This is a genomic window from Sporosarcina sp. FSL K6-1508, assembly GCF_038007465.1.
Classification (GTDB): domain Bacteria; phylum Bacillota; class Bacilli; order Bacillales_A; family Planococcaceae; genus Sporosarcina; species Sporosarcina psychrophila_B.
This window is the reverse complement of the sequence record NZ_JBBOXF010000002.1, coordinates 115,343-173,013: the sequence shown is the minus strand read 5'-3', so window position 1 is coordinate 173,013 and position 57,671 is coordinate 115,343. Positions and strand designations below refer to the sequence as shown.

Annotated in this window: 68 protein-coding genes (2 of these 68 running past the window's edge); 61 read left to right on the top strand and 7 right to left on the bottom strand. The window is 35.8% G+C overall.

Annotation, left to right across the window (positions count from 1 at the left end; translation table 11 throughout):
- The 29 genes from MKZ11_RS24915 to MKZ11_RS24775 form a co-directional block, all read left to right on the top strand.
- Nucleotides 1-162 carry the end of a DUF5704 domain-containing protein gene (locus MKZ11_RS24915; RefSeq protein WP_340797281.1) on the top strand. Its footprint begins 2,958 nt before the window's first position, so the window shows 162 of its 3,120 coding nt (coding positions 2,959-3,120); its start codon lies beyond the left edge, outside the window; the stop codon is at nucleotides 160-162.
- A gap of 400 nt (nucleotides 163-562) precedes the next feature.
- Complete coding sequence (locus MKZ11_RS24910) at nucleotides 563-1,066, top strand: hypothetical protein (RefSeq protein ID WP_340797280.1); 504 nt, start codon at nucleotides 563-565, stop codon at nucleotides 1,064-1,066.
- A 265-nt stretch (nucleotides 1,067-1,331) separates the two neighbouring features.
- Nucleotides 1,332-1,460 carry a hypothetical protein gene (locus MKZ11_RS24905; RefSeq protein ID WP_340797279.1) on the top strand — a complete coding sequence of 43 codons (129 nt, stop codon included), beginning with the start codon at nucleotides 1,332-1,334 and terminating at the stop codon, nucleotides 1,458-1,460.
- Between the two features lie 281 nt (nucleotides 1,461-1,741).
- The gene (locus MKZ11_RS24900; RefSeq protein WP_340797278.1) at nucleotides 1,742-1,981 is read left to right on the top strand and encodes a hypothetical protein; all 240 of its coding nucleotides are present in this window, start codon (nucleotides 1,742-1,744) and stop codon (nucleotides 1,979-1,981) included.
- A 66-nt stretch (nucleotides 1,982-2,047) separates the two neighbouring features.
- Nucleotides 2,048-2,479 carry a hypothetical protein gene (locus MKZ11_RS24895; RefSeq protein WP_340797277.1) on the top strand — a complete coding sequence of 144 codons (432 nt, stop codon included), beginning with the start codon at nucleotides 2,048-2,050 and terminating at the stop codon, nucleotides 2,477-2,479.
- A gap of 305 nt (nucleotides 2,480-2,784) precedes the next feature.
- Entirely contained in the window at nucleotides 2,785-2,955 is a 171-nt protein-coding gene (locus MKZ11_RS24890; RefSeq protein WP_340797276.1) for a hypothetical protein, read from the top strand.
- Nucleotides 2,956-3,500: 545 nt separating this feature from the next.
- On the top strand, nucleotides 3,501-3,719 hold the full coding sequence (locus MKZ11_RS24885; protein ID WP_340797275.1) for a hypothetical protein: 219 nt from the start codon (nucleotides 3,501-3,503) through the stop codon (nucleotides 3,717-3,719).
- Between the two features lie 151 nt (nucleotides 3,720-3,870).
- Entirely contained in the window at nucleotides 3,871-4,095 is a 225-nt protein-coding gene (locus MKZ11_RS24880; RefSeq protein ID WP_340797274.1) for a hypothetical protein, read from the top strand.
- Nucleotides 4,096-4,255: 160 nt separating this feature from the next.
- On the top strand, nucleotides 4,256-5,041 hold the full coding sequence (locus MKZ11_RS24875; protein ID WP_340797273.1) for a hypothetical protein: 786 nt from the start codon (nucleotides 4,256-4,258) through the stop codon (nucleotides 5,039-5,041).
- Nucleotides 5,042-5,052: 11 nt separating this feature from the next.
- Nucleotides 5,053-6,093 carry a diguanylate cyclase gene (locus MKZ11_RS24870; RefSeq protein WP_340797271.1) on the top strand — a complete coding sequence of 347 codons (1,041 nt, stop codon included), beginning with the start codon at nucleotides 5,053-5,055 and terminating at the stop codon, nucleotides 6,091-6,093.
- A 209-nt stretch (nucleotides 6,094-6,302) separates the two neighbouring features.
- On the top strand, nucleotides 6,303-6,638 hold the full coding sequence (locus tag MKZ11_RS24865; RefSeq protein WP_340797270.1) for a hypothetical protein: 336 nt from the start codon (nucleotides 6,303-6,305) through the stop codon (nucleotides 6,636-6,638).
- A gap of 274 nt (nucleotides 6,639-6,912) precedes the next feature.
- Nucleotides 6,913-7,443, top strand: coding sequence for a hypothetical protein (locus tag MKZ11_RS24860; RefSeq protein ID WP_340797269.1), 531 nt, complete (start codon nucleotides 6,913-6,915; stop codon nucleotides 7,441-7,443).
- A 110-nt stretch (nucleotides 7,444-7,553) separates the two neighbouring features.
- Nucleotides 7,554-7,727, top strand: a complete 174-nt coding sequence (locus MKZ11_RS24855; protein ID WP_340797268.1) for a hypothetical protein — start codon at nucleotides 7,554-7,556, stop codon at nucleotides 7,725-7,727.
- 112 nt (nucleotides 7,728-7,839) lie between these two features.
- The gene (locus tag MKZ11_RS24850; RefSeq protein ID WP_340796165.1) at nucleotides 7,840-9,186 is read left to right on the top strand and encodes an IS1182 family transposase; all 1,347 of its coding nucleotides are present in this window, start codon (nucleotides 7,840-7,842) and stop codon (nucleotides 9,184-9,186) included.
- 468 nt (nucleotides 9,187-9,654) lie between these two features.
- Nucleotides 9,655-10,038 (top strand): hypothetical protein, encoded by a 384-nt coding sequence (locus tag MKZ11_RS24845; protein ID WP_340797267.1) that lies wholly within the window; start codon nucleotides 9,655-9,657, stop codon nucleotides 10,036-10,038.
- Nucleotides 10,039-10,166: 128 nt separating this feature from the next.
- Entirely contained in the window at nucleotides 10,167-10,550 is a 384-nt protein-coding gene (locus MKZ11_RS24840; protein WP_340797266.1) for a hypothetical protein, read from the top strand.
- A gap of 34 nt (nucleotides 10,551-10,584) precedes the next feature.
- Nucleotides 10,585-11,643 carry a DUF6094 domain-containing protein gene (locus tag MKZ11_RS24835; protein ID WP_340797265.1) on the top strand — a complete coding sequence of 353 codons (1,059 nt, stop codon included), beginning with the start codon at nucleotides 10,585-10,587 and terminating at the stop codon, nucleotides 11,641-11,643.
- Between the two features lie 102 nt (nucleotides 11,644-11,745).
- Complete coding sequence (locus MKZ11_RS24830) at nucleotides 11,746-12,099, top strand: hypothetical protein (RefSeq protein WP_340797264.1); 354 nt, start codon at nucleotides 11,746-11,748, stop codon at nucleotides 12,097-12,099.
- A gap of 101 nt (nucleotides 12,100-12,200) precedes the next feature.
- Nucleotides 12,201-12,683 (top strand): hypothetical protein, encoded by a 483-nt coding sequence (locus MKZ11_RS24825; RefSeq protein WP_340797263.1) that lies wholly within the window; start codon nucleotides 12,201-12,203, stop codon nucleotides 12,681-12,683.
- Complete coding sequence (locus MKZ11_RS24820; protein ID WP_340797262.1) at nucleotides 12,680-13,012, top strand: helix-turn-helix domain-containing protein; 333 nt, start codon at nucleotides 12,680-12,682, stop codon at nucleotides 13,010-13,012. Before MKZ11_RS24825 ends, MKZ11_RS24820 begins: the two co-directional genes overlap by 4 nt.
- 56 nt (nucleotides 13,013-13,068) lie before the next feature.
- Entirely contained in the window at nucleotides 13,069-13,719 is a 651-nt protein-coding gene (locus MKZ11_RS24815) for a TraX family protein (RefSeq protein ID WP_340797261.1), read from the top strand.
- 261 nt (nucleotides 13,720-13,980) lie between these two features.
- The gene (locus MKZ11_RS24810) at nucleotides 13,981-14,274 is read left to right on the top strand and encodes a hypothetical protein (protein WP_340797260.1); all 294 of its coding nucleotides are present in this window, start codon (nucleotides 13,981-13,983) and stop codon (nucleotides 14,272-14,274) included.
- Between the two features lie 129 nt (nucleotides 14,275-14,403).
- A complete protein-coding gene (locus MKZ11_RS24805; RefSeq protein WP_340797259.1) occupies nucleotides 14,404-16,284 on the top strand; it encodes an LPD1 domain-containing protein in 1,881 nt (626 codons plus the stop codon).
- Nucleotides 16,285-16,760: 476 nt separating this feature from the next.
- A complete protein-coding gene (locus MKZ11_RS24800; RefSeq protein WP_340797258.1) occupies nucleotides 16,761-17,135 on the top strand; it encodes a hypothetical protein in 375 nt (124 codons plus the stop codon).
- 13 nt (nucleotides 17,136-17,148) lie between these two features.
- Nucleotides 17,149-17,427 (top strand): hypothetical protein, encoded by a 279-nt coding sequence (locus MKZ11_RS24795; RefSeq protein ID WP_340797257.1) that lies wholly within the window; start codon nucleotides 17,149-17,151, stop codon nucleotides 17,425-17,427.
- Nucleotides 17,428-17,493: 66 nt separating this feature from the next.
- A complete protein-coding gene (locus MKZ11_RS24790) occupies nucleotides 17,494-17,796 on the top strand; it encodes a hypothetical protein (protein WP_340797256.1) in 303 nt (100 codons plus the stop codon).
- An 818-nt stretch (nucleotides 17,797-18,614) separates the two neighbouring features.
- On the top strand, nucleotides 18,615-19,241 hold the full coding sequence (locus tag MKZ11_RS24785) for a hypothetical protein (RefSeq protein ID WP_340797255.1): 627 nt from the start codon (nucleotides 18,615-18,617) through the stop codon (nucleotides 19,239-19,241).
- A gap of 1 nt (nucleotide 19,242) precedes the next feature.
- The gene (locus MKZ11_RS24780; RefSeq protein ID WP_340797254.1) at nucleotides 19,243-19,725 is read left to right on the top strand and encodes a hypothetical protein; all 483 of its coding nucleotides are present in this window, start codon (nucleotides 19,243-19,245) and stop codon (nucleotides 19,723-19,725) included.
- A gap of 776 nt (nucleotides 19,726-20,501) precedes the next feature.
- Complete coding sequence (locus MKZ11_RS24775) at nucleotides 20,502-23,600, top strand: STAND family AAA ATPase (RefSeq protein ID WP_340797253.1); 3,099 nt, start codon at nucleotides 20,502-20,504, stop codon at nucleotides 23,598-23,600.
- A 144-nt stretch (nucleotides 23,601-23,744) separates the two neighbouring features.
- Here MKZ11_RS24775 and MKZ11_RS24770 read toward each other — a convergent pair whose 3' ends face one another.
- Nucleotides 23,745-24,974 (bottom strand): replication initiation protein, encoded by a 1,230-nt coding sequence (locus tag MKZ11_RS24770; RefSeq protein ID WP_340797252.1) that lies wholly within the window; start codon nucleotides 24,972-24,974, stop codon nucleotides 23,745-23,747.
- An 875-nt stretch (nucleotides 24,975-25,849) separates the two neighbouring features.
- Between MKZ11_RS24770 and MKZ11_RS24765 the strand changes: the two genes are divergently transcribed.
- From MKZ11_RS24765 to MKZ11_RS24670, 20 genes are all read left to right on the top strand, one after another.
- On the top strand, nucleotides 25,850-26,128 hold the full coding sequence (locus tag MKZ11_RS24765; protein WP_340797251.1) for a hypothetical protein: 279 nt from the start codon (nucleotides 25,850-25,852) through the stop codon (nucleotides 26,126-26,128).
- Between the two features lie 228 nt (nucleotides 26,129-26,356).
- Nucleotides 26,357-27,430, top strand: a complete 1,074-nt coding sequence (locus MKZ11_RS24760) for an ArdC-like ssDNA-binding domain-containing protein (RefSeq protein WP_340797250.1) — start codon at nucleotides 26,357-26,359, stop codon at nucleotides 27,428-27,430.
- 175 nt (nucleotides 27,431-27,605) lie between these two features.
- Nucleotides 27,606-30,959, top strand: coding sequence for a DEAD/DEAH box helicase (locus MKZ11_RS24755; protein ID WP_340797249.1), 3,354 nt, complete (start codon nucleotides 27,606-27,608; stop codon nucleotides 30,957-30,959).
- Nucleotides 30,960-30,993: 34 nt separating this feature from the next.
- Entirely contained in the window at nucleotides 30,994-31,653 is a 660-nt protein-coding gene (locus MKZ11_RS24750) for a hypothetical protein (RefSeq protein WP_340797248.1), read from the top strand.
- Nucleotides 31,654-31,904: 251 nt separating this feature from the next.
- Nucleotides 31,905-32,597, top strand: a complete 693-nt coding sequence (locus MKZ11_RS24745; RefSeq protein WP_340797247.1) for a hypothetical protein — start codon at nucleotides 31,905-31,907, stop codon at nucleotides 32,595-32,597.
- 30 nt (nucleotides 32,598-32,627) lie between these two features.
- Nucleotides 32,628-33,188 carry a hypothetical protein gene (locus tag MKZ11_RS24740; protein WP_340797246.1) on the top strand — a complete coding sequence of 187 codons (561 nt, stop codon included), beginning with the start codon at nucleotides 32,628-32,630 and terminating at the stop codon, nucleotides 33,186-33,188.
- A gap of 142 nt (nucleotides 33,189-33,330) precedes the next feature.
- Nucleotides 33,331-33,960: a helix-turn-helix transcriptional regulator gene (locus MKZ11_RS24735; RefSeq protein ID WP_340797245.1), complete on the top strand. Its 630-nt coding sequence runs from the start codon at nucleotides 33,331-33,333 to the stop codon at nucleotides 33,958-33,960.
- Between the two features lie 86 nt (nucleotides 33,961-34,046).
- Nucleotides 34,047-34,358: a DUF2325 domain-containing protein gene (locus tag MKZ11_RS24730; RefSeq protein WP_340797244.1), complete on the top strand. Its 312-nt coding sequence runs from the start codon at nucleotides 34,047-34,049 to the stop codon at nucleotides 34,356-34,358.
- A gap of 1 nt (nucleotide 34,359) precedes the next feature.
- Nucleotides 34,360-34,539: a hypothetical protein gene (locus tag MKZ11_RS24725; RefSeq protein WP_340797243.1), complete on the top strand. Its 180-nt coding sequence runs from the start codon at nucleotides 34,360-34,362 to the stop codon at nucleotides 34,537-34,539.
- 128 nt (nucleotides 34,540-34,667) lie between these two features.
- The gene (locus MKZ11_RS24720) at nucleotides 34,668-35,237 is read left to right on the top strand and encodes a metallophosphoesterase family protein (RefSeq protein WP_340797241.1); all 570 of its coding nucleotides are present in this window, start codon (nucleotides 34,668-34,670) and stop codon (nucleotides 35,235-35,237) included.
- 312 nt (nucleotides 35,238-35,549) lie between these two features.
- Entirely contained in the window at nucleotides 35,550-35,786 is a 237-nt protein-coding gene (locus MKZ11_RS24715) for a hypothetical protein (protein ID WP_340797240.1), read from the top strand.
- A gap of 29 nt (nucleotides 35,787-35,815) precedes the next feature.
- The gene (locus MKZ11_RS24710; RefSeq protein WP_340797239.1) at nucleotides 35,816-36,661 is read left to right on the top strand and encodes a hypothetical protein; all 846 of its coding nucleotides are present in this window, start codon (nucleotides 35,816-35,818) and stop codon (nucleotides 36,659-36,661) included.
- Nucleotides 36,662-36,716: 55 nt separating this feature from the next.
- Entirely contained in the window at nucleotides 36,717-37,250 is a 534-nt protein-coding gene (locus tag MKZ11_RS24705; protein ID WP_340797238.1) for a hypothetical protein, read from the top strand.
- A 722-nt stretch (nucleotides 37,251-37,972) separates the two neighbouring features.
- Complete coding sequence (locus MKZ11_RS24700) at nucleotides 37,973-39,256, top strand: coiled-coil domain-containing protein (RefSeq protein ID WP_340797237.1); 1,284 nt, start codon at nucleotides 37,973-37,975, stop codon at nucleotides 39,254-39,256.
- A 328-nt stretch (nucleotides 39,257-39,584) separates the two neighbouring features.
- The gene (locus tag MKZ11_RS24695) at nucleotides 39,585-40,658 is read left to right on the top strand and encodes a hypothetical protein (RefSeq protein ID WP_340797236.1); all 1,074 of its coding nucleotides are present in this window, start codon (nucleotides 39,585-39,587) and stop codon (nucleotides 40,656-40,658) included.
- Between the two features lie 77 nt (nucleotides 40,659-40,735).
- Nucleotides 40,736-40,867 carry a hypothetical protein gene (locus MKZ11_RS24690; RefSeq protein ID WP_340797235.1) on the top strand — a complete coding sequence of 44 codons (132 nt, stop codon included), beginning with the start codon at nucleotides 40,736-40,738 and terminating at the stop codon, nucleotides 40,865-40,867.
- A 412-nt stretch (nucleotides 40,868-41,279) separates the two neighbouring features.
- The gene (locus MKZ11_RS24685) at nucleotides 41,280-41,594 is read left to right on the top strand and encodes a hypothetical protein (protein WP_340797234.1); all 315 of its coding nucleotides are present in this window, start codon (nucleotides 41,280-41,282) and stop codon (nucleotides 41,592-41,594) included.
- Between the two features lie 623 nt (nucleotides 41,595-42,217).
- The gene (locus MKZ11_RS24680; protein WP_340797233.1) at nucleotides 42,218-42,400 is read left to right on the top strand and encodes a hypothetical protein; all 183 of its coding nucleotides are present in this window, start codon (nucleotides 42,218-42,220) and stop codon (nucleotides 42,398-42,400) included.
- Between the two features lie 212 nt (nucleotides 42,401-42,612).
- Entirely contained in the window at nucleotides 42,613-42,969 is a 357-nt protein-coding gene (locus tag MKZ11_RS24675) for a hypothetical protein (protein ID WP_340797232.1), read from the top strand.
- 143 nt (nucleotides 42,970-43,112) lie between these two features.
- The gene (locus tag MKZ11_RS24670; protein ID WP_445327065.1) at nucleotides 43,113-43,256 is read left to right on the top strand and encodes a hypothetical protein; all 144 of its coding nucleotides are present in this window, start codon (nucleotides 43,113-43,115) and stop codon (nucleotides 43,254-43,256) included.
- A 178-nt stretch (nucleotides 43,257-43,434) separates the two neighbouring features.
- Here MKZ11_RS24670 and MKZ11_RS24665 read toward each other — a convergent pair whose 3' ends face one another.
- From MKZ11_RS24665 to MKZ11_RS24650, 4 genes are read right to left on the bottom strand one after another with little or no spacing between them, the layout of a single operon-like run.
- A complete protein-coding gene (locus MKZ11_RS24665; protein ID WP_340797231.1) occupies nucleotides 43,435-43,764 on the bottom strand; it encodes a YolD-like family protein in 330 nt (109 codons plus the stop codon).
- Between the two features lie 10 nt (nucleotides 43,765-43,774).
- Nucleotides 43,775-45,034: a Y-family DNA polymerase gene (locus MKZ11_RS24660; RefSeq protein ID WP_340797230.1), complete on the bottom strand. Its 1,260-nt coding sequence runs from the start codon at nucleotides 45,032-45,034 to the stop codon at nucleotides 43,775-43,777.
- A complete protein-coding gene (locus MKZ11_RS24655; protein ID WP_340797229.1) occupies nucleotides 45,031-45,234 on the bottom strand; it encodes a LexA family protein in 204 nt (67 codons plus the stop codon). Before MKZ11_RS24655 ends, MKZ11_RS24660 begins: the two co-directional genes overlap by 4 nt.
- On the bottom strand, nucleotides 45,235-45,456 hold the full coding sequence (locus tag MKZ11_RS24650) for a transcriptional regulator (RefSeq protein WP_340797228.1): 222 nt from the start codon (nucleotides 45,454-45,456) through the stop codon (nucleotides 45,235-45,237). It abuts the gene before it with no gap.
- A gap of 112 nt (nucleotides 45,457-45,568) precedes the next feature.
- Between MKZ11_RS24650 and ku the strand changes: the two genes are divergently transcribed.
- The 3 genes from ku to MKZ11_RS24635 all read left to right on the top strand — a co-directional run bounded on the left by ku (nucleotide 45,569) and on the right by MKZ11_RS24635 (nucleotide 47,361).
- The gene (gene ku / locus MKZ11_RS24645; RefSeq protein WP_340797227.1) at nucleotides 45,569-46,336 is read left to right on the top strand and encodes a non-homologous end joining protein Ku; all 768 of its coding nucleotides are present in this window, start codon (nucleotides 45,569-45,571) and stop codon (nucleotides 46,334-46,336) included.
- The gene (locus tag MKZ11_RS24640; RefSeq protein ID WP_340797226.1) at nucleotides 46,333-47,097 is read left to right on the top strand and encodes an ATP-dependent DNA ligase; all 765 of its coding nucleotides are present in this window, start codon (nucleotides 46,333-46,335) and stop codon (nucleotides 47,095-47,097) included. Before ku ends, MKZ11_RS24640 begins: the two co-directional genes overlap by 4 nt.
- A gap of 69 nt (nucleotides 47,098-47,166) precedes the next feature.
- Nucleotides 47,167-47,361, top strand: coding sequence for a DUF3243 family protein (locus tag MKZ11_RS24635; RefSeq protein WP_340797225.1), 195 nt, complete (start codon nucleotides 47,167-47,169; stop codon nucleotides 47,359-47,361).
- A gap of 121 nt (nucleotides 47,362-47,482) precedes the next feature.
- On the opposite strand, the gene MKZ11_RS24630 is transcribed toward MKZ11_RS24635, so the two are convergent.
- Both MKZ11_RS24630 and MKZ11_RS24625 read right to left on the bottom strand, forming a co-directional pair.
- Nucleotides 47,483-47,611, bottom strand: a complete 129-nt coding sequence (locus MKZ11_RS24630; protein ID WP_340797224.1) for a hypothetical protein — start codon at nucleotides 47,609-47,611, stop codon at nucleotides 47,483-47,485.
- A gap of 190 nt (nucleotides 47,612-47,801) precedes the next feature.
- Nucleotides 47,802-48,092, bottom strand: coding sequence for an AbrB/MazE/SpoVT family DNA-binding domain-containing protein (locus MKZ11_RS24625; protein ID WP_340797223.1), 291 nt, complete (start codon nucleotides 48,090-48,092; stop codon nucleotides 47,802-47,804).
- 399 nt (nucleotides 48,093-48,491) lie between these two features.
- Here MKZ11_RS24625 and MKZ11_RS24620 point away from each other — a divergent pair, with 399 nt between their 5' ends.
- From MKZ11_RS24620 to MKZ11_RS24580, 9 genes are all read left to right on the top strand, one after another.
- The gene (locus MKZ11_RS24620) at nucleotides 48,492-49,130 is read left to right on the top strand and encodes a hypothetical protein (protein ID WP_340797222.1); all 639 of its coding nucleotides are present in this window, start codon (nucleotides 48,492-48,494) and stop codon (nucleotides 49,128-49,130) included.
- Between the two features lie 22 nt (nucleotides 49,131-49,152).
- Complete coding sequence (locus tag MKZ11_RS24615; protein ID WP_340797221.1) at nucleotides 49,153-49,392, top strand: hypothetical protein; 240 nt, start codon at nucleotides 49,153-49,155, stop codon at nucleotides 49,390-49,392.
- Between the two features lie 1,177 nt (nucleotides 49,393-50,569).
- The gene (locus tag MKZ11_RS24610; RefSeq protein WP_340797220.1) at nucleotides 50,570-50,860 is read left to right on the top strand and encodes a hypothetical protein; all 291 of its coding nucleotides are present in this window, start codon (nucleotides 50,570-50,572) and stop codon (nucleotides 50,858-50,860) included.
- A 183-nt stretch (nucleotides 50,861-51,043) separates the two neighbouring features.
- On the top strand, nucleotides 51,044-51,232 hold the full coding sequence (locus MKZ11_RS24605) for a YvrJ family protein (RefSeq protein WP_207150885.1): 189 nt from the start codon (nucleotides 51,044-51,046) through the stop codon (nucleotides 51,230-51,232).
- Nucleotides 51,232-51,447: a hypothetical protein gene (locus MKZ11_RS24600; protein ID WP_340797219.1), complete on the top strand. Its 216-nt coding sequence runs from the start codon at nucleotides 51,232-51,234 to the stop codon at nucleotides 51,445-51,447. The genes MKZ11_RS24605 and MKZ11_RS24600 overlap by 1 nt, the downstream gene beginning before the upstream one ends.
- 495 nt (nucleotides 51,448-51,942) lie before the next feature.
- A complete protein-coding gene (gene istA, locus MKZ11_RS24595) occupies nucleotides 51,943-53,490 on the top strand; it encodes an IS21 family transposase (protein ID WP_340797295.1) in 1,548 nt (515 codons plus the stop codon).
- The gene (istB, locus tag MKZ11_RS24590; protein ID WP_340797218.1) at nucleotides 53,487-54,233 is read left to right on the top strand and encodes an IS21-like element helper ATPase IstB; all 747 of its coding nucleotides are present in this window, start codon (nucleotides 53,487-53,489) and stop codon (nucleotides 54,231-54,233) included. The genes istA and istB overlap by 4 nt, the downstream gene beginning before the upstream one ends.
- Nucleotides 54,234-54,597: 364 nt before the next feature.
- On the top strand, nucleotides 54,598-55,281 hold the full coding sequence (gene bacL2 / locus MKZ11_RS24585; RefSeq protein ID WP_340797217.1) for a BacL2 family protein: 684 nt from the start codon (nucleotides 54,598-54,600) through the stop codon (nucleotides 55,279-55,281).
- 581 nt (nucleotides 55,282-55,862) lie between these two features.
- On the top strand, nucleotides 55,863-57,671 hold the 5' portion of the coding sequence (locus MKZ11_RS24580) for a glycoside hydrolase domain-containing protein (protein ID WP_340797216.1). 474 nt of this gene lie beyond the right edge of the window; the window shows 1,809 of its 2,283 coding nt (coding positions 1-1,809); its start codon is at nucleotides 55,863-55,865; the stop codon falls past the right edge of the window.

Below are 57,671 nucleotides of genomic sequence, written 5' to 3'. Positions count from 1 at the left end.
TACCATAAAGGCCCACTTGCAAACCAGTGGAAGATGGAAGGCTTCAAATACAATTTCAATGATCCATACGGCAATAATTTCAACTTGATAGACGGTGACGTTCTTTTCTATCATGGGGATAATTCTTCATACTCTGATTTTAATTCAAACGTAACCCATTAATACAACATGAAAATGCCTCTGAGGGTTATGTTCAGAGGCATTTTCAAAAATATACAAAGTGAAATACGATGAAATTGATTTTTCTTTGTATATTTTTGAAAGAAGGTTCATCCGCTCTAAAAGGTATTTTCCGTACTTAGGGGATTCGGATGATAGGAATTGAATTAGAAAAATAACATCTTTGTAGTTCGCCTGCTAACCGGCGGTGGTTTAGACACATTAGATGCAGGAATGAGGGTACGACGTGGGGGGAATATTGTAAAATACTTTATGGAAGCTACGATTTATGAAAGTCCAAAACTGATTAATGCGTAGTACGAGGAGATTACTATTTTTATAATTTTGCCAATTTTATTAATAGGCTGCGGAAAGAAGAAATAACATGTTGGGGGAGACTTATATGAAGAAAGAATTTATGCAACGAGAGGAACATAACAGCATCATGGTTAATAAATGTATAAAAATCCTACAAGATACTATGAATACGTGTGTATTAGATGAATTGAGTAATAAAAAAGAACAAATTGTTAATTTTTTCGATATGAAAGATAAAATTAAAACAAATAATTCCTATTACTTTAGCTTTTACTTCGATCTTTTTTTTGTTAGCGATTACGACCCTTGCTATGCAATAGATGTAGGGGTTTTAGCAGAAGAAAAATTCTTTACAAGACCTTTTTTGTTTAAATGGCTAAAACAAAAAATTGCCTATGAAGAAATGGAGATTCATGATTTTAGAAAACTCATAAATTTCATAATGTCTAATGACGATAAAATAGAATTCTCGAAAAATATTGTGAATAATAGTATGATAGCTGAATTTAAAGGGTTCTTCCAATCACAAGGATTTCAGGTGATTGATATATCGATTCAAGATAGTTTTTTACTAGTAGAAGTGAAATAAGGAAAGTTTACAACACCTAGTAAGGCAAAGAAGGTAAACTATGTCGGAGGTTTTATAAATGAAGAAAACTTCAATCATTATAGCTGATGAAAAGGTTTACAGATTTCGAGAACTATTTAGACTTACATTTTTAAAAAGTGTCATAAAAATGTCGGTAGGAACTTCTATGATCCTATCAGTTACAGTTGTCATAGCTTTAATGGTGAACTGCGTTTTGATACTAATTTGGTCTTGAAACACAACAGACGAGTATAGGGGGATGATTATGAAAGTATTAGAGCATTCACTTAATAGGTTGGAGCTAGATGTTTATCCCCATAGGATTTCTATAATTGTTATTTCGATGACGTTCACAATAGCAGCTGTTGTCGGTTATTTTGCATTTGTTAAATAAGGCAAAAAGATATGTAGTAAGACCACGGTGTAACTCGAAAGGTGGTGAAAGAACATGCTAGGTGAGGGAGTATGCAGGATATGTGGGTGTTCAGACCAAAATGCTTGTGTAACAGAAGCCGGACCTTGTTGGTGGCTGGACGAACTAGAGATGAACTTATGCAGTGCGTGTGAACATAAGCTTTCTATTGAGTATTTAAGCGGTGGCAAGGAAGTATAGCGAAATACATACAGAGTGATTAAACTACACTGTAGACACTAACTATGTGGGGGATATATTAAATGAAAATTGACATTCAAATTTTAAAAGAGGTTATGGATTATCGAGTGAAGGAAATTAAAAGCCAGTTTTATGGAACAATTAATCCTAAAATCAATAAGTATGAAGCAATTGAAAGGTTAGGAGAGATTTCTGCTATTGTTCTTACGCTACATGAAAAAGTAGAAGAACCCTTAAAGGAACCTGTTTGGGAACTTAAACATGAATCGGATACCTTAATTGAAAAATTATTTTCTATGTAAGTGTTGAACAGTACGACCGAACAACACAAGTAGACACATTATGTGACGCAAAAAGGAGATAAGGAAATGTACACAGGATTACGAATTAAAGTCACAGTAAAAAAAGAATTTAGACAAATGATTAATAAAATCAACAATGAGGAAGCATATTTTTCTGATTATGTAGTTCATTTTTCATTTTTGGATAAGTTCACAAAAATAAAAAGGTCTGATTTGATCCCAACAGGAACATCAGCGTATATGCCGACAGGTTGGGAAACAGGAGAATACCTTAATGAACAAGCTATTGACGGTTTTGAACGAAAAATTGATATGAATACAGGTGTTTGGACATTTCAATGTTGCGTAAAAAATTACGATAAATTAATAGAACATTTTTTTACAGATGTATTAGCAAACATTATAGTATCCGCTGAGCATATTGAAAGTAAGTTCGAAGAAGATAATAACAGCATTATGTATAAATATATAGATGGTGAGATTGTTAGAGTTAAATAAGTCGCATTTCGAACATTAGGCGTAGTAAAGGAGGGGGGCAGTTGGGAGCAATTTTTAGACAACTCCCCTTCCATTTTAGATAATGTAAAGAATTACTATGAAAGCCACGGCTTTGGAGTTCACATTACAAAAGACAGGGAAAAAATATGTCTTATTTTAAATTGGTCAGTAGTCTAGAGTTATAGAAAATTTCCAGAAGGTGTTGATAAAGAGATATGCGAAATTTCATTAAAAAACCTAGTCTAAGAGTCAAAAGGATATTAATCATACTTGCCTTGTTTATCTTTATTGCAGCAAATAGTTTCATGACCATGTTTATAGTACAGAACGTTACTTCTGGACTTGGGGGTATGAACGTAATTCATAGTTCAGTTAGTTACCTTGGCTTCATGGAAGACTACGACAAAGGCATTATAGACCTGGCGTACGCTCAAGGCAAGATGAGGAAAGAAGTAGAAAGAGTTCTATTGAAATGATGGAGATGGCCAAAGTTAAGAAGAAACATGTTTCTGTTATAAAGGATGGAGTAAACCTTATGAAACAGAGAATAGAGACTTTGGAAGCAGATTCTGTTGCGAGGGTAAAGAAATAACAGCTTATTCGCTAACTGGCATTACCTTGCAACAAAGGAGAGGAAATAACGTGATATTGCAAATAATCTTTGGCTATATTTTATTCATTATGCTTTTAGTAACAGTTCTTTTTATCACTTTTAATAATGTTGCTATGCCTGAAGAAAAAAGAAAAATAATAATCATAAATGTCGTGAAGCTTGTCTTGTATTTGATACTATTACCATTAGCCTATTATTTAATAAAGCATTGGATGAACTATTTATTTACCCATTAATGAATTGTGATTAATACGCGGTTCAAGATTTTTGTGCCCTAAAGATACGTCGTATCAGAAAGGAAGTTGATTATGGGGGCTTCATGGAATTACTTTAAACATTATGAGATTAAAGCTGATGAGAAGCTTCATAAAATGTTTGTCATTATTAAAAAATTAAGGGGTAAAAAATATGCCAACTGAAAAGAAGATACAATTAAAAAATAAGCAATTTTGTATCCACGACTCATTCGTACAGGTTTTAGGAAGAAAACCAAGTGAATCAGAAACTAATAGGATAGCAAATGAATTACCTAATCATATTATAAAACTTGCTGAGATGTGGGGGTGGAATGATACGGAAGTGGGAGATAATGTTTATCTTTGGATTAGCGATAATATATCCCCATAACAAAGGACTTTCTTTAAAAAAATAACATCTTTGTATTTCGCCCATTAAGCGCTGCTAACCGGCGGTGGTTTAGACACATTAGATGCCTACAAGGCTGATTTTCTTGCTAAGATGGATTCCTAACACATTATTCGATACTAGGGGGAGACTGATGAATAAAAATCAAATTGTAAATAAAATGAAGAAAGATTTTGAACCGGTATTAGATTTACTACTAATAACTGGTTTTTTAACGATCGCTATATATTTTTTACACTCCAAAGATATCAAAGGGTGGATAGCATTGAGTATATCTATTTATTGCATAATCACATTTATATATTTGGACGTACTTAATAGATTAGGCATTGGGCTTAAAAATAAACGTGAATTATAGAGATTTATAACCAGTTTAGATTTAAAAGTTTTGCCGGAGAAAGTAGTGAACTGTACTTCGTACACTTAGAATCATCATACGCGGCTATTAAAAATACTATCCCGCCACATATGCAGAGACTTGACCGTGACCCTAACGATGATCCTGTGATTGTTGAGGTTTGGGTATAGAAGTAGCTGATAGCATGGTGAAATTCGGATTTCAGACGCTACCAAATTGCTGTGAAAGACTAGATTACGAAAAATCGATTCCTCATGAAAGCATTCATGAGGATAAAAAAAACACAACATATTATGAGGATATCGATATACAAAGAAAAGAAGGGGTAGCTATGAAAAAAAACAGAAGATATATATCATTAATCTTAGCGCTATTGTTTATGTTTATGATGATACTTCATAGTACGTCGTATATTTCAGCGAAACAATTAGCAGTGTTTTCTTTGCTATTTCTCGTCTACCACATAGTATTTGGGGATTTAAGAATTAAAACTGTTAGAGTTAAACCTCCTGCAGTTGGAGAATTAGCGGAAGAGAAGTTAATGAAATCAAAGCGTATATTAGGTAAAAATATTGATTGGTTGAAGATTGGATATAAAGAAAGTCTATGTTATGAAACATGTCATGAACTAGATTATATACTGCGTTTGTACAGAGAACGACCGAATGTATATGGACCCTTAATGTATAAGTACGAAGATGCATTCACTGAGCTTGCAAGCGTGTTAGAAGTGGCGAGAAAAGAAGGTCTAATGCAAAAACACTCATTGCATTACCAAATAAGAGAGTTATTGAAATATCCTATTAATGATTTCAGTGACTTAGAAAAAATAGTAGATGAAAATAATCAATTAAAAATAGAGATGGAATTGGAAATTTTGAATCGACGAATAGAAACTGAAATTATAATAGCCGAAGATATCAGGAGTATGAATAAAGGAAGTTAGGAGGGGTAGAAATGAAGTTATTTTCTATCGACATAATTGCACTGCCGTTGATATACATACCCGTTGTATTACTACTGATGACAGCATTATCCATTCAATTATTCAGTAAAACAAAACGAACTAATGATTTAACTTTAGGGGTTATTTTTCTCGTTAATGCCAGCATAGCCTTTTTCCCCTACAGATGGGCGTCCGGGGAAGCTTTACCGTTCTGGAGTCTTCCCTTTCATCTCGCCACTATTTCAGTTCTAGTATCGGTCGGGGCTAATCTGTACTTTTCTAAGGCATTACTTATCAGACAACAGTGGACGTATACCGTAATGTTACTGGTGACGGTCATATCGCTTCTGTTTCCTGCAAATCTCGCTGGCGTAATAGTTGGACTATCACTATTGATGTATGGGGCGTTCTTATTGTATGAGATAAGAGAAGGCTTCTTGAAGGAAAATATATTGGCCATTTCTTTTTTGATATTGGGAATACTAAACTTCATCGGTAATTTACTTCCATATAACGGTGGACGTTTTCTATTTAGCTTCTTTTTATTCATGTTGCTTTGTTACGAGATGTTTAGATTCTTCGAGCGTGTCGTTTTCATGTTAAGGGCTGCAAGTATCAATAGTATGACCGATGGCTTGACAGGTTTATATAATAAAGCATACATGGAAAAAAAGGCGGAACAATTAGCCGAAAGACAAGAAATTGGTATCATCTTTGCAGATATTGATAACTTTAAGCAGTTAAACGATACAAAAGGGCATGATGAGGGGGACGCTGTCTTGATAAAGGTCTCCAGTCTACTACAAGAAGTGCTTGAGGAAAGTGGTTACGGCTGCAGGTTCGGGGGCGAAGAATTGGTTGGAATCGTATACAACGGTGATGCTGAAGAATTAGCTGGACGATTTTGCCGCCAAGTTGAGAAGAAAGCGGGAGTAACCGTCAGCGTGGGTGTTGCACGAGGAAAAGGGAATAGTCATTTGCTTATTAAGCAAGCAGATGAACGAATGTATGAAGCAAAGAATAGTGGGAAAAATCAAGTTATATTTAAGTGAATTGTGCAGCTAATCTCTGAAAACGAGACTAGCTGTTTCTTTGTACCTATTCCTTGTGTACTGAATGTCGAATATTGATTTAAATTGATGTATTATTTTTGTTGCATATAGGCTACAGATTCGCTATTGTTTATATAACCATTAGTGTTCCCTTTTTCCATAAAATATGTTGTTTGAAACATAATGAAGACAGAAAGTAGTGTAATCGCATGCAAACTAATGAATATGTATTCGCTCGAATTAAAAACATTTTCGAGAACGACCAAGGGGAATTGGAACTATTCCTTTTTGTAGGACTTACGAAGGTTTCTTTGATTGAGCAAGGGGCTTCGTACAAGAAAAATGTAAAACTTGTTTTAACTAAAAGTATTGAAATGAAAGCTAAGGACGCATTGCCTGTATATTTAGAATTAGATAATCATGATTTACGTGTAATCATCTCAAAAAGTGAATTTGAAAAGCTGGAGGAGCTTGCGGAAGACAATGAAATCGCATTTTTTACTCATGTCCCACATGAGGTTGAACCTGGACTTGATTTAGAATAAAACCTTTGATAAGCTTAGTTTATATATGATTCTTTTACTTTTAATGCAAATCCACCTTTTGGTGTGATTCTGCGGTGACGACTATTTAAAGCCTTTGGGCTGTTTGTGTAACATAGCATTTTTACTCTTTTGCTATGCAATCAAACTGCCCGAGGGCTTTTTTTGCGTTCCCTAAAAGGAATTTTATACAAAAAAAGTTGGGGAAGGGTGTTAGCAATGATAAATCAACAAGAACAATGTTTGAGTTGTCTTAATAGAAAGGAGTGTGAGGAACATGTATAGATTGACATGTTTTATTCAAGAGGAACCGCATGTTCTATTCCCTTTACTCTTACCACTCCGTTTCAAGTGGACCGAACGACAATCAATTACATGGACTGATGGTGTTACAGAATTTAAAATTGTACCGTTTGCTTCAAAAGGCCGTGGGACAATGGGATACCGTATACATTTCAAGGGAACGCCAGATGCATGCCAGTATTTGATGGATCAATTCTTGAATAGGTTCAATCCGTTGATTAACGGAATCGAATGGATTCACAAGTCAGAAAAGACACAAAGTGAGTTGATTCGAATAGCTGAACAGAGTCACTATAGTCGTTGTTCCCTTCATGGCATTTACGAAAATAAAGAAATCGGAATTGTGATATTACCGACAAATGATATTCATTTGCAAATTCGTGGCCAAAAGATTTTGGTGCGAAATGTTTCTAAATTTATGCGTGATATGGAATCTACTGGAGCTGTATTCTTGGATAAACCTATTGACCTTTTTTCTTTTGCGGAAGAAGCAGAACTTTCATGAATTACCAGGATGCTGCAAATATCAATTATAAATAGAGTTTATGACACTATGTGTGCTAATAAAAAAGTCTATCAACCGTGATGAAGTCTGAATTGAAGGAAGTGCTATATATGACCAAAACAACATATATCTACCTATTGACGAATAACATACAACAAGCTATTGAAGATGAATTAAGAGAGACACTTTCTGAACAAGAAATTCAATTAGCATTGTCTAGTCGCTTATGCGATTTAGAAGAAACGATTAATATAAATAAGTATATAAATGAATCAATTTCATAATTCCGAGGTCTTGTGGCTCAAGGGTTTCCAAACAAAGAAAAAGGAGTACCTCCCCAAATGTCGAAATGAGTAAGTGACGAAACAAACTCTCAGACAAGAAGGAGGACTCCCTTTGTCCATTATACGACAACAATCACTGTTTGACATGCAAGTTTTATTTGATTTGGAACCTACCCAGCGTTTTCATTCTGTTTTATCAGGTATCGACATCCATCCCATTCTTGATGTGGCGATGAAGAAATCTCGCTTTGGACCACCACAAACCCTAAATTATTCGGCTATGATCTTCTCTTTGATCATCCGTGTCACTGAGCGTATTCCATTTATAAAGGACTTGGTGAAACGACTCGATAATGATTTGCGATTCAAAATTGACTGCGGTTTTCTTGTTTCGGATGAGGTTCCATCGGAAGCTTCTTATTCACGCATGATCGCTTTAATTAGTGAATCTGATGCCCTGGAAATTGTCCAGGAACGACTTCTTCTATTGGCTATGTCGGAAGGATTCATTTCTGATGAAACAATTGCGATTGACGCAACCCATGTTGAAGCCCGTGATCGTGCACCGTTCAAGAAAGAAGTAGTAGCAAAAGAACCAAAAAAACGAGGCCGTAAAAAGAAAGAAGAACGTGAACAATGGCTTTTGGAAGAGGCTGAGAAAGAAGCCAATCTTCCATTGTATGAAAAGAAGATTGCTGATCAACTAGACGTCCCGCTTTCAGAACTTCGTTCTTCTATACCCACTCAACCTAGATGGGGGGTGAAAAAGAATAGTGAAGGAAAAAATCTGTTTTGGTTCGGGTTCAAATGTCATCTCGCCGTAGGAACAGAAAGCCAGTACATTCTTCAATCCTTATTTTCTTCAGGAAATTTGAACGATGGAAAAGTCGCTATTCCCTTACTAAAAGGTATTAAGGAACGTTTTTCCTCGCTGAAAATCAAATATGCCACAATGGACGCTGGATATGACTATCATCCGATTTATAAACAAGTTTATCGCATTGGAGCTCACTCAGTTATTGCCTATAATAAAAAGAACGAACCCGAACCAGTGGGGTTTGATGAACATTTCGCTCCCACATGTGTGCGCGAACACTCTTATCGATATGATAGCTATGATGCAAAGCAAGAACAACTAAAATATACACGGCCGCACGAATGTGATGACTGTCCATTAGCTAAAGATAGTTTGTGCCAAAAAGTATTCAAAATGAAGGTTACAAAAGATCTAAGACGCTATACAGCTCCTGCTAGAGGCTCGATGAGATGGAAAAAAATCTATAAGGAACGAAGTTCCGTAGAACGTGTAAACGCATATTTGAAAGGGTATTTTCTATTAAACCAGATTTACCACTGCTCAGGAAAGAAAGCCAAAGTTCATTTTGATATAATTCATATCGCATACAATGCATCTAAATTAGCAACTGATCGACTCAAACAACAAATCTTCGTAGTCTAATTGCGCTGTAAGTATTTCATTGGTTTTTTTAAGAAATCATCCAAAATTCTGTTTCTCAATGATTTTTTAAAAACACGCATTATGAAATTGATTCAAATAAATAATTAAGATTGAAGGAGCTTGCGCTTTCTAATCGAAAAACGTTGGTATCTTTTTAGATACTAGCGTTTTTTTATGCTATGCGTGGCATTTACCTCCTTACTATAAGAAATAGCGATAGTTTTACAAATCGTTGACGAGAATCTAGAACATGCTATACTAAAGACATACTTCTTTAATTATTTTCTTTTGCAAATCCACCTTTAGGTGTTGATTCTGCGGTGACGACTATTTTAAGCCTTTGGGCTGTTTGTGTACCATAGCATTTTTTCTTTTTTGCTATGCAACCAAACAACCCAAAGGCTTTTTTGCGTTCTCACAAAAGTGATACACAAAGAAGTAAATAGTTTTGGGAAAGGGTGTTATTGTATGACTAACGTTGACGTTCGTGCGCTTGCACAAAAAGAAACAGTCATGGAAACAGTTTTTAGGGAGGTATTTGTAAAAAGTAGTGATGGTTGTCGATTTACCGTTGAGGTACGTATCTTAAACGGAATAAAACACTATTACGGACTTCTAGCAATGAGTAAACTAGCTGCAGAGCAAGAAGCAGAACAACGTATCCAAAAATTAATGAACCAACATGAGTATGACCGTATTGCCTGGCGTATTGTCGGTGATTCGATACACTCCGGTTGGACTGTCTATTCTTCCACAGATACAGTTCAATATGAAACACGTGAAGAAAAGAAAGAATCGCTATGGACTCGTTTCGTCGATTTCTTTTGGTTTACTGGAGAGGGAGAATTGTAAGTACAACAAATACTTAAGACCATGCAAATATTAATGAAATAAGAGAGAGAAGAGTTTCTGCATAATGCGGAAACTCTTTTTCTATTAATATGAGTCAAATAAAAATGAGTTAGAGGAGGTATTTTGCAATGGTCACAGCAATTGTAGAGGAAAAAGTGTCTTCACTCTTTTTTCTTGAAAGTAACTTTTTTGCAAACAATATTTTGTTAGAGGATTTTGACCACATGCAGACGTTACTAGGCGGCGATTGTATAGCATTAGCATTACCTTGTGACATTTTGTTGTGGTATCCAGTACCCGGAGAGAGCAGGGTGAAGCACACGTTGACTATTCAACAAGCCACGGAGCAAAAAATCATTTACGGTAATTGTCTTCTCACATCCAATGATGAGGAAAGTCTAAACGGTATTCGTAGCCTTTCCGCAAATCAAAGAAAATGGTTAGGCGATAATCATAGCATGGTGGAATCCGAAATCAGCGGTGAGTATGTAATCAAGTTCATCACAAACTAGTCGCTCACTGAGGCGATGAGAGGAGAATAATCAAATGTCTAACATCGGAAACAAAATAAGAGCAGGTTTTTTTGCCACTCCTGAGAGACAAGGTGAATATCTTCGCACACTTTTGACGTATGAATCAGATACTGCTGTATTTGATCCGACATGTGGCGAAGGGAACATCTTAAAACAGCTTACTGAACCACGTGGGGAGCGTTTGTATACCATTCACACTTATGGTGTTGAGTTAGACAAAAGGCGCGCATTGCAGGCCACGGAGCTTTTAGATACTGTTGTCGAATCTCCTATTGAATCAATGGTGATTGCGCATGATGTATTCGGTATGGTTTTTCTTAACCCGCCATACGACAATACAATCCTGGGCATGGGTGATGAAAAGACGGACCGAAAGGAATATACCGAATTGGTTAGAAATACAAGATACCTAAAACCAGGCGGCATCATGATTTATATCATACCTTCCTACCGTTTTGCAGATAGTAAAATTGCACGTTTTTTAGGAACATACTTTGAGGACATCGCAATTACTAAATTCACGGTTGAAGACTATGATGATTACCGGCAGTGTATTTTTATTGGGAAGAAAAAGGATTCAACTCGTAAAGAACTGAATAATAGCCTTTATGAATTCTTAATGAAGATGGATGACGAGGAATTTATTTCAGAAAAGGTTTCGCCGTTAAATGTTTTGAACGGTAGAAAAACTTGGCTTGTTCCAACAGGGAGAACTACAATTCCAACCTATTATTCACGAGTTGAAAACAAAAGTGAATTTGTGAAGGCCATCCGCTCGAATAAAGGTTTCTTGGCATTTAAAGAGCGCACAAGACCTAAGCAGCTTGTTATCGGCGGAGATCCCCTGATTAATGTTTCGCAGGGGTTAATGGCACAATTACTATCGTCTGGAGTTGTAAACGGTTTAATCGGTGAAGGCGACAGATTGCATGCCTTGCAAGGTATGGAAGTCGTATCACATATTGTCACCGAAGAGGAAACGGAGTATCACAACATAATAAGAAAACGAACAAAAAGAGAGGTTTCTGTTAAAGCAATTATACCATCAGGAAGAGTTATAAAGTTTGTGTAAGTAAATGTAAATAACAATGAAAGTCGAATCATACAAGCCTAAACAGACAAAAAGTGTAATAAGAATTGATAAATTACTAATTTTATACAGGGGGAAAGAAAAATGAATAATAGAAAGTTAATGGAAAAAGTAATTGATTTAGATACTCAATTTTTAGCAACAAGAGCGCAGAGTTTGAAGGTAATGCTGCAAATCGCAATAATTAGGCAAGCATTTGGCGTGAAAAACGATGAAACAAACAATCCCGTTAGAGATTATGAGAGAGAGATTATTCTATCCGATGATGAAATAAGAAGACAGTTCTATAAGGAAATAGAGTGTTTAAACATAGCTAAAGAAAAAAATGATTTCGGGGACGTAAAAGAGTTTGAAAGTCGAATTCACTATTTTATTGAGGCAGTCAGATTTTTTAACGTTAACTTAGCAGATGAATTTAAAAAATTAATAGTTGAGTAATGATAAAGTTATTTAAAACAATAATAATAATAATAAAAGGAGGATAGGTCATATAGTGCTCTAATAGATTGACAATTGGAGTGGCATATGAGATACTATTAATGAAATTACATGAGATCATTACGGTTGTAGATGAGAATAATCAAGATATGATTGGAGAATATTTGGATAATCTTTTAACTGATTCAGTAAGCTCAGAAAAAGCAAAAATACATTTTACTTTTCTGCAGAAAATCTTTGAAAAATTAGCTTATAGCAATTTAGAGATTCTTTGTTCTGAAAAGACTCAATTAGATATAAAAGTAAATGGACAGTCATTTACTAAGAGGTATGAAATTATAAAGCCTTTACGGAAGGCACCTGTTTATGAAGTAAGATATGGTTTATCACGTAATGAACATTTGCGATTATTGTTTTTCCCATTCACATTTGAAAAAGTATCTTATTATATATTTGTGAAAGTAGTTGTTAAAACGTTAATTCCTGATGTTAATGAAACGAATGCCATGAGAGATTTGACTTATAACGTATACTTAGACGTAAAGAGAACCCCAAAAAAGTATTTGGAGGGTGAAAAATCATGAAAAAAGGTAGAAATCTACTTGATAATTCACGATTAATAGAGACACATCCAGATTTACACGATGCCTTTTATGGAATTGCCGCACTATACGGTAAGATCGTATTTGCACAACGTATGAAATTAGGGCTAACACAAAAAGAATTAGCAGCTAAAGCTAATGTGAGTATTAAAACAATTGCAAGAGCTGAAGGCGGTACAGGAAATTTAGGAACTGAAAACTATGATAGTATTTTTGGTGCACTGGAATTGAATATGTCTGATGTAGCGAAACTTATGTCAACATTCGCTGAAGATGAACACACTGCTGCATTAGAAGTTAGTGTATACTAAAAAAACGCGACCCTCCTAGAGTGGTCGCGTTTTTTAGTCGGGGGGAAGTTCGAAAAATGTTTCAAAAAAGTACCGTAATAATAAGAGATGGACGTTTAGATTTACTAAAATGGATTGCTTTATTTACAATGGTTATTGATCACGTTGGATACGCATTTTTTCCAGATGTTACGGGATTTAGAATAATCGGAAGGATTTCCTTTCCAATATACGCATTTTTAATTGCTGAAGGATCCCAACGGACTCGAAATAAACGTAAGTACATAGAGCGGCTATTATTATTTGCTTTCATTGCCCAAATACCATACATGTTAATGTTCCATACGATCTATCCAAATATACTATTCACGCTTGTAATAGGACTTCTTTTTATAAATACTACATGGTATAACATTGCTATTTTGATAACAATAGGAATATTATTGCCGCTAGATTATGGGTGGTGGGGGCTACTCTTGCCAACTTTATTTGCCTATGGACGTACCAGGAACATATTTGGTTTTCTATTAATAGCCGCGCTAACGGTTGTTAATGCTATATCAAATGGAGCACTCATTCAGCTTTATGCAATTGTAGGATTCCTATTAATATTTGGAATGCCTGAAACTGAAAAGATTCAAATACCAGTCATAAACCGTTGGATTTTTTATTGGTTCTATCCAGTTCACCTGCTGATAATCTATCTTCTATCTCTACTATTGGAATAACGGATTTCAAGCCTATAATTTGTATTTAATGTTGTTCTTCAAGATATTATCTGATAAACTAAAGTTATATCTTTTTCTTTTACTTTTAATGCAAATCCACCTTTTGGTGTTTTCTGCGGTGATAACTATTTTAGGCCTTTGGGCTGTTTGTGTAACATAGCATTTTTATTCTATTTTGCTATGCAATCAAACTGCCCAAGGGCCTTTTTTGCGTTCTCGCACAAAAGAAACTGATAAAAACTTTGGGAAAGGGTGTTAGCTATGAGTACAGCAACAATTACTCTAGAAACAAGAATCAACGACAGAATTAATGGAGGAAAAGAGCTATTTATTCAAAAACTAAAGGAATTAGAGGTAAAGATTAACAAACGAAAATTAATGTTCATTCAGAAAATGAAGGAGCAAAATTTATTCGTAGAACATTGTCCGAAGCGAGGGTTTATCTATCGAGTTGTACAATCAGTTGATGGATATATCACTCGCGTAACAGTATCTTGGAAAAATGGTTATTTAACTGTTTTAGATATGGAGCCAGCGGAAGAGGCAAAAGCATAATGGAATACGCTACTGTAGGTATTCAAACTTATATGGTTTGAATCTCAGAGTTCGGAGAGATACAATTCTTGATTTTCTTGAGAATTGTATCTCTCTTTTTTTATCAATTACAAAGGGGTGCATAGTATTATGCTAACAGAACAATTGTCCATTTTTGATATGCCGGAAAATACGCCTAACCAACAGATTGTAATTTCTAGACATACCTTACCTATAGTTCCAGATATACGAACTAAAGGACAGGTGAGTCGGTCAGTTGCTTTCGACGTGGGTGAAAAAATAGGTGGCGCACGGAAAGACCTAGCAAAACAGCGTGAGGAATTCCTTGCAAGACCTAGCATTTGGCTGTTAGATGAAATTGAAAAAACCGATGTGACTACTGCTGCTGCGGTAATCATACGAAACACATTTTTCAATTGGTTTTCATTTGAGGATTGTCGTAAACGGTGTGTTGAGCCTGGTGTCGCAAAAGCGATGCAACTCTTCATTAACCGGATTCCAAAAGAATCAAAAGATACAGCGGAAGATCGTCGAAAGTATGTGAATACGATGAAGTTTTTGAGTGATTTACTCAAAACTGTACTAACTAGAAATGACTATTTACTTTTTGAGCACCGTGTTTTCACTGTTATATCTGCACCCAGTAAGGATAGATGTATTCCTATTGTGGAAACGATTAAAAAAGAGAGCGAACTACTATTATATGAAGAGTCCGAGGAACAAAAAATCAAAAAAATAATGATGATTCAAGAAAAGACTGCATCATTGTTCATGCACGACCTCGACATGTCGATGGCATTGTATGACTACAAAGGTCCTTTTACGAATTATTTCAGCAAACATCAATCACGGGTTTCAGTCTTGAAAAAAGCTTTTTCAGTGAAGAATTGGAATGAATTGATTCCAATATCAGAAGTGAATAAAGCAGTTGCAAAAGGTGGTTCTCGTAAACCTGTTTGGGAGCGTATTCTACCAGAAAGTCCAAATCGTACCGGCGGACCATTTATCGCTATTAAAAATCCTAAACACTACGTTGAGTATTTTGGTTTTCGAGCTTCTGAATTCGGCCATTATGTTAATGATGAGATCGGTCAAGCTCACCTTATGCGTTCTGCTGAAGCTTACATCGATTTAGCTGATATCCTTGAAATTCCAATAAAGGCTGTCAGTCTAAAAGGTGACTTAGCAATGGCGTTTGGATCGCGTGGACGTGGACGAGCACTTGGGCATTATGAGCCTAGTCGAAAGGTTATCAACTTGACGAAGGAGAAAGGTTCTCTTGGGATTTTGGCACATGAGTGGTTTCATGGTCTTGACCATTATTTATTCAATGTAAGTCATTCCTTTGAGAACGGCAAAGTTGGCTTTCTAACGGAACAAGAATTTGGTGTAATGCCCACTGAAGTGACTGATGCTCTTGCAAAACTCCTACGGAAAATGAAAGTTGGAAATTCGAGTGCACTTATTGATGTACGTAATTCCAAACTGACTTACACCGTCAAAAGTAGCTTTACTAACCTGTATGACGAAGTGAACGGTAACTTACTGCAGTTCATGGACAAACGGATAGAATCCTTTGATTCACGTGTAGAAAGGCATTTAGCAGGTTGTGTGAATGAGAATTACAAAGTTCAGTTACAGAAAAAATATGCAAAACAACGGTTGAAAGAAATTAAAACAAGTGCAGAAGCGGTTGCAGAGTACCACAAGAAGAGAACTGGGCAAGAAATTAATCTTATTCCTTATACAACCGAGCGATCATCCTATTTCCAGTATGCAATTAATATGGACAAAGGAGCTATCGGAAAGTATTGGTCCTCAAACTTGGAGATGGCTGCGCGCGCATTCGAGTGTTATGTGTACGAGAAACTGAAAGAAAAGCTATGGGTTAGTGATTATTTAGTATGTGGCATTCGTGACAGCGTATTTCCGCAAGGGATTGAGCGTGAACGAATCTTTATGGCCATGTCTGAGTTTATTGATTCAATTCGAAAGTTTATTTCTGAGTAAAATTTTGACGACCTATTTATGGAGATAGGCGGCACTTATTAACTAATGGGGAGGAGAACATATGAAACAGAAATTAGTCGGTATTATTGTTTTATTAATATTCGGCAGTGTGATCTATCTAGCGGCTGATGTTTACAAGGGAAGCTAGATTGTGGCACATTTGTAGAAAAGCCGTTAGAAAACACAGAGTCAGTTGTGAAAGAGTCTACTTTTAGACTTCCCTCAGAAGCTGATATTCGAGTTGCTAAGACGCAAGATGTTGCAAATGGGGCACTTTGTACAACCGCTTTCGTTGAAGATTTAACAAGAAAATTAAAGTCATTATAATTTTTAGAGAGAAAAATGGTAACAAGCATGATAAAGGATCATTAGTTGGTCCTTTATGTGTCGGTATGGAGAAGCATTTGGGCCAGAACGGTTCATTCTTCTACTAAGTGTGAAATATGAAACCAATATGATTGAGGAGATGTTTACAAATGAATAAAGAGATAGGCTATTGCCCATTTACTACAATGAAATTAGTTGAAACAAATATGGAGTTACTGAATTTTTATCATGATAAGAGCAATCTAGGAGAGAGTCAGGAAATGAGATTATCACTCATTTTCAATGCAGTAGTTCTATCTGGACCAGAGAATTCGGAACACGTTCGAAAGTATAATGAACTTTCGAAAGAGTTTCAATTTTATCCTGAAAAGATGCAGAGATTCCTTAATCAAGATGCAATGCTGCGTTTTGTTGTAAAGGATATGGTGTCAAATGGACACGAAAAGGAAGACGCATTACAGATTACTTTTAATAGTTATGTATTGGAGGATTTTATAATGAGGGACATCTACAAAACGCTATGAGAGGAAGAAGATAATGGACCAGGAACCTACAAAACGGACAGGGCATACAATTACAGGATTCTCAGAAGCGGGTTTCGGCTGTTGCGGTCACTATAAATTTTGTGAAATGGGAAAGTCCAATTGTTACTATGAAGTAACTGATCCTGCAGTAAAAAATTGCTGCGCTGCCTATTTACGAAATCAAGTAACTAGACAACAAGAAGTAATTGGAGAATCTTCATTACATCCAAATTTTGAAGAACTAAATAAAGATGTAAACCAAAGAGAGGAAGAACAACTATCTTTGTTTTGATAGGTACTGTTGAAAGTATTAGTGGACAGTTGAACAAAAATAATATAATCGAGAGGAAGATAGAATATGAAAACCATTCATTTAGGAACAGAGACAGGTTTCATAATAGGACATGTAAGTGGAGAAGATACGGTTTTGATACATGATAATCCATTACAAATCAGTGCATTTATTATAAAATATCAAATGCAAGATGTGATTATTACGGATTTGTTTGATCAAAAATTAATCGAAACATCAATGGGATTCCTTATGTATATTTCTGACCAACAATATTTAGCAACTTACTTACTGCCTGTGTTGGTTCCAATGCAATTAGGTGAAGTAGAAATTACGAAGTTTGAACCTTATGTCAAGAAGAAGCGTTAATCCAAACAATCTGCACGTAGATATCCAGGAAAGGAAACGCAGGATAAATAAAATTCAAAAATCCTCAGTTTAAGGTGACAATAACTACTAAGCAATGAAGTTAGGGGTATCGTCATATAAATATGAATGGATCTTTTCTATAACCCCCTTTCGTGATGTAATTGGCATTAACAGCGATATGAAATTAGAATCCGCAGGTGACTGACTATCTAAGCTTTTTGGGGCCACACGTTTATTTCGTGAGGTTTCCGAAGAGTTTTTTTTGGTCGATTTATGGAAAGGGGAGTATCTTAATTTTCATTTTTAACAATATAAGGCTACCAATTTGTGATCCCACTCCAAAAATTGCGCTTACCACAATATTGAATCGTTGTAACTGATTCCGATCTTCTGAAATCGGATTTACGCCATGAAATAGGTTTGCTATAGGGGTCAAAAAAGAGATTGAAGCATACGCTGATCAGTATTATGAGGGGGAGCCGGAAAGGGACGAATCAAGTGATTAGTCGGGTTCAGGCCAGGACCATTATGAGTGATGCAGCAAACGAGTTAGGCATGATTTAACAAAAGAAAGACTAAATGAATTTAAAAACCAATTTTTCACTACTTACAACAGCATTGATTGGCTGGTTATATCAAGGCTTTTTTGCCAACTTCACGAAATCTAAGTAAATAATTTAATGATATTTCAAAATATTACAAATTTAAAAGAAGGAGAATCAACCTACTTTGTCTAATGTTACATATATAAACAAAAAAATGGGGTGAATAAAAAACAAAAAAATGTATTTTATATCTAAAACATCTATTAGAAAGAGGTGAATTATATAAAAAAAAGATGGATGATTTTTTTACTTACATTAATTCCTATCTTAATATTCGGTGTCATACTATTTGGGAACTCTTCTTCTTCTCAATCCAAAGCTGAATTAACAATTTTAGAAGCAATTAAGCTTGCTAATCTTTCTGCTTTGAAATGGGATGAAAATGCACAATTATTAACAGCGGTAAATATAGACTTAGAAGATAAAGCTGAGAAGCTTATTGGAAGTGACGGAAAAAGAAAATACTGGAATATTTCTTTTGGAGTACCAGATACTAATAAGTTTTTTTTGGTAACCATTCATAAGGGGGAAATTAAAGAAACAAACGATTTAACAAATAATGGTGATTCTCCTTTTCCAAAAAAGGAGTTTATTGCAATAGAAGATATTAACTATGATTCACCTCAATTACTTAAAAAAGCACTAAAATTAGACGCTGTTAATCCTGGTAACGACTGGGCTAAAGGCTATAACTTTATGATTAGAAAAGACCCAGAAACCGATATCCCCCTGTTGTTAGTAATAGGTTGGAATAAAGAACTTAAAAGTATCGTATCTGTTTATTTCGATGCAACAGATGGAAATCACCTTGTTACATCAAACCCAATAGGAGATGATTAAAATGAAGAAGAATTTATTTTTAATCGCAGCATTATTAATTGTAACAGTATCTACCTTTAATACAGAGGTACAAGCTAATACAGAAGTACAAGCTAATGCAGAAGTACAAGCTAATGCAGAAGTACAAGCTTATAAGCGTGAACATATATCGCAAAATACTACCGCATACACTGGTGGAACTGTTGGACATGGAGCCACTTATGGGTTTCCTAATTCGCAATATAACACAGTTGCAGTAAAAAAGAAGGTAAATACCAACGATCCTCTTATTCCTTTTGGATCTTTAATTTCCCTTTATAGTTCATTATATTTAGACGGTCCTAATATTAACAAAACTCAATTTATGGTTACCGATACTGGGATAGGACGAAATTATACTCCTTACTGGATTGATGTTTATTATGGATCAACAAATTCAACAAATTCAACAAATGCAAACAAATTTGGCAATCAGAAAGTAGTTTCATATAGTGCATATTATTAAAGAAAGTAACCAGTGAGTAACGAAATTTTTACCATTTCACACCTTTTGTATAATTAATGTCATACCTATTGGTGTGACATTGCTTATACAAAAGGTTTTTTGCATGATTCATTATCGTAAGATTATTGTACTATTGTGTTATAAAAAACCAAAAGCTGTCAAAGTTTTTAGACATTACTCATTTAGGGGAAATAAAAATTGAAGGGAATATAAAGGGTGTCACTTTAAGAGGTAATATGCGCTTATTTTAAGCGTTATTCTGCACAACTAAATTTAAAATCCAACTCACAGCTTGGATAAGTGCTTTTATAGGCGTACTTTGAAGTGCAATTTACCGATTACCGATCAAAGAGACAACCAATGCGTTGAATGGTGTTATTACTTGGAGCCATACATAAGAGGATTTTCATGTCGTGGATGCCAGGGTTTCTAGGATAGGACAGGATTTAGAAACACAGCTTCAGGAGTTGAAGAAAGCAAAAGTGATATTATCTTCCATGAAAAAGTAAATGACATGAAAGTAAATAGAGAGTTTCAAGCGTTGCTGAATCAAAACTTTGTACCTTTTAGCAGATAATCTAGAAGAATTTAAATTTATTTGACGCTTACTTTTAATAAAAATAGAGAGTTTGCGCATTTTTTTAGATTAAAGAATTGCGACTATTACTTATTGCATGTAGTATAATCAATAATAGGGTAAATAGGACTGTTCCGTATTTAATTTCAAACATCTTGAGAAATAATTGAAAAGACTTTTTTAAATTTTCTAGTATAAATTGAAAGGACTGAGCTCAATAAATATAGGGTTAATACATATTAGTGACATTCATCTTAAATCTGATGAAGAGAATCCACTAGAAAAGAAAATTGGCAGACTGAGTAATGCCATATCATCGGATTTGTATGAGTTGGAAGAAGTTTTCCTTCTGGTTACTGGGGATATCGCATTCTCCGGAAAAGAGGAAGAATTTAATCTTGGATTTGACCTAATTAGCGGACTTATTGATAGTATAGAGAAAAAAGTGAACATTAATATACATGTAATTATTATACCTGGTAATCATGACTGTGATTTTAGCGGGAATTTAACTATGCGAAACGTGGTACTCCAAAATGTTGATAAGCCTATAAGTGAAATGGAAGTCATTACTGAAATTTGTAAACCTTTGAATAATTATTTTTCTTTCGAAGAAGTGTTTTTAATATCCGACAATCTTGTATTCTCAGATATTCTATATAAGCAATATAAGTTCACGGTGAATAATTACAATATTCAATTCAATTGTTTTAATACTTCCTGGATTTCAACCAGGAATGAAAAACCGGGTACAATGACATTCCCGTTAGAGAAATATAAAAAGTATATCGAACAAAGCGCAGACTTATCAATAACACTGCTACATCACCCAACCCACTGGCTTGAGCCGAATCAAAAAAGGGAAGCGGATAAACTTTTAAAATTTAATAGCGATATTATTATTTCGGGTCATGAACATACTTCAACAAACTCTAGAAATGATGATTTTAATGAAAATAATACAATTTACTTTGAGGCTAGTGCTTTACAAACAGGAGATCCAGAAGAGAGTAGTTTTTCTATCATTAAAATAAATCTTGGTGAAAGTATTTTATCTAAAAACGACTATATATGGGATTCGAAATTATATTGTAGGACAGAAACTATTGCAGGAAAAGATATTTATATTAGCAAAACGATTAAGAGAAATGAATTTCAAATAAAAAAAGACTTTTCACGCTGGCTTAACGACTTGGGAATACCACTAAAGCACCCTCGAGTTGAAGAGACATTATTAACAGATTTTTATGTATTTCCTGATGCTAAATTTATAAAATATGAAGAACAAAGAGCGATCGATAAAGCAATAGATATCAATTTACGGAAAATTGTTGAGTTTAATGATTACAAGAAAGTTTTAATAGCAGGTCAGGAGAGTTACGGCAAAACCTCCTTTTGCAAAGTAATGTTCGAAACTTCATTTCGTAAAGGATATACGCCAGTATATATTTCTGGTAGTCATTTAAATAAAAGTAGTCTACAGGACTTTTTAAAGACTTTAAATCGACAATTTATTTCGCAATATGATGAAAAAAGTACTCATGAATTTGAGCAACAAGATAAAGAAAAAATCATATTAATCATAGACGATTTAGATAAGTCTACTTTAAACACTAATCATAGAAATTTATTGATGGCTAATATTAATAAGAACTTTCCGAATATAATTGTTACGGCAAGTGAATTGACAAAGTTTCCGGATTTAATTAGTGAAGTAGAATATGAAAGTAGTTCATTTGAAGGCTTTATAAGATTAGAAATGCTACCATTTGGTCATAGACTAAGAGGAGAATTAATAGAAAAGTGGAATCGAGTTGGTGATTTACGAAACCAGGAAGAATCGACTCTAATTAAAAACATTGATCGAAGTGAAACGATCGTCTCAACAATAATAGGGAAAAATTTCATTCCGTCAGTTCCATTCTTTATTCTTATCATTCTACAAACCGGAGAATCGGAGCAGTCTAATCTTTCAGAAAGCGCTTACGGATACTACTACGAATATTTAATAAACCAATCCTTAATGAATATTAAGTTGAAGAATGAAGACATTGATGCTTTTAATAACTATTTGTCACATTTAGCTTATAACTTTTTCGAAGATAGTGTTAATCAAAAGTCTAGGAGAAAATTATTAGACTTTCATCAAAAATATTGTTCTGAATATGATATAATTGTTGAGTTTTCAGATTATGAAAAAAAGCTAATAGCGGCATCTATTTTAACGAAAGTCGAAGATGGATTTGTATTTAAGTATAAATACATTTTTTATTATTTTGTTGCTAGATACTTATCCCAAAAAATAATGGAACAAAAAATTGAAGATGAAATAATAAACATGTGTAGGAAACTTTATATCGAAGAATTTGCAAATATAATAATGTTTCTGTCGCATCTTTCTAAGAACCCCATAATTCTGAACAGTGTTTTAGAAAGTGCTAAATTAATCTTAAATGAAATTATTCCAGCAAAACTAGAGGAAGACATTCAGCCCTTAAATGAAGTTATTTCTACAATTCCGAAAATGATCATTGAACACAAAGATACCCTGAAAAACAGACAAGAACGTCAACTTGCAATTGATGAAATAGAAAAAGGAAGAGAGGAAACAGGTTCAACCCTAGTTCCTATTTCGAATCAAAATGACGAAAGCTATGAACAATTTGACATAATATCGAAAATAAATTGGGCTACAAAAACATTAGAGATAATGGGGCAAATGCTGAAAAGTTATTATGGTTCAACTCCCGCAAAACAAAAACTATTATTAGGTGAAGAAGTATACTTATTAAGTATGAGGGCATTAAATACATTTTTACAAACATTCACTGATAATAGAGATAATCTAATAAAAGAAATAGAAAGAGTATTGAAGGAAAATAATATAGAGGATTCTGCTAAAGCTGATACTGTTGCGAGACAATTTGTATTTAATTTAATTAGTGCTATCTCTCATTACTTTATTAAAAAGGTTTCTTCATCGGTTGGAACTATTAACCTAGAAGAAACATTTGCAAAAATATTAGAACAAAATGATATGATATCTGTAAAATTGATAGATTTATCAATAAAACTAGATCATGGGTATACAATACCATTTAAAGAAATTGAAAAATTCAAGAACGATTTGCCAAATACTAATTATTTAGCTTTAAACGTATTAAGAATTTTGGTAGTTGAACATATGTATATGTTTCATGTTGAATATAATGAAAGGCATAAAATCATTGAAATGCTTGATATAGGTGAGAAAACTAAACAGCGAATTACATTAGCGGGACCCAAAAAAATAAATTAAGTTATATCCTTGGAATGTAAGTATCAAATACTCCCCGTCTTCTAACATTTCGGAACTTATGTGGTAATCCTTTTAAACAAGACACACACTTTAAATAAAGTGTGTGTCTTTTTATTTCACAAATTTATTGTCAATCCTCCTAACTTACTTGTCCTTAATTTGCAAATTATCTATAACAGATAAGCCGATCTGTTGCAGGTATGGATCATTAAATTTTAGATAAGGTCGTCCTACCGTTTCAATTTGATGATTTTGAAATTTGCGCATCATAATTGAAATATCGTTGTCAATCTTCTCTTCAGAATTTCCGATTGACTTCATTAAGTCAAGTGCATTTAAGAGTAAACTTTCTTGTTCGTCTGGGGCGCCAATGGTAATCGAATTATTCTTTTTGTCCATCCATTCTGGAACAATCTCTTGTTTTGTTGACTTAGTACTGGCGAAATTTTGTTCAATGGCTCGTTTAAGATAGGCAGCTGGTTTTTTTACGTGACCCAATTTTATTCGTTCATTTGTATAATTTAAATTTTCGATAATACGTTCTTCGGTAAAGAGCGAAATCAGTTTTTCTGCATCTTCTTGCGCAATTCCAGTTACGAGTAATTCGCGTAACAAGAAAGATTTCTCTTCAGGATAGGTAGGGTTTACTTGAATTGGTAGTGCGACAGTATTGCTATTATTGTTAATTTGGAACTTGATTTTTTCTACGGCTCGACCATGTTTGATTTCTATAAAATCAAACGATATATCTGATTCTTGAAGCAGTTCACGTTGTGCAGTGAGAAGAATACGCTGCTTAAAATTTGCATACTTAGGATAGGTGTCTTCAGGGATGCCAAGCTTATCTCTTAATTCATCGAGGTTAAAGGTTCGAGTTCTTAAACCTTGACGTTGCTTTAACAATTCATAGAGTCGTATGGAATAGGAACTTTTTAATTTTGTTATATTGCCCAGCTTATAGGTAGTAAAGTTCTTTTGGATATGAAGAATATAGGGTTTCCAAAAAGAGTCGAAACGTAAAGTAATGGATCCTTTTTTCTCATTATATTTTACATAAGACAACCATGATACTTGGTGAATCTCGTCTCCCATTTTGATTTCAAATGATTTTTCCAAGAGTCCTTTTGTTATCTTACGTAAATCCTTATACATAGAATTGCTTTTCAGTTCCAAGAGATCCACGAAAGTCATAATGGGAAAAACGTATGTATTTAAATCTTGATCTGACGGCTGAACGTTTGAGAATAATGTCAATATTAGCTTTGATTCAAGTGCAGTTAGTCTGTAGCTTGAATCTATGAGCATATTTGACTTCGTAATGATATTTTCAGGACTAAATCGAACATCTATTAACGGTAAAGGAGTTTCAGACATAGTAGTACCTCCATTCAATTCCAATATGTTTAAGTATAACATTTGGTGCTATATCGTGTTACCTTTCATGTATATATGGATGGGTAATTGATTTAAGTGGCTATATTCGATTGTATTGACCCTGTTTCTGTTATCTTTCATGTATATATGGATGGATAATTGATTTAAGCAGCTTTATTCAATTGTGTTGACCCTGTTTCTGTTACCTTTCATGTATATATGGATGGATAGTTGATTTAAGTGGCTATATTCGATTGTATTGACCCTGTTTCTGTTACCTTTCATGTATATATGGATGGATAATTAATTTAAGCGGCTATATTTGATTGTGTTGACCCTGTTTCTGTTACCTTTCAACTTCATATTTAATATGGCCCTGTTTTTGTTATCTTTCGTAGCTGAAAACAGGTTTAGCCCTGTATATGTTACTCTTAACCCTGTTTTTGTTATAGTTAGACCCTAAATAAGTTACCCTTAACCCTGTTTTTGTTGCTATTAACCCTGTTTGTGTTATCTTATACCCTGTTTCTGTTATACATAGGCTTCCTAACCCCTTGTCCCATATAGGGTTAGGAATCTTGTAAACAATAAACATCTAAAACATCTAAAACAAAATACTGTTAAACAACTAAACAAGGAAGTCCGGCGTAGAGTATATTACTTAACCTTTTCTGAAAGGAGAACAATGTTAGAACGTCCATACGTTGCTGTCCTTTTCAATAAACTTCTTTCATGATATAATGTTGTCATTCAAAGCGATATGAAATTAGTATCCGCAGGTGACTGACTATCCACGCTCTTTGGAGCCACACGTTTATTTCGTGAGGTTTCCGAAGAGCGTTTTTTGGTCGAGTGATGGAAAGGGGAATATTGATATGAAACACGTAATAGACTATGTGCAGATAAATTGTATGGGTCAATTTGAATTTGGATTTGCCTTAACTGAAGAAAATGACTCATTAGCGATCGAAATTATGGTAGTTGATCACGGTAATTATATGGTGCGTACCCTGGGCAAGACACTTAAGTTAGAAGAAGCATTCAGTGTAGTACAGGATTGTGTTCAAAACGGTTTCTATGTCAATGGTTTGTTGTTTACAGGAATCCCTGGTTATTCTGTTGCATCGATAGCTGATTTTGTTTCAACAAGGTAGTTTTTTCTCATCCATTCAGTTATACTTGATGTATACATTTTCTCTTAATTTTTTTTGCAAATTCACCTTCTGGTGTGATTCTGCGGTGACGACTATTTTAAGCCTTTGGGCTGTTTGTGTACCATAGCATCTTTTCTTTTTTGCTGTGCAACCAAACTGCCCAAAGGCTTTTTTGCGTTCTCAGAACTTTAAGAGATTAGTAAAAAACAATGGGAAAGGGTGTTAGTTATGGCTAGAAAATCGTATTTACGAAACTCTACCGAAGAAAAGAATGAGCAGGTGCAACAATTGTTGGATCAGCTTAATGAAGGGGTAAGAAATTTCCAGTACAATCCCGAGAATTTCAAAGCCATCCTTCAGATGTCAGCATTGATGCCAACGTATTCATTTAACAACATCATGCTTATACGGGCACAATTTAAAAACTCCTCGTATGTTGCATCATTTAAAAAGTGGCAATCACTAAACCGTACTGTTATTAAAGGACAAAAATCAATACGGATCCTTGCTCCACGATTTAAAAAAGAAAAAGATAAAGTAACAGGTGTAGAAGAATCGAAATTGATAGGATATTTGGGTGTACCTGTCTTTGATGTAAGTCAAACAGATGGTGAACCACTACCAATTGACAAAGTGAAACTACGCCTTGAGGGAGAATCTGATGAAGCTGTTCGTATTTTTCAGTGGATGAAGTTGTTAGCCGCTGAAGATGATTGTCCAGTGCATATTGCATTTGCGAACGGAGCTAATGGTTACTACAAACCTGCATCGCATTTGATTGTTCTCGACCCAAGTCTTTCTGTAAATCATCTGGCCAAAACTGCCGTACATGAGCTGGTCCATAGTCGTGTACATCGACGTAGCCATCATGAGACAACAAAGGAAGAAATGGAATGTGTAGCAGAGGGTGTAGCTTTCATTATTTGTTCTTACTTTGGTCTTGATACCTCCGATTACTCCTTTGAGTATGTACGGGGATGGTCGAGCAGTGAAGGGGAATCATTGATGAAATACGGCGAAATTATTCAAAAGGCGGCAAATAGCTTGATAGCTGATTTTGACCGTGTTGCCGTTGCTATCCCAGCAGAAATTGAAGCGGGCCCGACAGATGAAAAAAATGTAATTCGAGGCACAGCAATTGTCACGGCTCGTTCTTATCGGATACCAACGTCTGAACGCAAGGGGCATCTGCATTATTATGAGGTTCGGCATGCCGATGGAGATGGTTTCCAACCTGCAGCTATTCAGCGGAGTGTCTGGGCCAACCATATGGCAACGCGACTAACTATCCTCTTGATTTAGGTAGTGATGGATGGATGGATTTAAATGAGGCAGAAGGGGATGTAATCCTACAAGCAATTTAGGATTATTATAAATAAATTAGTATTTTGAGGCGAAAACAATCCAGTGAACGGTTTCTTACTATATGTAAGAACTGTTTGTACGGGTTGTTTTTTATATAGGAGGAAAATTAATAATGAATTATATCGCAGAAACAACAGACAATCCGAAAATGTTTCAAGTCTATTTGAAGCAAGCCTGGCATGAAGTATTTTGTTATGCATTGGCATTCGAGAAATCCAATAGGTATGAGGACAAACTTCTATTTACAATCGTTAGTGGAAGTGATTCAGCATTGCAATCAATCAGAGGGGCAATTGATATCGGATCTACTGGCGGTTTGAAATTCGGTTACGGTACTAAGGAATTGACAGGCTACCGTTTTCACAGCGAGAAACCATTAGCTGCTGAAAAAGGGAAGTACGAGAAATTCCCAATGACTTTGAATCAGAACCGAAAAGCACTTGCCATTGTTCATGATGATGTTTTGAACAACAGTAAATATGTTCTTTCGTTTGATGGTAATCCCGCAACAGATATCGCTCAACTCTTAGGCGGTTCTACATATGGCTTGCACATTTTGCCTGAGTGGGAAGATACCGTATTGGAGGAATTGATACGGTGCCATCATTTGAGAAAACACGAGTTATATAAGGACGAATCCTTATTTCCGGAAGGACTCTATCTCTATTCGATTGATTTAACCGAAGAGCAGGCGGATCTATTTATCGAACGTTTGTTACAGGAGAAGATAATCCAATTTCCGAAAGAAGGCGATGGAAATTGTCTTCTTGAAACGAAAGACCTGACTTCTTATTTAATGACATATAACGAAGCAATGGTTGAGAAACTATCGGAAAAGGTTACTCCTACACACAATCCGATTGAAGATGATAGCTTAGCACATTTCAAAAGCTATCCGCGTGAATTATTTCCTGTTCAATCGCACACTGCAACTGCAATCGTCAAACGACTAATGTCGCAAAAGTCGGTTATTATACAGGGTGAAATGTCCACTGGTAAGTCGAGTATCATGACTGCCGTTGCAGATGGTATTCACGCTATGAAAGGAAAATCGGGTTATCACGTGTGTTTGATGTGTCCACCAAATTTAACTAAAAAGTGGCCAGAGGAAATCAAAATATTGATTCCTCATGCTGCCGTTCATGTAATAAAGAACACAACTGAGTTGATTCGTTTCCACTCCGAATGGGTTAGACAAGGCAAGCAAAAGCCAAAGGTGCCCACTTTCTTTGTCATTTCATTTACGACAATGAGAGGGGATGCACGGACCGTTCCAGCTGTCCGATACAAGTACAGCAGAACGACGCAACAGCGTGAACTTGAACTACCGGCATATCGTAATGGTTTATATTGTTCTGCTTGTGGTAAGCCGCATCAAACAGTAGAGCACACAATAACAGACACTGACGAAGATGGGAATGAGTTTACTGTACCTGTGACACATAGCATGACTGACATAGAGTTTGGTGAATCACGACGTTTACACAATAGCGTGAAGCCTGCCAATGCTTTTTGTTTTCATTGTCAATCGTCGCTTTGGACAAAAACAGCCCCCAACCGATTTAGTAATTTTGCTGAGTGGTGTAAATACGAAAATAAAATTATTCATGCGATCAATCAGGAGAATTCGAAACTGCTTTCCTACGTGCAGAGCAGACAACCCGAAATTCCGACAGCTGTTGGAATGCCAAGACGCATCGCTGCAGTCGAATATATCCGAAGAAAGATGAACAATTTCTTCGACCTTTCAATTGTGGATGAAGTTCATGAATTGAAAGGCGGCATGACAGCACAAGGAAATGCGTTGGGTTCCATCGTCCAGGCGTCAAAAAAAGTTGTTGCTGGCACGGGAACGTTATTTGGAGGTAAAAGTGAAGATATTTATTATCTCCTATGGCGTATGTTCCCTTATGACATGGTTGCAAGTGGTTTCCGTTATGAGGAAGTAACTCGATTCAACGAAGAATATGGAAACGTTGAAGAAACAGTCGTTGTAAGGAAAGAAGCTGCAGGTGAATACACAAATACAAATTCACGTGGTGGGGATCGTAGGACAAGCAAGAAGGTGCTACCAGGTATCTCTCCGTTTATCTATGGTCGTTACATGATTCAAAACGTTATCAATGTACGTTTGAAAGATGTTTGGCCAGAACCGGTTGAGTTAGTCGATACACCAACTATATTTGTTCCGATGTCCAGTGAATTAGAGAGTCATTATCGAGGGATGATAAGTGCCTTTGAATATGAAATCGATGCTAGGGAAGACGGATATAAGTTATACATGTCAATGACAGATTACGGCATTGCATATGCAGATAACCCATTCACATTTCCAAGTGCGACATTTAAAACAGAGTCCGGAGCACGAGAAGTGATATGGGAAGCGACTCATTTATCGGAAGATTGTACATTGCCGAAAGAGAAAAAGCTACAGGAAATCATAGAGGGTGAAATGTCGGAGGGTCGAAAATCCATTGTCTACGTGAAGGACACAGGTTCATCTGTAGAGCAACGGGATGTCCGGCCCCGACTAAAGCGTAAGTTAGAGGAAATTGGAGCGAAAGTATGCGTGCTGGATAGCAGTACAACTAGCACAAATGCACGTAGTGAATGGCTAAAGAAAAAGATAGAAGTTGAGGGTTATGATGTGTGCATTGTCAGCCAAGAGCTTGTAAAAGTGGGCTTAGATCTGTTATGCACACCTACACTTATTTACTATCAATTTTCTTGGAGCCTGTTCACCATAAATCAATCTAGCAGAAGGTCCTGGCGCATCGGACAAACTGAAGAGTGCCGCCTCTTTTACCTGGCGTATGCTGATACATTCCAAGAGAAAATGGCCGAACTTATCGCATTAAAGAACCGCGCGACAGCCGCCATTAATGGTGATGTATCTGCAGACGGATTATCCGCTATGCTCGGTGACGATGGGGACCTCCAATCCATGCTAATAGAAAGCGTTAAGAAGGGTGGAACCATAGTAAAAGGTTCTGCAGAGGAATGGATTCATCAAACGTCTGATCGTGCACGCGAGCTTCTCGCAAACATAGGTAAGAAAAAAGAAAAACTGTCCCCAACAATCTTAATGCAATTTGAAAAATGGATAGATGTTGAGATAACGGGTGAAGTTACGAAGAGGCAGATGTTGTTACAAAAAGAAGAGCTATCGCAAAATATAGCTAGGGGACAAGTGACAGGATTCACGTTTAGTGGCGGCGTACTCGAAGTTGATATGATTGAAGCTTTTGGGGTTGCCCGGGACTTCATATCGGATGGAGCAATTTTATATCATTTGACAAAAATTCAACAGTCAATTGAGCCAGAAGTTGCTATCACAACAGAAACGCAGGTTAAACATTCGCCTGTCATTAATATAGTTGAGATAAAGCAAACCCATGCTAATAAGAGAAAATCAAAAAATGGGGCATCGTCCGAGGGACAACTTGTCTTTGATCTTTTTGGTTAAGAGTTAACACTAATAAGAAATTGGAGGAATTAATATGATATTCATTTTTGAAGCGCTTTTTATACATGGTTTTTTGTTGTTTACTTGGATTTTTCAAACTTATTGTGATTTACGTTGTTATTTGCCAGCTACTGCAAATGGAGAAGCACTTGATGAAATCATTGAATTGCCCGTAAAGGTTGTCAATTGTATTCAGGAAGAAGTGGTCGTGCCTTATGAGGTCTCTGTTCTTACTGAAGAACATAATTCATTTTTCAACACATTGTCGGATAGTTTAAATCTATCTATAACAGAAGAGGTAGAAGTCTTTATAGAAGATAAAGAAAAGTTGACAATGAGTGATTGGAAAAAGGAACCTGAGCCAGTAGCGGTAACGACCATATTGGCGGCAAGTGCAAATGCGAAAATCAATGATTGTAGAATCGGGGAACAGCTGTGGATTGTAGAAGTCATCGGAGAAGAACAGGGCTTCATTCATGTGAGTGATGGAAGTGGACGTGCTTGGATTAATTCGAATGGTTTCGGTGCGTTTTCAAGAAAAGATATCTTATCTGTTCTTGTAGAGCGTAAAACAGATATACAAGTTGAACTTCTAAGTGCGGACATGCTCCAAGAACATTCTACGGATTTTAGCATGGTGGATGAACTGGATTGTATAGGTACACAACACTATGATGTCAGCGTAGGAGCTTAAATATATACGGGAAAGATGCTAACTTCGGTTAGGTCTTTCCGTCTAATTTTCACTTAATTGTCGAAATTAGACGGAAAGATGTTTTATTTCAGGAAGGAGATAAGAAAAATGATATACATAGCCATGTAAGAGAACTACTAGTTTATGATGAGGGTATTTTGTACCAGGCGAATAGTTATATTTATTTTATGCAATTGCCTAAAAGAAGGATATTAGGTATTGTATAAGTAACGCATTTAGGAGGTATTGGAATGGTAAAAGAGTCATCCAGTAACAGTTATTATGATCAAGAAGGAGAAATTTCACAGTTTTGTGAACGGATCCGTGAAAAGAATATTTTAGCTCGAGAAATGGAGTTTGAATATAAATGGAGAGCGAATAACTTAATTACTCGGGTTGACGGTACAACAACGTTAGCCTTAACTCCTGCATTTATGGACTCTGTATCTCAGCAATTGGACCTACTATATAAAGAGGTAATAACTCCATTAATTGAAAGAGTCCAATCAAATTTTGTTCTCACGGTAAAAATAGATGCTTTAGGCCATTTTTCATTAGATGACCTTAAAATCACTTTTAAAATCGACTTAAAACAGCATGTTTCATTACATGAATCGTTTCGTATACCATTTCGCATTTTAATTCCTTTTTCGGAGTATATCGATTATCTTTCTCTACGTGGACAAGGACACAATCTAAAGGTGATTGAAGCGGAAGTGAACATCAACAAATTAGACCTTCTGGATGTTATAGATTGTCCAATCGCAGGGCCTAAAGCAAAAGAACAATGGTTAGCATTCGCCATTGAGGCTACTGCAGAAGCAAAAAAGGAACACAGTATAAATGTGATTATTCCTGTTAGTGAAGGTGAGGTAACCTGGGAGATTCCTCACCGGAGAAGAATGCAGCATGTTGAATTTCTTCATAAGAAAAAGAAGAAATAACATATGAAACAACTTATAAACTTCTTTCTGATGGTCCTACTTGTAACCTGGTTTGTTCCCATAATTGCATCTGCTGATGCTCTCCCTTTTAATATACCAACAAATGACCAAGCAGAAATTAAGCCAGTAAATTCAGATCGTTTACTAGGCGGAATTATAGGAGATATGAGCGGTATTATGGCTCCTGTTTATAAATGGGGTGTAAATTTCATCACGATTGTCTTTGTAGTCGGCACCATTGTCATGATACTATCAGCTTTGTTCAAAAACGGTCAATGGCAGAAATTTGGGCAGATTTCGATGTTGATATCGTTTATTACAATGTTGTTGTTACGAGGTTTACCAATTATAATATTGTCCGTTCGAAATTCATCTGATATTGACATACTCATTCAAGAAACATTATCATTACTCGGCTTTAGCGCAGTTTTCTTATGTTTAATAAGTATAGGAGTCAGCTTTCTATTCGGATTTGGCTATCGATTGATTGAACACCCTGAATTCCATCGTTGGGCGAAAAGCTTAAGGGCCGTTTCCATATTAATGGTTTTGTTTGCTATCGTGATTCCCTGGTTATTACCTATAATGTAATAAAGAACGGTTTCCATTCATGTCATACTTCTGATATAATAGATTCAAATTATAAATTTAAATTAAAGGGCGTACCCCTCTTCGCGAACAGCATTTGTGCTGTTCGAGTGGAGGGGTGCGTTTTTTTTATAGGAGAGATTTCATGAATATTTGGGTTGTCGGTGAACCATACGAAAAGAGAGTGCTCTGGGGTAGCTTGCTTGCTAATTCACTCCCGTCTTCAAACGTTATTACGAGCTTTACATCGGATGTTTTTCTAAAAAAAACGTTAACAGACAACGATATTGTCATTTGCTTAACAGCCCACTTTGACGAAGCAGTCCATTCGATTATTAATTATTCTATTTCCGCCGAAATCCCTGTACTTTGTGTAGTCGAAGACATTAATAATGTTACGTATGAAAAACTTATTCAAACAGGAATAAAAGGTATTTTAAAAAGTAACACGGCTTCACTTGATACAATTAAATCTGCTATGCGAATACTTAAAGGTGGTGGCATGTATATAGATGCACCATTTAAAAATAATAGTCTTTCACCTAGACTAATTTTGAACTTGCCAGAAAAGCCAACTTTGAATATTACGGAATGGAAGGTTTTTTCTTTAACATGCAAAGGCATGACAATCGAAGAAATCGCGAAGCTTTTAGGGATATCAGAGATTGAAACACAGCAGTATCACGAGATAATCATTGAAAAAACAAAATGTAAAACGATTTCTGGAGCAGTTGCAAGCGGAATAAATAAAGGCTGGCTTATTGACCACGAATAAATACTTTTACTTAGTTGTTTACATATACAATATAATGTTATATTGTATACGGTATAGACAACAAGAAGTTTAGGGAGGAATTTATCATGGCAAAAAGAACAGTAGCAATCATCGGTGGAAGTCAAGAACAATCATTTATAAAGATTGGGAAGAAAATGGGGTGTAATGTGCTCTTTCATAATGGAATTACTCGTAATGGGGGCACAAAGAAAGATTTTAGACCTCTTGTAAAGAAGGCAGATTGTGTTGTTCTCTTGCTTGGTGCATGTAGTCACGTCACTATGAACATCGTGAAAAACCTTTGCAAAGAGCATGAAATCAATATCGCTTACCATCAAGGATTTGGAGTCAGTGGGGCGCTAAACGCTGGTATAGATATCATGGAGGCTGCTGTCTAATATGAAAAGTTATATTATGCAAAAAACAAATAGAAGTTTCATTTTAGCACTATTGTTTTGTACAGTCATCGTAGCTATGTGGTGGCTTGCAAATGTGGTAATTATGGAAAAGGAAATAGCACCCGCTGATTCAATCCAACCCATTGTAGAGTATTACGGGGAAAGTGAGAAAGGGTCATGAAAGTTAGAGTTATATATTAATTAGAGCTGTTTTGCGCTTGATTCGTGTGTCCAACAGTTTGAAGTCATTTTGCAAGGAGAAGAATCAGGACTATTTTAGAAATAATTTACATTAGGGGCGGTGTTCATATGAAACTTTTAGCATTTGCAGACGTAAGAACGACTTTAAAATTACCAGAGGTAGAACCTGATATCGTTCTTTTATTAGGTGACATACCTTCTCGAATGGTTTCAAAAATAGATCGAATGTATTCTTGTCGAAAACTTGGTGTGATGGGTAACCATTGCCATCAGTTGAATTTTGAAGACACGTCAGTTATTAATATGCATAATCAGATCATGTCGTTTGACGGCGTCACATTTGCAGGATTTGAGGGTTCCCCTGTATATAAAGAACAGAAATTTGGTCAGCAGACTGAAGCTGAGGCGAATGCATTCGTACAAAAGATAGGGCGGCATCGCGTAGATATCTTGTTGACACATTCCAATCCAGCTTATGGAGATATGGATTTAGATGATGCACACCGTGGGTTCCAAGCTTTTAATAATTTAATTTTTAACGAACAAGTTACTCATCTTCTCCACGGCCATCTACACGATCCATTTACACGTAATGTGAATGGTTGCACGATTAATTCCGTGTATCCATATCTCTGGATTCCGGATTTGTCAATTATCCCAATAAATTGTAGTCAGTAGAATGACTATTGAATTTTTTTATAGGAAGGGTAGGTGAATCGGTGGTGACTCTTCATGAGAGATAGTTAGTGTAGAGGGGCAGCCGAAGTATATGGAATTTGTCGAAAAACAATGTGTTGGATGTGGATATGACTATTTATGTTTTAAGGACTATGTTGATACGTCCTTATACTGTACAAGTTCGTGCAAAGAGAACCATAGCCTCTTTTCAGATGAAGATAGGGGAAATATGAATAGTTTTATGGAGGGAGACAAGCGTATTGAACATGAAAGTCGCTAAATACAAAACCAATTTACGAAAATGGAAAATGAATGCGAACAGCTATTGATACTCTTACCGACCGTTTATTTTCATTCATATTCTTCTTTATCGGTAGCATTTTTGTAGGTTGGATTCTTTACATCGTATACGGTGCTATTACCATGTTATTTGTCATATTAGCAGCAACTAGTGGCGGCATTGTAGGGTTTCTCTTAGGGGCTGCTCTGGATTCCTGGATAGGTGATAAGAAAAATCTATCCGATGTAATGAAAAATGAAGAGGTATAGAAATCTTAAACTTAAAAGGAGGAGGTTATATGCATTCTGCACTTTTGACAGATGGGAAAGTCGTTACGGCCAAAGCTTATGATGAATCATTACATGGTGTTCGAATTGTTTGCATGGATAAAGGATGTGGTGTTCCTGTATTTTTCATACCTGGGTCATCAGGAGTCATAGCTCACTTTAAGACCAGCGGTAAAGGTCCTTCTATACATAGAGAGGGATGTGGGTTTGCGAAGAAGCTAACGTTCCAGGAAACAGTTGCAAAGGTCAGTGAATACCAAGTTTCTCTGCGTGAACAAGGTATTCGTGAGTTTGTTGTCCGGTTAAATTTGAATAGTATTGATCCTGATATCGAATCGAGGACAATTGAACGAAATACGAAAGAGAAAGAAGAGAAAGAAAAAGATGAATTAGACGAAGACGCATTAAAAGAGACCGAGCCTACCCCACAGTCAATTGGATCTCTGCGCTCAGTAAAAAAACTATTTACAACAGTTGAACCCGACTTGCTAGCCTCCATTATAGTTTCAGTGAAAGGAGTGCGTATTCCCATCTCAGAACTAATACGCCATCATGACCTTGCACATAACGCCCTGTGGGAAGGTAATACGCTTGAAGTTCCATATTTCATACATGGACGTATTGAAAAGGTTTTTCGCTTGAAAAAAGTCTGGTATATCAACTTTACTTCTACAGAGAAAGGTTTCTTTTCCTTAATTATTTTTGATAGACATTTCAAGTACTTCACTCTTAAAGATAATGAATTAATTGGTAAAGAAGTACTAGCATATGGCATGTTGAAAAAAAATGAATTCAAAAAGGAGAAAAAATCAACGGAAATGATTATCAAATCTAATAAATACATTGAGTTTTTATAATAAAACAATATTTAGAAATCGAAGTAAATTACTTATTTAAAAGGAGATATATTAAATGTTAACTATTGTGCCAGCTTTAGAAATAAAAGCATACGGAGTATTTAAAGACTTAGAGAGGGCAAAAAGTTTCAATAATAATTTGGGAGATATTTTACATCTTTATCGCATACGGACAACATTAAACCCTAATGAATTTAAAAGTGAATTTTTTAAGCCTGGTTCTGATGGATCATATTTAGAGGAATGTTGCGGGAAAGGCAATGTTGAACTAGAGGTTACAAAATCGAGCTTTCTTGCATTGCATGGTTTAACAGGTTGGAGTACTCAACGTAAAAGTGTAATTACAAACTTCAAGAGCAAAAATAGCTGGAATCGTGGTATTTATAAAGAATCAATGCTGTTAACAATTGATGAAATTGAAGTTATAGCATATAACCCCTTTAAAATAGTATTGATTCAAAATTTTGGCGAAGTGAATGAGTTGAATATTAACGAATTCAAAACACTTTATTACGACTCGTGTATGGCACAATTAAATGCACACTTCGGAAAACCAACGAGCGAGCTTAGAGGTCTTGCAATTGTATGACAAGTCTATTTTACGTTTTAATCAGCACTTTAGTGCTAAGTAGTGCTCTCCATGAATGGTTGCTCTTTGAGCATCCGATCATGAAGCGCACGGTATGGTTTATCTTATTACCTACGTATGTTGTGATTCTTATAACATGCGTAGTTTCATTTTTAATACCTTCACAGCATGTCGTATTATTCATTGTACGTGATATAGGTTTTGTAGTATTTACGTATTCAGGAGCCTTGTATGGAGTATTTTTAATTACTATTAGGAAAATCAAAAGAAAACATGAAACTGTTGAAGAAGATGTTCTTGGTAATCAAAGCATTTAGATAAATATATGTCTGTTTCAGTCGACAGTGGGATAAGCTTAACAATAAAATTAATCATTTGGATGGTGTTAAGTTAATGGAAATGGTTGTTTTTATCTTCGTCGTTTTTCCAGTATTGCTTATTCTTATTGGACTATCTTGCTTTTTAATCCCGCAAAGGGAATGAAAGTGTTGGTGTGGAAAAAAGCTAGAAACATAGAGGGTGAATCGGAAGGAGAGGTTTATAATAAATAAAGATTCTTTATCGAATGAAGAACGCAGTAGTCTTATCGATTGGTGTTCATTTTTAAGCGGTTTCCATCCATCTTGCTTTATAAAACTTGATGACTCGAGTTTACTCAAAGAATATGAAAAGCTTGTTATAGATAAAAGTATATAATTTCAAAAAAGGAGGGCTTCAATAGAGTGAAATGTAAACACATGATCTCTTGTCTAGTCGCACTTATCCTTATTTCATCTTCCTTGTCACCTCTACATATTTTAGCAACCCCAATAAAAGAGCTGCAAGTAAAACAGGAATTAATTGAAAGAGAGAAAAACAGATTTAATTCAGGCGTTGAACAAAAAGAAATAGAAATTAAATCAAATGACTCCGAAATCAGCACTAAACTTGAGCAACTTCACACACTAGGCAACACTTTAAACACCGCCAGTAAAAAAATTGATAAAACTGAAGCGGAATTCTATCAAACTGCTGAAGAAATAGAACTATTACATAAGTCTATATCTATCCTTGAAAAAGACGTTTCTGAACGTGATTCTGTATTGCGTAGCCGAATACGATCAATACAAGCAAACGACGGCTCGATTGATTTCATTGATGTACTTCTGGGAACTACCAGCATCTCTGATTTTTTTCAACGATATTCTGCTTTAAATGCACTATTGGAAGCCGATCGAAAGATAATGAAACAACAATCATCTGATATCAAGCAACTTGAAGTCAAAAAAAGATTAGTAGCAGAAAATCTATCGGAGCAAAGAGATAATAAAAATTCTCTGCAAGAATTATATACCATACTCGAATTACAAAGAATAGAGAAAGATTCTTTAGTTCAAGAACTTGAATTAGAACAAATACTATTGACTAGCGAGAAAGAAAAATTAAAAAGCTCATATGATATAGCTGTAAAAATGAGCGAAGAAATCGAGCAAGAAATCATTTCACTTCAAAATAGACAAACTATAAACAGCAATTTTTATGAGACTGCTTCAACCTATATACCAGCAGCAGTATGCAGTAAAGATGGAAATATTAACGAAGATGTATTTTTCGCAAAGTTTAAATCTGCTGGCGCATTTACAGGGAAGGGACAAGCATTCATAGATATTGCAAACGAGTATCATATTGACCCCGTTTTAATGGCCGCTATCGCTTTTCATGAAACAGGCAGTGGTACATCAAAAGCAATTAGGGAATTTAACAATCCAGGGGGGTTAATGAATCCGGCGACAAATTGGTCGACATTACTCCGCTTTGATACGGTAGAAGATGGATTACGAACGACTGGCAGAACTATAAGCAAACTTATTAATAAAGGTGGGTTAACGACAGTTAGCGACCTTGGCAGCGCCTATGCACCTCTTGGAGCGGACAACGATCCAACTGGGCTGAATAGACATTGGGCCCCTAACGTAACAAAATTCACAAACGAATTTGGTGGACTGATTATGAATTGTGAAAAATAATGATTTTACCATTTGAACGTACCGATAGCGATTTAGGAGAGTGTAATTTAAAATGCAAAAATGCAAATGTGGGGAAAAAATGAAGCCTTGGCTTACAAATACTCATTATGAATGTTTTCAATGTGACAGTTGTACCATCCTAATGAAAAGAGTTCCTTTTGGAAATCCAACAAAAAAGTATTTTTTCTTCTTTGTTATTCTCTCTTTGTTCGTTACAAAGAAGAAATGGTTAGAGCCACTGAAAACTAGAGAAATATAGATTTGAAATCGCGATATTTAATAATCAATATTCCATGATGATATAATTTGTCTGAAAGGAGTTGTCTTAATGGAACAAATTAAAGATGAATTAATAGACTGTATTCAAAAAATGACAAATGACAATTTACTAGTTACAAAACAACGGATAGATAAACTTTTTCAGTTTATAGAGGTATCTAGTTCCTTGTGGGGGGAGGTACCTACTTTCGTCACAACAAATGAAGAGGTGCCCGAAGATTTACAAGTCCCTGAAGAGTTCAATCCAACTATTATTGAAATTCCCAAGACGGAAGGAATCCAGCTGGACAGGAAACTAAAAGGAGGAATTCTTAAAGGAGATAAAGCAGATATTTATGTACCGGAAAAATTCATCAGGATGCAGGGATTTGTACACGGTGATTGGGTCGAAGCAATCGGAGCGAATAACAAAGATCTTGTTTTTCTAAAAAGAAAAAATAGTATCACCGAACAGGAATCCAACCGATTGGAATTAGAATATTGTCTATTATCATCGTCACCAGATAACCTATTAATAGCTGAACAGCATATTGTAAACGGAAATATTAAGCGAATTAAAATAGACGGAGAAACACCCTACCAATTTTTAATCTCACATAATGATGTACAAGATTTTGGTTTGAAAGAAGGAAACGTAGTATCTATTGCATATCACAAGTCTGATTTTAGTTCCCATCGAGTTGTGTGGCTTCACCATGATTTCTCTGATGCAGATATAAGACCAACCCCAAAACCCTCTGGATATTATAAAGAGGATGCTGAGAAACAAAGTATATGGACCGATGAGGAAAAAACACTACTAAACGGAAAAAAGATTGTCATAGTAGGAGCAGATTTTCGAACAGCAGACTTTAAGACACTATCAAAGGAGGGAAACTTCACCCTTGATTCGTTAAGCGGTGATGAAAGTAAGACAAGGTTTAAAGCCAAAGTACGTTATACGGACCTCATTATATCAGCAGGAGAACATTCTTCACACCGCGGAAGCGGATTGGCTAAAGACTGTGCAAAGAAATTCAATATACCATTTCGTGCCGCCCCAACGAGTCAATCTTCTATAAAAAAAGCAATTATACATGGTACTAAAGAGAAACAAATACCTTTTTATACGTTCTTCAAATAATTAGTCCGGGATGTTTAAGTCCGAAGGATAGACAGTTAATAGAAATCGTGAATTACACTATAGAAAGAGGGAGAAACATGGAAATATATGTTCATTCCAACGGGGAGCAAGCGGAGTTAAATTACCAAGAGTATTTGAAAGCTTACGATGATTTAAGGATGTTGCTTAAAAAACGAGTGATGCAGACATTGAAATGTATATCGTCATGACGAAAGAGCAGTCCTATGTAGAAGACGAGAATAAGCTTCGGAAGAAATTTTATGAAATAAGAGATGGGGAGTAATTCACAGTCCGAAAATTATGTGTAACAAGTAAGGAAGAAGTAAATGCATTTAGAACGAAATTCACTAAAGAAAAAAGAACTCGAAAAAATAGTGTGTTGCACAGAACGACCAAAAATGTGTACTAAAGATAGCAATAAAGATAACGATTCAGTCAAAGGCGTATAAAATTACTAGTTATTCATTAGTATTTAACTACCAATTAATGAACGTAAGACACATAATGGACTACAAGAAGAGCTTGCATAGCGGTACGTCTAGTGACATATAGAGCCTAATTTACTTATTAACTAATAGAGCAAAAATTATACATAGGTGAATAATAGAAGGAGGAATATAAATGGGAAAAACTAATAATGGTAAGAAAGCTAATGAATTAAAGATATCATATAAGAAAAGTTCAGTGAAATTAGGGAAACGTAAGACACTTCTTTTTGAAGTAAAAAGTTCATTTGAAAAAAATTCAGTAATGTTTTTTACGGATCGCAGCAAATATATAGAGATAAAGGAAGACCCTTCTGTAGCTATTGAAATCGTAAAAACAATTGGAGGTCTTTCAGAAACGATAGAAAAAGCATTATCTACACCTACAAAGATAAGCGTAAAATATAAAGGAATGATAAAAAATAGAATTTCTATTATTAGCAATTTATAAAAGCAGATTATGAAGAGTTACTAAAGAACAAACTACGAAGAAGGGAATGGGGAATAGCAGAAGGTTGTTATTTATACGAAAGGAAGAGCGCTTATGAGTCAATCGGTTGGAACAGAACACTTGGGTTAACGCTGACTAACAATCCATTAAATACGAAAGCAGAGAGCGAGGTTGGTAATTTCTTTAATCATTATTGGAATTTGGTTGTGTTAGTTTTTTGTATTACTGTCGTAACCCTTGCAATGATTTCCGCTAATAACTAAAGTGTGGATTTTTATCAGTTGCCTTTTTCTTCCGACTACTCAAGAAGAAATAATAGTAGTTGGTCTATTCAAAAAGGAAAAAGTCACGTTTGCTAGTGAGTACTGGTACCTCTTCATATTGTTTGGGTAGAAAACAGTTCTTACATAAAGTGCTGCAGTTTAGTGGTGATTGAATGTATAGAGTCGCATTACGAGCATTGTGTAAGTTCTGAATGGTTTATCACTAATTTTAAACTAGGACTATCTATTTTTGTTGATATAATGATCATATGGGCGTCTACTGATTTAATAAAAATAATTTGTTCGAATACCATTGGGAACTGCTAATTAGACACTTTAAGTAACAAAGGAGAGAATAGTGTGACAATTGAAGGATATATAAAACGTAGAAATAATGGCCAGTCATTGGGAGACATTCAAAACGAGAAAGGTTTAAGTGAAGCTACAGTATGGACTATGGAACTTGGCTACCAATGCCATTTATGTCATGTACCTTTAGATCAAGCTATTTCAGTTATTAAAAGACTAGTTTCATACAAGTAGGGGATAACGCTAAGTAAATGAGTAATGAGTAAATCCTAGTATGACTAAAAGCTATAACAATAAATGTCAGTAAGGTGAAATTAGCTACAAAAAGACGTATACTCCCTCCATTGCTGGTTCGGGAATCATGTTAATAGTGTATATATTTTTTATAAGTTTTGTTAAAATTGCAGTCAATTTATAAATCTAGGAAAAAGAGGAGTGATTCGGAAATGTTTTATAAAACTCAATATCACGAAGAATTATACCATCAATTTGTTAGCAAATTGAACAGTAATGACCTCTATTATACGTGGTTTGCTTATGTGGCTGCTGCCATAGAAAAAAAGGAACTTTTGAAGGCATTGGATGATTGTAGTATTGATGTGGAACTACTCCTAGATATATCAAAGGTGTGGTCAAATTCAGAACGAGCTATGCTTGAAGTTGCATGGCAAATGTTTAACAATGGAAACCTTTATGAAGAAGATAGTGAGATACTTTATCCTACTATTAAATCCATTTTCAATTCACTAGATAAGAACAATTCACAAATTGTAATTGAAGCTATTTCAATGAAACATTTATAATTGAGTACAACAGAAGGTTAAAACAAGCCGCACGCATCTATTAAAGTGTGTTCCTGAACTTATAAAGGACGAGAGATGGATAACATAAATGATTATATGACACCAGAAGAGGCGGCACATCGATGGGGGATCCCCCCTAGACTGTGAAAAACAAAACCAAGCCTTCAAAAGCAAATCCAGAAGAGATTAAACGTATGATTGAAAATGGATTAATCAAATATTTTCAAAAGCCAGGCGGAAAAAGGAAAGAATGGATTATATCGAGGGCTGCAATCAATGGTTCTTGAAGAAAGAAGAAGAATAGTGAAAAATGCCCACCTAAAACAGGTGCGCATTTTCCATGTATATTTACCTGTTTTTCAAGGACAAAACTCACGAGTTCTAACCACTCACGCAACAGCTCTAAAACTCCGGTTTTAGTTCTATTACGTGAGGTTTTTTAGACTCTTAATTTTTCCCCGTTTATTACTCCAAACATTGTACCCCAATTATATCCTCTACTGGCATGCGGTCCTTCCCAAATGGACTATCAATCGTAATCCACATTGACTGTGCATTGAGTTCTTTTATTTTTCCACTGTGTAAAGTGATTTTCCCTTTATCCCATGATTTTATGGATACAACACACCTACTTTTGTACGCCAGCTCTATATCGTACTGGATAGCTTGTAAATCAAAATCATCAAGCTCTGGACGCTCAACATAATTTTCCATATCTAACCAGTGTTTAATTTCGACGTTATGCTCTGTCAGCATCATGCCTTGCCATTTGATATTTCCACGGTCTCGAATCACGCGAATCCTCCTACCCTTTATGTCCACCGACTAGCTTAGATCGTTTAATAGCTGTTCCTGCATCAGTGAGTGAGACAGCCCTTAATAATGCAGTGGATCCATAACGAGTACGGATATCATCTATAACGCCAGCCAATTTACGCCTTTCCCATTTCCCGTCATCGAATAAATTTAACTGCATCGATTGTTCATCTTCCAGTTTTGTAACCGATACTGATACTTGACGAACGGCTTGTTGGTTATAGTTTTCGTTCATTAGCTCTTTGCAGACTTTGTAAATTTGCATCGTATCGTTTGTGGCTTCTCCGATAGTTCGAGAACGTTGGAAACCTCCGCCAAAAGCATTCTTGCTATACCCGATACCAAGTGATATCGTCCGTCCGGCCTGTTGTTTTTCACGCACTCTTCTAGCGACGTCTTCACACATCTCTAGGAGCACTGTATTTACTTCTTCTCGTTTGTTGTAATCGCGCATAAGGATTTGACTCTTTCCGTAACTGACCTGGCCTTCTGGCATCGGTGCGCCTACTTCTGACAGGTCGATGCCCCAAGCGTGGTGGTAAAGCTGATTCCCCATGATGCCGAATTTCTTTTCAAGTCTCTCAAGAGAAGCGTTCGCAAGATCACCAACCGAAAATATGCCCATGTTATTTAATGACTTCTCAGACTGCCTACCAATTCCCCACATTTCACTTAATGGGGAAACCGACCATAATTTTGTTTGCACATCATCATATGACCATTTTGCGAAGCCTTTTTTCTTCGCTTCGAGATCTAGTGCCAGTTTCGCCATAAGCATATTCGGGCCCATACCAGCCGTGGATGGTAAATTTAATGTTTCTGATATTTCGTGCTGAATTTTTCTAACAGTTAATGCTGGATCTCCCCATAACCTTTCTGTGCCAGTGAGGTCTATAAACGATTCATCGACCGAGTACACATGTATAGCCTCGGCAGGCACATACTTATGAAGGATACGAGTAATGGACATCGACATTTCAAGAAAATAACTCATTTTCGGCTCGAACAATCGAATTTTGGGATGGTTTGGAATTTCAAACAAACGATTACCTGTTTTAATACGAAATATCTTTTTCATCGCCGGTGACGCAGCTAATACAATCGATCCTTTATGTTGTAAGTTTCCGACGACTACAATTGGATCCGTTCGGACATCCAAATTATGCAGAGAAGCCATGCAACTCGCGTAAAAACTCATCATATCGATACAGGCGATCTGTCGGCTGGGAAATTTACTGTAGTCCATCATACAACGATTCGCAAAGTGCGTGCTGAAGTATTTGCAAATTCAATATATCCCTTATCCCTCATCCTATCTAAGTGGGCATGCACTGTTGATACAGATTTTAGTCCAACCGCGTCAGTGATTTCTCTCATTGATGGAGAGTAGTGATTTTCAGCAATATAACTTTTAATGAAATCATAAATTTTCTGTTGTCGGTCACTCATTTAAATAACCATCCTTTCTTTTCTAACTACGGGAACAAGCGCTAAAACATTATCGACGGTAAACGTGCGATTGGTTCCACGCATATGGCAGTACGCTCGAAAAGACACTTCACCGATTTGCAATACCTTTATTCTCCGTTTACTGATTTGACCTTTCCCATCTACATAAATCATATCCAGTAAATCACCATATCTTACCGTTCTCTCCAACACTTTAAGCACACTTGTTCCCCTCCTTGATTCTTAGTATACGGAATACACGTTCGATTTACAACTGGTAAAATGATGTATTGTAATTATCTTTAATGGAGACAATAACCATGAGGTGAAGATCATGCACACAGTTTGGAAAGGTGCTATTTCGTTTGGTCTTGTAACAATTCCGGTTAAATTACACGCTGCCACGGAAGACAAAGGAATTAAGTTAAAACAACTTCATTCGAAGTGTAAAAAGCCGATTAAACAGGAAAAAATTTGTCCTATATGTAATGAGGATGTGGATTCCGAATCGCTTGTAAAGGGCTATGAGTATGCGACAGACCGATTTGTAGTTGTTACAGATGCTGAATTAGATGGATTGAAAAGTGACATTGGGGAAAAAGCGGTTGATATCGTGGAGTTTGTTAAGCTAAAGGAAATCGATCCAGTCTATTTTGACAAGACATACTATTTAGCTGCAGATAGCAATGGTTCAAAAGCATATGCACTACTTCGTGAGGCATTGGCAAAGTCGAAAAAGATTGGCATTGCAAAGATAACGATACGATCTAAAGAGCGACTTGCAGCAGTCCGTGTCCTAGATAATCATCTAGTGTTGGAGACGTTACACTTTCCCGATGAGGTTAGGTCTACTGTTGATTTGCTCCAAATAAACAATGTCAAACTAACAGCCAAAGAAAAAGAAATCGCACTGTCTTTAATTGAGCAATTAACCGCCGAATTTGATCCAAGCAAGTATCATGACGAATACCGTGAAAGATTGGAAAAACTAATCGAAAGCAAGATCCCGAAAAAAGCCGAACAACCATCAAACGTCGTTAATCTTATGGATGCTATGGAGCGCAGTATTGCGTCAATCAAACAACAGAAAAAACAAGCATGAAGCTGATTAAACCGATGCTGTTAGGCTATCAAGAGGCAGTTAGATCAGATGAGGGATGGATTTACGAACCAAAGTTCAATGGAATTCGACTGCTAGCAGAAAACAATCGATCCTATACACGTCACGGAACCGTTACAACAAGTATTTTTCCCGAACTTATTTTCGGAGGCAATGAAGTATTACTGGATGGTGAGCTGATTGCACCTGGCGAAGAATCACCAGATGACTTCGAGGGCGCGATGTCTCGATTTAGTGGTAAGAAGGATCAGCTTATTTCATTAATGGCTTTCGACGTTATTTCTTATCATACAGAAACCGTAGCGCACTGGCCTATCGAAGAAAGAAAAGAGTTGTTAACTGAGGTTATATCTGAAATTGATTCTCCCTATATTAATTTAGTTCCCTATGTGGTGACTGAAGGAGAACAACTATTTGATGTTATAAAAGCAAACAAAATGGAGGGGATCGTCGCCAAGCGATTAGGGAGTAGCTACATCCCTGGTACACGTTCAAATGATTGGCGTAAAATTATTAATTGGAGTTATCATGATTGTGTGGTTTCAAAGGTTACGATTGGCCCTCTCTCAGTTCAGTTGCAAAGCGTGGAGGGTGAATATCTGGGGAGTGTTGTTATCGGATTCACTAAGGAGATAAAGAATAAATTGGTTTCGATAACTCCCCCCTTCCTCGTTAAAGTAAAATCAAGAGGTTGGACGAGCGGAAGAAAGTTAAGGTTGCCGCAGATAGTGGAAATCGAATGATTCTGTCGCTAAGCTTTATACACCAAATATTAATTATGTTTATACAATATCAGGGGAGTGTTAATCTACATGCTTTTAGAGAGAGTTGAGTTAGGAGATAACATGGGGTTAAGTGATGAAAAGGGTGCTAAAACTACGGGATTAGCAAACGGAGAGCCCAGCAATAGGGAATTGAAAATGTTAATGGATCTTTTGGAATCCGGATCTAAAGATGAACAACATATGCTTGCAAAAACACTATTAGAAATGGTACGAAAAGTTTAATAGAAACATAGTATATGCTTGTATTAAATAGATAATTAAACAAAAATGCGATCTATCCACAACCTGTGGGCGGATCGCTTTTGAATATTACAAGTCTTGCCGACTTCGGGACTTTACTCTCTTACATACGTTTACCAATAACCGTTAGTTTCTTTGTAAGAACATTTTTTACAATGACATTTGGACTCTTCTTCACGTTTACAGTAATGATAATGGCAATTGTCATCATACTTAATTTCCCGACATTCACAAATAAACTTCACACGCTTTTTTTTACTATGATTTTCTGAATACATATATCTCTCCTTCCTGTTTTCTAAGCTGGCCGGCTATCATAGTATATGGACTAGTTCTACTAGTGATTGGACAGCCCGTCTACTAATTTCTTCACCAAAAAAAGATAGTATTTTGTCGAAAGAGAAAAGCGGCCTATCCACAATTCAATCTGTGGAGGAGCCGCTTTTTTTGCTGCTTTTTATTTGCTCTACTAATAGTTCAGCGCCTTTCGGACTTAATGTGATGCCTCCTTGATATTCAACATTATCAGGAAGAATATCTCCAGTAATGAAACAAGCGCGATTTGGTGAATACTTTCGGAGAATAATGCGATCTTCTTCAACAAAGAATTCAATAGGGGTCCCTACATCAATCTTCAAAGTTTTTCTCAGTTCTTTTGGCATTACTATTCTTCCTAATTCGTCTACTTTCCGTACAATACCAGTGCTTTTCATTCGAATCCTCCTTGTTTCATAACTTAATAAGGAATATTAGTTACTTAAAATCGGATAGAAAATGTTAAGATTTTATTTACATATGAACAGGGAAAAGAGTGCCGCTTTCTTTCTATTAAAAATTAAGCGTAAAGAAAAACTTTCAAACTCTGTCATAGTATTCATCTTTTTAACCTTTTTTGAGAAATTTAGACAAATTAGATTCTTTGTGATATTGTAATAATATCATAGAAAGGAGGAAATATAGGATAAAAATTGTTTTCCCTTCGAAATGAGTTGAAAATGTTTACTTCCTATCTCATTTGGGATATTATGGATTTATTGCAATTGTTTATTTACATCACTCCAAATAGACAATCACAATAGAATTACAAATTAATAGTTAAGGGAGAGAAGATATTGAAAAATGCTAAAAAGTTTCTTTCTATTTTTTGTTCTGTAGCGTTTATACTGTCGCTGTTTTTTGTTCACGCTAAAGAATCGTCGGCAAGTGAGTACAATGAATTAGATGTTGATGTTAATTCTGGATTAGCAGAAGGTGAAGTAGTTGTTGATACTTTTACGGATTTGATTCTTGATGATGAAGTAGTGGGTGCAGAGGTTTTCTTTAAACAAAAGGATGATTTAATTTCTCCATTTGAAAGAAGATTAAATTGGTATGGTGTTTCTTCAACTTATGTAGGTCTTTCATATAGCCCGTCATGGTACTATGCTGGAGCTTCTACGGTAAGTGGAGGAAGATTAACTGCATCTCACTCTAGTTCTGTCGCTCACAAATATTCAGGTACACTTAAGATACCATCAAAATCATTAGAAACTGTAGTTGGTTTTGATGTTACTAATTCGTGGTCGGAAACAGTAGGTTATATGTCTCAAGAATATCCTAATGGAAATTATCGTTTAGAGTATAGACATGTGTATAAGAAGTATAAGGTTAAACAAGAACAAAAATATGATCCTCGCGGAAAAGTTTATGATACGCAATATGTTTATCCGGAACAATGGATAGAACGTCAATATCGAGTGGTTAAATTCTAAAAAAGAAAAGAGTAATTAATTTATGATTAAAGGTATTTTGGGTTCTACATTCTTTTTAATATCAGCTATATTTTATTCGACTAGGTATATTTGCGCTGCAATTGGTGCTTCAAATAGTAGTACTTGGTCCATAAAAGAATTCGATGTTTTCCTTAAAAATGTCCCTAATAATTTACTGGTTTTTAGTATTGTTTCTTTATTGATAGGATTTGCATTTATTCTGTGGGGTTTTTTAGATCTAAAGAATAAAGGTAATGACTAAAAATAGAAAAGAGACCTTTGCGAAAAAAGTAAAGGTCTCTTTTCTATTTCTTACGGTTCAACGATCACAAAAAGAAGTGGGAGAAATTCAATCCACGGAACAATCAATCCACAAGCAGTAGTTCCAGACACCACTACTGCCAATATAGGGTATAGTTATAACTACGACGGGAAAAACTACGAAATTCAAGAAGTGGTTGCTCAAGCAAGAATTATAAAATCTAGTTTATCAAATGGTAAAGAAGGCGCTGTACTTTATACCAATAAACAAATTGAAAAAAAAAACGTGACAAATCTTATATCTTTATATGCTAAGAAAATAATTGGACAATTTAATGTTTTTAATCGCTTCCATAAATCCAGCAGGATCTGTTTCTTGCTCTTCACTTCCGCAAATGCTCAATAATAATTAAAACTCACTTAAAAGACAAAGTATCGCAACTTTTTGCATCGCAAATTTATTCAAAACATCGTAATTATATTTAAAATTCATTCTGGTAACCACGCGGTATAATTGACTCACAAATTAAATATAAGGCGACTTAGGATTACCCTCGCGTAGCAGGACTAAAACCAAGGTTTTAGTCCTGTTACGCGAGTTTTTTTAATTAAATATAAACTCCGTTTGGCTTGCATTCTTTCTCAAAAATCTTTTCCAAATAGAACATTTTCGTTTCATCTACTCATGACATCCATCCCCCGTTATCCCCATAGATTTGTGGAAGAGGGAAGGGAGCGTATCATTTACGGATTTTGCAGGCTGTCTAAAAGGGAATTAGTTTTTTGTGACGAATATAGAAACACCGACCTTCGGCTGTAATATGAGGGTAGCGTGTATTGGTGTTAGGGAATTAGTAAATATGCATACTCTTGTCGTTCACCTGATTAAACCCTCATATCGCTCCTCATTTCACTTGTATGCTGTCACAAAACGCACAAATCATTACACATATAACGGTGTGTGGTACCTATAGGCCATAGATTTATCAAATTTTCGTCCATAGCTGGCGTTTTTCAATGTCCAGCAGCTTTTTTAAGAGATGAGATTATATATTATAAAAAAGATCATTATGGCTTATTTGGTTGTTGTTTAGAGAGGTAATTGCTCTTTTTATAACAACTGTTTTTTAAAACCGGAAACGAATGTGAATTTTTAGCAACAGGAAAAAGGTAGAATTATGATCGAAACCGATTACGTTTTAAATAATTTTCTGTCAATAGAAGAAAATGCGGAGACTTATAGAAGCTACATGGAAAACCCGACAAATGGGACAATAGAAGAGTTGGACAAGCAATTTAAAAATCACTTTTATAAGATAAGGTGTATTAGCTATTTTATCAAGATGATTCACTTCGAAAGTAAGCATTTTGATATAAAAGAAAGAAAATACAGAAATGATTTTGTTTTATCAATAAATAAAGAAAACGAGAGTGGTTACAGAAATATTGAGTTAATAGCAGATCATTAACAGAATAAAATGGATTGTAAGGGGAACTTAGAACAAGAAATAAATGACCCCATTCTATACAAAGCTTTTCAAAGACTAACTAGAGAACACTACTGCAATTTATATACATGAATAATATGAAAGACACTGGGGTTGCAATATTTCTTGGGATATCTCAACAGGCTATAACTAAATCTAAAAAAAATGCCATTACAAGACTTAGAAAGGAGATGTCGGAAATTGTATGAAGATACTATAATGATGATAAGCAATTTGGGTTTTCCTATAGCTGTAACCGTATATCTTCTTATCCGGTTTGAAAAAAAAATAGAGACATTAGAAATTGCTCTTAATAAACTAACAAACGTACTATCATCCAAAGAGAGAAAATAATGGTAGACCTAAAAGAAGAAGATATCGAATTTATTATTGGCAGAGTTCAGCCTAAGATAGCAGCCTCTTTATCTCAAACAAGTTTAAATAATAGAAAAGACCTTGAACAAGATTTAAAAGAGATGATCATATGTAAAATTAAAGAAGCTAAAATAGACAATAATGTCCCCGGTTTTTTTGAATATCTCCATATAAAAAAGGAAGAACAGTTGTAACTGTTCTTCCTTTTTTGTGTGTCTGACATGGGTGTGTAGTGCAAAATAACAGTACATAGAAATGCAAGATGATGATGCAGAGAATTGCAAAAGAAAATACATAACGATATGAGCAAGATTTTACATGGAGAGGTGGGCATGATAGCCTGCATTGGCAGAGCCAGGTCCTTGTGGTGCCTGGCTTCTTGGCTCGTGCATCTTGCCCGCAGAGGCTCCATGTCAAATCAACTTGGAGTCTGCAGTAAACTTTGCAAAACTATGTACAAATCCTTTGCAATTCTCTGTACTTCGTTTTTGCAAAATACAATGGGCTATAAGTAGATGTTGAATCAAGTTGAAATCCTTGAAAAATAAACAGTAGGTCTACAAATGTAACCGCTATACTAAAATAGACAGTTTTCGCTCGAATGCCTTGAACACTTTCGCCAACAAACATGCCATCTAGTAAGCTAGGATTATTAGTTTACTGGAGGTAAGGACTTGGAGGAAAAGTTAGTGTTATACATCGAGATTCAGCAACTATACAAACGGAAAATGAAGATTGCACAGATTGCAAAACATTTGAAAGTAACGCGTGGAACTGTTTATAAGTATTTGAATATGTCATTTGAGGAAGCACAAGAATATTTGGGGAATCCTTTGAAGAAACCTAAGAAATTGGATCCCTACAAGGATTGGATTGTCGCATGGCTAGAAGAATACCCACATTTAAGTGCAGCACAAATTCAAGATTGGTTAATCGAGCGCTATCCTGATTTGGTAATCGGAGAAAGCACAGTTCGTACCTATGTAAAAGAGATCCGTGAGATTTATCAAATTGAGAAAAAAGCGAATGTTAGGCAATATGAGGCCGTTCCTGAACAGCCGATGGGCAAACAGATACAGGTGGATTGGGGAGAAACAAGGCAGAAAACGACGACGAAAAAAGAAGTGAAATTATACTTCATTGCCTTTGTTTTAGCACATTCGCGGTATAAGTACATGGAGTGGCAAGACCGACCTTTCACTACGAAGGATGCCATTCGTTGTCATGAAAATGCCTTTCGCTTTTTTGGTGGTCGTACGGAAGAAATTGTGTATGACCAAGATCACTTACTATCAGTCAGCGAAAACGCTGGGGATATCGTGTTAACAGCAGAATTCCAAGCGTATGTAAAAAATCAAAAGTTCCGTGTTCATTTATGTCGAAAAGCCGATCCCGAATCAAAAGGAATGATTGAAAATGTAGTGAAATACATAAAGGGAAATTTCGCAGACAGCCGTGTGTTTAAAGATATTGAGGACTGGAATGAACGTGCGCTCCAGTGGTTGGAACGCACAGGAAATAAAAATGTGCATAACACAACAAAAAAGAGCCCAGTCAAAGTGTTTCTCGTCGAAAAGCAACACTTAGAACCAGTCTCTTCACTACTTTCAAATGAAAGTACACATGCATGTATTATAACAAGAAATGTAGGCAAGGACAATACGATTCGTTTTGCGTCCAACCGTTATTCAGTTCCATTAGGAACTTATGGAGTATCACCAGAGAATCAGGTTGTTTTAGACATACAAGGTGAGCAACAAGATACGTTGGTTATTCGTAAGCAGTCAAACGGTGAAGTGCTGGCCGAACATCAAATTAGTAGCGAAAAAGGAAAGCTTATTCAAAATCGTAATCATACCCGAGACCGTTCTAAAGGAATTGAAGAGTTAAAGAAAACCGTCATTTCATATTTTGAAGAACAAGAAGACGCATTGATGTATGTGGACGAAGTTTGTATGAAATACGTGCGTTATCGTAGAGATCAATTAATAATTCTACAAAAGGTGATTAAAGAAGAACCCGAATGGATTGATTCAGCACTTCAAAAATGTATGCGTGAAAAATTATATAGTGCGAATGACTTTAGAGACGTAGTGCGTTACTTGAAGCAATCGAATCTAGAGGAATCAGCCCTACTCCATGAGCAACAGAATGTTTCAATGACTCCAACGAATATTCAAGTAGAAACACGCCCCTTAGAAACGTATACACGAATTCTAGGAGGGATTGTCTCATGAATAAAACGGTGAAAGACTTACAGAATCATTTTCGTCAGCTACGGCTGTCAGAAACGGCAGAGGAGCTCCCGCAGCTCCTTCGCGAAGCTGAAAAAGAATCATGGACTTACTTAGAATTTTTGGAAGCTATCACATCATTTGAGCTAGGCAAACGCGAGGAAAAAAGTATAGGACGTCGTATTAAATGGGCGCGCTTCCCCTACATTAAAACGTTACAAGAATTTCAAGTAGAGGAGCAAACAGCTCTTACATCTCGTCAACTGACACAGTTACAAGAGTTCGGCTGGTTAGAGCAGCAATACAACTTAATCTTATTAGGCCCACCTGGTGTTGGCAAAACATTTCTAGCGATAGGGTTAGGCTTAGAGGCTATTCATAAAGGGTTCCAAGTGTACTTTGTGACAATGGGAGAATTAATTCAGCTTCTGAAAACCCAAGAATTTGCGCATAAATCGCAGGTTCAAATGAAACGACTTCAAACATCTGATTTAGTGATTATTGATGATTTAATGTACATGGCAATGGATCAGCGTGAGGCAAATCTATTCTTCCAGCTCATCAATCATCTATACGAACGAAGTTCAATTATTCTAACGTCGAATAAGAGCCCAGAACAATGGACGGAGTTAATGGGGGATCAAGGGATTATGACAGCCATTCTAGATCGGCTGTTACATCGTGTCGAAGTGATTCACATGAATAGTGATAGCTATCGAATGAAAAATAGGCAGCATATATTTTAAGCAAAAGTGTTCATTTCAAACGAGCAGAAACTGTCGTTTTGACCTTGACGGTTACAACAAATTGCTATTATCTTTTTCGTTTTTAAATAATTCATAAAGATTATCGTTCAAATGGACCGTGGAAACTAAACCATTAAGCTCTCTGTAGTTGATATTTCGATAGAATTCAATTCGCATAAGTCTTCTGGGGATATCCTCCAATTTGTTCATACTATTTTTAATTCAGTCACAAATTGGGACTTTTTTTGTTGTTATTGTTGTATAATAGAACTAGTGTTCGAATAATTTATTTATAAGTGTCACAAACAAGAAAATATAACCACATTTCCCAGTAAATAAATAAATTAGGGAGCGGTGGTTATATATGGTGATAAAAAGCGAATTCTGGAGTGGACTTGAAGAAATGGCGGGGTTATATAGCAGTGAAAAAGAAGAATTAAAGAAAGAAATAATTCTATTAAACATATTTGAAAAAATGAAAGGTTATATTTTGACGAGTGTGAACAACGCTTATAAGAAAACGGGAGTTTATGGACTTGAAATACCCAAGGAAGATTTTGAATCAAGGTTTATGCAATATCTTTGGGAAGCAGTTGAATCGTTTCAAAGTGACGGCTCCACGTTCAAAAATATTGTAGCGCGTCGATTTGATTTTGCTGAAAAACACACCTGGAGACAATATAAAACAAAAGGCGACGAAAATGACAAAAATGGCGTATCTTACGAATCCGCAAGACTTATTTCGTTAGATAGAAGAATTGATGGTGGTACAAAAAGTGTAAAAATACTTGCAGACATTTCACTTGGCGATGTGTACTCGGCTGAGGATGAATATTTTGAACAAATTGAAGTAACATCGATTATATCTGAATTTAAAAAAGTCAATGAAAGATATGCTAATGTAATTCAATTCATATTACTTGGGTATAAAGGCGTCGACCTAGCAATTGCAACTGGTGAAGCAGATTCTAACAATCAGAAATTTCGAAAACTGGTACAACGGTCCAAAGAATCATTCGCAAAATACATGACCAATAGAGCATCTTAGTAAGACTGAACATGGACAAGTTTTTTTGGAACCGATTATTTAGAAGTTTTCGCAATAAATCAGATAGAGTGTATGAAGAATCTACTTTCTTTTTTTGTTTTTGTTTTTATTGGAGGTGGACATAAGCAGTCAGCGCGGTAAAAGTGCTTGTATCCTGCGTTTGTTAATTTTCCAAACAGAGTAGGCACATTAAGACATTGCTAAATAAAAAGTAAAAAAGATCACATTTCCCAACGTGCTTTGTACATATCTATCCGCAACTAATTAAGCACAATAACTTTAAAACAAATGATTATCATAGGCTATAAATATTCGCTTCGCTTCTTGTATGCTGTCACAAATCGCTTAAATCATTCCACATATGACAGTGTGAGGGCCCTTCACTAATAAGATGTATATGTGTTTTATAATCCCAATTATCAAAATAATCAAATCAGAAATAATTAATTACTGTTGTAAGTTCAAGGTATATCCTTCGAATAGAAAGGTCGATATTTTTAGCGTGGACAAGTTGCTCAAATTTAAAAGGGATTTTTAATCTGCTCACAATTTAAACAAATTATTAAAAAGGAGAGATAACAATGGATGAAATGGTATTAAGAGTTCAAAGATGGCTTAACCAAGAGTATAGAAATGATCCAGGATTTGAAGTGGTTTTGGAAACCGGAAAAACAGGTTGGTCAACGATGTATGCTTTAACCCGAGCGTTGCAAATTGAATTAGGAATACCTAATCCGTTCAATAATTTTGGGGATGGAACGGCAACTGCTTACAAGAAGTGGGGAGAAATGCAACTTGGTTCAGTTCCTACTGATTCGAAAGGGAAGCAAATTGTATATATACTTCAAGGGGCTTGTTACTGTAAAGGATACAATCCAGGGGGATTTGATGGCAATTTCGGTGAAGGGCTTAAATCCGCAGTACAAAAACTACAAACTGATGCCGGATTGCCAGTGAGAGACGGGAAAGTTTATGATTATGTGTTTAAAGCATTCTTGACCATGGATGCTTATGTCCTCACCGCAGGGGGGAATTCGAGAATTAGAGAAATTCAACAAAGCCTAAATTACAGTTACTACAAAACAGCGGGTGTTCAACCTACTGACGGCTTCTACCAAAGAAACACGAACAAAGCTCTAATCTACGGTCTACAAACAGAGATAGGCATTGCTCCCAATAACCAAACAGGTTCGATTGGACCCGCCACGACAGCTGGACTCCCTACGTTATTAGTCGGAAGCCGTGGCAATTTCGTGAAATTATTTCAGTATGCTTTATATGTTAACAACTATGATTCGGGAACTTTTGATGGCATATATGGAACTGGTGTAAAATCGGCTGTTACTGAATTCCAAAAATTTGTTGGATTGGATGCAGATGGTATTGCAGGAAAACAGGCCTGGTTATCCGTTCTAACTAGTACTGGTGATCCAAATCGGAAAGGAACAGCTTGTGATTGCATTACTGAGATTACTCCTGCTAGAGCCCAAACTCTGAAAAACGCTGGATACCAAACCGTTGGGAGATATTTGATAAATGTTCCAGGAGGCTTAGATAAAAAAATTCAACCTGGAGAATTGAAAACAATCTTCGATGCAGGCTTAACTGTCTTTCCGATATATCAAACTAATGGTGCTTCGTCCGAGTATTTTGGTCCACTCCAAGGAGCCATTGATGGAGAAAAGGCTCTAATCAGTGCTCAACAACATGGATTTAAAGACGGTACAACCATTTACTTTTCGGTAGACTTTGATGCATTGGGTGGAGATATTCCAATGATTTTAGAATATTATCAAGCCATTATTACAGTTTTAGGTGGTAAATATAAAGTTGGGGTATACGGTCCTCGTTCGATTTGTATTGAAGTTTCTAAATTAGATGGGATAAGTTACAGTTTTGTAAGCGGGATGTCTACAGGATTTAGTGGAAACTTAGGTTATCCACTTCCTAGAAACTGGGCATTTGATCAGATTCTAGAATATGCAATTGGGAGTGGCGAAGGTCGAATCGCTATTGATAAAGATATTAAATCAGGTAGAGATAATGGACAATCATCAGTTTCGCCCATTACACCGCCTATTTTAAAGAATGAGATTTTTTTAGATAAATTAGATGAATTGCAAAGACTCGCTGCTTCCCAAAATAATCCTCACGCCATGAACCAAACTGATTGGTGTTTAGATTACCTTCGAAACGAAAGATTTAATAATGAAATGTGGGACATAATAGCAGGTTCACTAGACGGTAAGTTCGTTGATAAAGCGGTTGCTGAATTTGGGAGAGCAAGAGATTTCCCACAACCTTTGGATCCTGACTCCAAAGAACAAATTGATTTACCTCATTTGGCTGCAACATGCGATACAGTGATTATGCAAAAGGGGAAAGTTCTT

Coding starts and splice junctions, on each gene's coding strand:
- MKZ11_RS24890 (WP_340797276.1), top strand. CDS start 2,785: ATGACCATGTTTATAGTACAGAACGTTACTTCTGGACTTGGGGGTATG.
- MKZ11_RS24660 (WP_340797230.1), bottom strand. CDS start 45,034: ATGATGGACTACAGTAAATTTCCCAGCCGACAGATCGCCTGTATCGAT.
- MKZ11_RS24795 (WP_340797257.1), top strand. CDS start 17,149: ATGGACCAGGAACCTACAAAACGGACAGGGCATACAATTACAGGATTC.
- MKZ11_RS24720 (WP_340797241.1), top strand. CDS start 34,668: ATGAAACTTTTAGCATTTGCAGACGTAAGAACGACTTTAAAATTACCA.
- MKZ11_RS24845 (WP_340797267.1), top strand. CDS start 9,655: ATGACTAACGTTGACGTTCGTGCGCTTGCACAAAAAGAAACAGTCATG.
- MKZ11_RS24715 (WP_340797240.1), top strand. CDS start 35,550: ATGCGAACAGCTATTGATACTCTTACCGACCGTTTATTTTCATTCATA.
- MKZ11_RS24790 (WP_340797256.1), top strand. CDS start 17,494: ATGAAAACCATTCATTTAGGAACAGAGACAGGTTTCATAATAGGACAT.
- MKZ11_RS24740 (WP_340797246.1), top strand. CDS start 32,628: ATGGTCCTACTTGTAACCTGGTTTGTTCCCATAATTGCATCTGCTGAT.
- MKZ11_RS24695 (WP_340797236.1), top strand. CDS start 39,585: ATGGAACAAATTAAAGATGAATTAATAGACTGTATTCAAAAAATGACA.
- istB (WP_340797218.1), top strand. CDS start 53,487: ATGAATAAAACGGTGAAAGACTTACAGAATCATTTTCGTCAGCTACGG.
- MKZ11_RS24600 (WP_340797219.1), top strand. CDS start 51,232: ATGGTAGACCTAAAAGAAGAAGATATCGAATTTATTATTGGCAGAGTT.
- bacL2 (WP_340797217.1), top strand. CDS start 54,598: ATGGTGATAAAAAGCGAATTCTGGAGTGGACTTGAAGAAATGGCGGGG.
- MKZ11_RS24780 (WP_340797254.1), top strand. CDS start 19,243: ATGAAGAAGAATTTATTTTTAATCGCAGCATTATTAATTGTAACAGTA.
- MKZ11_RS24725 (WP_340797243.1), top strand. CDS start 34,360: ATGAAAAGTTATATTATGCAAAAAACAAATAGAAGTTTCATTTTAGCA.
- MKZ11_RS24860 (WP_340797269.1), top strand. CDS start 6,913: ATGTATAGATTGACATGTTTTATTCAAGAGGAACCGCATGTTCTATTC.
- MKZ11_RS24880 (WP_340797274.1), top strand. CDS start 3,871: ATGAATAAAAATCAAATTGTAAATAAAATGAAGAAAGATTTTGAACCG.
- MKZ11_RS24810 (WP_340797260.1), top strand. CDS start 13,981: ATGAGTACAGCAACAATTACTCTAGAAACAAGAATCAACGACAGAATT.
- MKZ11_RS24760 (WP_340797250.1), top strand. CDS start 26,357: ATGGCTAGAAAATCGTATTTACGAAACTCTACCGAAGAAAAGAATGAG.
- MKZ11_RS24870 (WP_340797271.1), top strand. CDS start 5,053: ATGAAGTTATTTTCTATCGACATAATTGCACTGCCGTTGATATACATA.
- MKZ11_RS24705 (WP_340797238.1), top strand. CDS start 36,717: ATGTTAACTATTGTGCCAGCTTTAGAAATAAAAGCATACGGAGTATTT.
- MKZ11_RS24675 (WP_340797232.1), top strand. CDS start 42,613: ATGTTTTATAAAACTCAATATCACGAAGAATTATACCATCAATTTGTT.
- MKZ11_RS24905 (WP_340797279.1), top strand. CDS start 1,332: ATGAAAGTATTAGAGCATTCACTTAATAGGTTGGAGCTAGATGTTTAT.
- MKZ11_RS24910 (WP_340797280.1), top strand. CDS start 563: ATGAAGAAAGAATTTATGCAACGAGAGGAACATAACAGCATCATGGTT.
- MKZ11_RS24800 (WP_340797258.1), top strand. CDS start 16,761: ATGAATAAAGAGATAGGCTATTGCCCATTTACTACAATGAAATTAGTT.
- MKZ11_RS24815 (WP_340797261.1), top strand. CDS start 13,069: ATGTTTCAAAAAAGTACCGTAATAATAAGAGATGGACGTTTAGATTTA.
- MKZ11_RS24865 (WP_340797270.1), top strand. CDS start 6,303: ATGCAAACTAATGAATATGTATTCGCTCGAATTAAAAACATTTTCGAG.
- MKZ11_RS24605 (WP_207150885.1), top strand. CDS start 51,044: ATGCCATTACAAGACTTAGAAAGGAGATGTCGGAAATTGTATGAAGAT.
- MKZ11_RS24745 (WP_340797247.1), top strand. CDS start 31,905: ATGGTAAAAGAGTCATCCAGTAACAGTTATTATGATCAAGAAGGAGAA.
- MKZ11_RS24690 (WP_340797235.1), top strand. CDS start 40,736: ATGGAAATATATGTTCATTCCAACGGGGAGCAAGCGGAGTTAAATTAC.
- MKZ11_RS24855 (WP_340797268.1), top strand. CDS start 7,554: ATGACCAAAACAACATATATCTACCTATTGACGAATAACATACAACAA.
- MKZ11_RS24805 (WP_340797259.1), top strand. CDS start 14,404: ATGCTAACAGAACAATTGTCCATTTTTGATATGCCGGAAAATACGCCT.
- MKZ11_RS24840 (WP_340797266.1), top strand. CDS start 10,167: ATGGTCACAGCAATTGTAGAGGAAAAAGTGTCTTCACTCTTTTTTCTT.
- MKZ11_RS24900 (WP_340797278.1), top strand. CDS start 1,742: ATGAAAATTGACATTCAAATTTTAAAAGAGGTTATGGATTATCGAGTG.
- MKZ11_RS24770 (WP_340797252.1), bottom strand. CDS start 24,974: ATGTCTGAAACTCCTTTACCGTTAATAGATGTTCGATTTAGTCCTGAA.
- MKZ11_RS24635 (WP_340797225.1), top strand. CDS start 47,167: ATGCTTTTAGAGAGAGTTGAGTTAGGAGATAACATGGGGTTAAGTGAT.
- MKZ11_RS24710 (WP_340797239.1), top strand. CDS start 35,816: ATGCATTCTGCACTTTTGACAGATGGGAAAGTCGTTACGGCCAAAGCT.
- MKZ11_RS24610 (WP_340797220.1), top strand. CDS start 50,570: ATGATCGAAACCGATTACGTTTTAAATAATTTTCTGTCAATAGAAGAA.
- MKZ11_RS24830 (WP_340797264.1), top strand. CDS start 11,746: ATGAATAATAGAAAGTTAATGGAAAAAGTAATTGATTTAGATACTCAA.
- MKZ11_RS24885 (WP_340797275.1), top strand. CDS start 3,501: ATGCCAACTGAAAAGAAGATACAATTAAAAAATAAGCAATTTTGTATC.
- MKZ11_RS24625 (WP_340797223.1), bottom strand. CDS start 48,092: ATGAAAAGCACTGGTATTGTACGGAAAGTAGACGAATTAGGAAGAATA.
- MKZ11_RS24730 (WP_340797244.1), top strand. CDS start 34,047: ATGGCAAAAAGAACAGTAGCAATCATCGGTGGAAGTCAAGAACAATCA.
- MKZ11_RS24825 (WP_340797263.1), top strand. CDS start 12,201: ATGAAATTACATGAGATCATTACGGTTGTAGATGAGAATAATCAAGAT.
- ku (WP_340797227.1), top strand. CDS start 45,569: ATGCACACAGTTTGGAAAGGTGCTATTTCGTTTGGTCTTGTAACAATT.
- MKZ11_RS24735 (WP_340797245.1), top strand. CDS start 33,331: ATGAATATTTGGGTTGTCGGTGAACCATACGAAAAGAGAGTGCTCTGG.
- MKZ11_RS24640 (WP_340797226.1), top strand. CDS start 46,333: ATGAAGCTGATTAAACCGATGCTGTTAGGCTATCAAGAGGCAGTTAGA.
- MKZ11_RS24685 (WP_340797234.1), top strand. CDS start 41,280: ATGGGAAAAACTAATAATGGTAAGAAAGCTAATGAATTAAAGATATCA.
- MKZ11_RS24615 (WP_340797221.1), top strand. CDS start 49,153: ATGATTAAAGGTATTTTGGGTTCTACATTCTTTTTAATATCAGCTATA.
- MKZ11_RS24820 (WP_340797262.1), top strand. CDS start 12,680: ATGAAAAAAGGTAGAAATCTACTTGATAATTCACGATTAATAGAGACA.
- MKZ11_RS24750 (WP_340797248.1), top strand. CDS start 30,994: ATGATATTCATTTTTGAAGCGCTTTTTATACATGGTTTTTTGTTGTTT.
- MKZ11_RS24895 (WP_340797277.1), top strand. CDS start 2,048: ATGTACACAGGATTACGAATTAAAGTCACAGTAAAAAAAGAATTTAGA.
- MKZ11_RS24765 (WP_340797251.1), top strand. CDS start 25,850: ATGAAACACGTAATAGACTATGTGCAGATAAATTGTATGGGTCAATTT.
- MKZ11_RS24835 (WP_340797265.1), top strand. CDS start 10,585: ATGTCTAACATCGGAAACAAAATAAGAGCAGGTTTTTTTGCCACTCCT.
- MKZ11_RS24755 (WP_340797249.1), top strand. CDS start 27,606: ATGAATTATATCGCAGAAACAACAGACAATCCGAAAATGTTTCAAGTC.
- MKZ11_RS24655 (WP_340797229.1), bottom strand. CDS start 45,234: ATGAGTGACCGACAACAGAAAATTTATGATTTCATTAAAAGTTATATT.